The sequence below is a fragment of the Streptomyces sp. NPDC005784 genome (assembly GCF_042871525.1).
Taxonomy (GTDB): domain Bacteria; phylum Actinomycetota; class Actinomycetes; order Streptomycetales; family Streptomycetaceae; genus Streptomyces.
Genome location: NZ_JBIAIQ010000057.1, coordinates 1 through 42788 on the forward strand (window position 1 = coordinate 1; position 42788 = coordinate 42788).

Consider the following 42788-nt stretch of genomic DNA (forward strand, 5'->3'; position numbering starts at 1 on the left):
GAACGGCACGCACTACAGGCCATGCACCCACCGGGACCGAGAGGTCACAACCCTACTCGTGAGGGCTGCAGAAGGGATGGTCCTCTAATGAGCACAGCACCCAACGGTTTCTGGGCCCAGGCCGCCGCCGACCCCGAGCGCGTCGTCCTCGTCGCCCCCACCGGCGAGGAGTGGACCGCGGGACGGCTGCACGCGGCCGCCAACGGGCTCGTCCACGGACTGCGCGCCGCGGGCCTCCGGCGCGGCGACTCCTTCGCGGTCGTGCTCCCCAACGGCGTCGAGTTCCTCGTCGTCTACCTCGCCGCCTCGCAGGCCGGTCTCTATCTCGTCCCCGTCAACCACCACCTCGTCGGCCCCGAGATCGCCTGGATCGTCTCCGACTCCGGAGCCAGGGTCCTCATCGCCCACGAACGGTTCGCCGATGCCGCCCGGCACGCCGCCGACGAGGCGAAACTTCCCGCGGAACAGCGGTACGCCGTCGGCGAGATCGAGGGCTTCCGGCCGTACGCCGAACTCCTCGACGGACAGCCCGAGTCGGCGCCCCCAGACCGCACCCTCGGCTGGGTCATGAACTACACCTCGGGCACCACGGGCCGCCCGCGCGGCATCCGGCGCCCGCTGCCCGGCAAGCTCCCCGAGGAGTCGTACCTCGGCGGCTTCCTCGGCATCTTCGGCATCAAACCCTTCGACGACAACGTCCACCTCGTGTGCTCGCCGCTCTACCACACGGCGGTGCTCCAGTTCGCGGGCGCGTCCCTGCACATCGGGCATCGGCTGGTACTCATGGACAGGTGGACGCCCGAGGAGATGCTGCGTGTCATCGACGCACACAGCTGCACCCACACTCATATGGTGCCGACCCAGTTCCACCGGCTGCTGGCCCTCCCCGACGAGGTGAAGGCCCGCTACGACGTCTCCTCGATGCGGCACGCCATCCATGGCGCGGCACCCTGCCCGGACCATGTGAAACGAGCCATGATCGCGTGGTGGGGCGACAGCGTCGAGGAGTACTACGCGGCCAGCGAGGGCGGCGGGGCCTTCGCGACCGCCGAGGACTGGCTGAAGAAGCCCGGCACCGTCGGCAAGGCGTGGCCCATCAGCGAGCTGGCCGTCTTCGACGACGACGGCAACCGGCTGCCGCCCGGTGAACTCGGCACCGTCTACATGAAGATGAGCACCGGCGGATTCTCGTACCACAAGGACGAGACCAAGACGCGGAAGAACCGCATCGGCGACTTCTTCACCGTCGGAGACCTGGGCTGTCTCGACGAGGACGGCTATCTCTTCCTCCGCGACCGCAAGATCGACATGATCATCTCGGGCGGGGTCAACATCTACCCGGCCGAGATCGAGGCGGTCCTGCTCTCGCACCCCGCCGTCGCCGACGCGGCCGCCTTCGGCATCCCGCACGACGACTGGGGCGAGGAGGTCAAGGCCGTCGTCGAAGCCGCCCCCGGCCACGAACCCGGTCCGGCGCTCGCGGCCGACCTCCTCGGCCACTGCGAGCGCCGACTCGCCGGGTACAAGCGGCCCAAGAGCGTCGACTTCATCGCGACCATGCCCCGCGATCCCAACGGAAAGCTGTACAAGCGACGGTTGCGCGATCCCTACTGGGAGGGCCGCACCCGGGCGATGTGACCCGGTTCGCCTTCCAGGGCTGTCGCGCCGTGCCACCTCACTTGACCTCGACCTTCCATGGATCGAGGATCACGTGTCATGAAGCCTGGACACGGCAGTACCGTCGACGGGGTGCTGCGCCGCAGTGCCCGGCGCACACCGGCGCGGCGCGCCGTCGACTACCGAGATCGCTCCTGGACGTACGCGGAACTCGACGAGGCCGTCTCCCGCGCGGCGACCGTCCTCCTCGAAGAGGGGCTGTCCCCCGGGGACCGCGTGGGCGCCTACGGCCACAACTCGGACGCCTATCTGATCGGCTTCCTCGCCTGCGCCCGCGCGGGACTCGTCCATGTGCCGGTGAACCAGAACCTGACCGGAGACGACCTCGCCTACATCGTCGGCCAGTCGGGAAGCACCCTGGTCCTGACCGACCCCGACCTCGCCGGCCGGCTCCCCGACGGCGTACGGACCCTGCCGCTGCGCGATACCGACGACTCGTTCCTCGCGCGGCTGGACACGGCACTCCCGTACGACGCTGACGAGCCGCGCGGCGACACGCTCGTGCAGCTGCTCTACACATCGGGCACAACCGCGCTGCCCAAGGGCGCGATGATGACGCACCGCGCCCTGGTGCACGAGTACCTGAGCGCGATCACCGCTCTCGATCTGAGCGCCGGAGACCGGCCGGTCCATTCGCTGCCGCTCTACCACTCGGCGCAGATGCATGTGTTCCTGCTGCCCTACCTCGCCGTCGGCGCCTCGAACACCATCCTCGACGCGCCGGACGCCGGTCAGCTCTTCGACCTGATCGAGACGGGCCGCGCGGACAGCCTGTTCGCCCCGCCCACCGTGTGGATCGGCCTGTCGAACCGCCCCGACTTCGCCGACCGCGACCTGAGCGGCCTGCGCAAGGCGTACTACGGGGCGTCGATCATGCCGGTCCCCGTCCTGGAACGGCTGCGCGCGCGGCTGCCGAAGCTGGCCTTCTACAACTGCTTCGGCCAGAGCGAGATCGGCCCCCTGGCCACGGTCCTCGGGCCCGACGAGCACAAGGGCCGGATGGACTCCTGCGGACGCCCGGTGCTGTTCGTGGACGCGCGGGTGGTCGACGAGGACGGCAAGGACGTGCCGGACGGGACACCGGGCGAAGTCGTCTACCGCTCACCGCAGTTGTGCGAGGGCTATTGGGACAAGCCCGAGGAGACGGCCGAGGCGTTCCGCGACGGCTGGTTCCACTCGGGGGACCTCGCCGTTCGCGACGCCCACGGGTACTTCACGGTCGTGGACCGGGTGAAGGACGTCATCAACTCCGGTGGTGTGCTGGTCGCTTCGCGGCAGGTCGAGGACGCGCTGTACACCCATGAGCAGGTCGCCGAGGTGGCCGTCGTCGGGCTTCCGGACGAGCGCTGGATCGAGGCCGTCACCGCGGTCGTCGTCCCCCGGGGCGAGGTCACCGAGGACGAACTGATCGCCCACGCACGGGAGAAGCTCGCCCACTTCAAGGCACCCAAGCGCGTCCTGTTCGTGGACGAGCTGCCCCGCAACGCCAGCGGAAAGATCCTCAAGCGCGAACTGCGGGACCGGTTCGGCGCCGCGTAGCCTCCGGCGGGGACGACGTCCGCTAACCGCGAGGGTCCTGGCGCCGGTTGTCGTCCTGATGTTCCGCGGCCTTCGGCGCTTCCCGGCCGCGGACCCCTCCTCGTGGGACAGGCGGTAGGCCACGGCGAGTCCCCAGGGGACACCGAGGAGGACGACGAGGGCGAGGCCGAGAACGAGTGGGGCCGGGCGTGCGGCACCGACTCCCACGCATACCACCGCCACGGCGACGCAGGTGCGGGCCAGCGGCCGGTAGAGCCCGCGGTCCGGGCGCCAGACCCGCAGGGAACTGGCGACCACCATCGTCGCGCAGAGCACGACGGCCGCGCCCCCGCAGATCACCCAGGCCGTGCCGACGGGGGTCCGACTGTCGTGGGCGTGCTCGACGAGGCCGCTCATCGCGGCGCCCATGGCGGCCATGCCACGGGACTCCAGCGCCACCAAGACCCGGCTGCTCGACGCCGCCTTCACCGAATTCGCCGCCTACGGCATCGCCGGGGCCCGGGTGGACCGGATCGCGGAGGCCGCGGCGGCGAACAAGCGGCTGATCTATGCCTACTTCGGCAACAAGGAGCAGTTGTTCGACGAGGTGTTGCGACGGGCGATGGCAGCGGGCGCGGAATCGGTGCCCTTCGACGTCGAGGACCTGCCCGGGTACGCCGGTGCGATCTTCGACCACCTCGTCGCCAGGCCGGACCTGATGCGCCTACGCCTATGGAAACTGCTGGAGCGCCCCTCCGCCACCGGACTCGAACCGGACGCCTTCCGAAGCAAAGCCGCCGAAGTGGCCGAGGCGCAGCTGCGTGGCGAGGTCGCCCGGGAGATGGAGCCCGACGATCTCCTGACCATGGTCCTCGCCGCGGCTCAGGCATGGTTCTGGGCGGCCGAGGGCGCCGATCCCGGGGAGGCCGGCCGGTCCTGGTCGCCGCCGCGGCTGGCCCTGCACCGCTCGGCAGTCGTCGAGGCCGCCCGCCGGATGAGCGAGCCTAAGAGGGACGGCGAGTAGCGGCCTCATGGGTGCGTAGGGCGCAGAGCGGGTCCGTCTCCCTCAAGGGGGAGACCGGGCGGGCGCCGGGCCGACCGGTTCCGAGTGGAAAGCTGCGGCGCGTGGCAGGGGTCCGGCTCGACCCGTGCCGGCTCACCGTGCGACAGGCCGTCCGGGCCGTCCGGGCCGGGGGTGATGGGCCGGCCCCGCGGTCGGCTGGTCCTGAGAGGGGCCGGTCCTGAGAGGGGCCGGATCCATGGTCGGTCGGATCCATGGCGGGTCGGACCCGCGTTCTATCGGACCCGAGGTCTGGCGTGCCTGTGTGTGGCTGTGCCCGCGGTCCGGAGTACCCGTGTCTAGCCCGCACCCGTCTGTGGTGAGCGCGGCCGGTTACGGACGCGGACGCAGGTCCACGATCCGCTTCAGCTTGCCCACCGACCGCTCCAGGGACTCCGGTTCGACGATCTCCACCGTGACCGAGACGCCGATCCCGTCCTTGATGCCGGCGGTGATCGCCCGCGCGGCCGCCTCGCGGATCTCCGGTGTGGCGCCGGACCGGGCCTCGGCCCGTACGGTGAGGGCGTCGAGGCGGCCCTCGCGGGTCAGCCGGAGCTGGAAGTGCGGGGCGACCCCCGGCGTGCGCAGCACGATCTCCTCGATCTGCGTCGGGAAGAGATTGACCCCCCGCAGGATCACCATGTCGTCACTGCGCCCGGTGATCTTCTCCATCCGGCGGAACACCCGCGCCGTGCCGGGCAGCAGCCGCGTCAAGTCCCGTGTCCGGTAACGGATCACGGGCATGGCCTCCTTGGTGAGCGAGGTGAACACCAACTCGCCCTCCTCGCCGTCCGGCAGCACCTCACCCGTGATCGGGTCGACGACCTCCGGGTAGAAGTGGTCCTCCCAGACGTGCAGACCGTCCTTGGTCTCCACGCACTCCTGGGCGACCCCCGGGCCGATGACCTCCGAGAGGCCGTAGATGTCCACCGCGTCGATCGCGAACCGCTCCTCGATCTCGCGGCGCATCTCCTCGGTCCACGGCTCGGCCCCGAACACGCCGACCCGCAGCGAGGTGCCGCGCGGGTCCACGCCCTGCCGCTCGAACTCGTCGAGCAGGGTCAGCATGTACGACGGTGTCACCATGATGATCTCGGGCTTCAGGTCCTGGATCAGCTGGACCTGACGTGCCGTCATGCCGCCGGACGCGGGGATCACCGTACAGCCGAGCCGTTCCGCGCCGTAGTGGGCGCCGAGGCCGCCCGTGAACAGCCCGTAGCCGTAGGCGATATGGACCTTGTCGCCGGGCCAGCCGCCCGCCGCGCGGATCGAACGGGCCACCATGTCGGCCCACATGGAGAGATCGTTCTCCGTGTAGCCGACGACCGTGGGCCGCCCGGTCGTCCCGCTCGACGCGTGGATGCGCCGGATCCGCTCCTGCGGCACGGCGAACATCCCGTACGGATAGTTCTCGCGCAGATCCGCCTTCACGGTGAAGGGGAACCGCGAAAGGTCGGCGAGCGAGCGGCAGTCGTCCGGGCGCAGCCCGGCCTTGTCGAAGGACTCCCGGTAGAAGGGGACGTTCTCGTACGCGTGCCGCAGCGACGCGCGCAGCCGCTCCAGCTGGAGCGCCCGCAGTTCATCCGCGTCGAGCCGCTCGCCCGCGTCGAGCAGGCCCTTCGAGTCCTTCGAGCCCGCCATCGCGCCCACTCCCTCGCCAACCATGCGATTCCGGACGACCGATCATTCGGTCGTGCTGTTCCGGATCAGTAATTCAGGTGTCCCGCGCCAGTGCAAGGGGTCCGCGACCGCTTTTTGCGGGAGCGCGCGAGGCGCCGGTCAGCGCACCAGCGCGGGCCGTTTGGCGTCGAACTCCCAGCCGGGGACGAGAGCGCGCATGCCGATCGCGTCGTCCCGGGCGCCGAGCGCCTCCTTCAGGTACAGCTCGTGCGCCGCCAGCAGCCGGTCCATGTCGAGTCGGACGCCCAGGCCGGGGGCGTCCGGAAGCGCGATCTCGCCGTCGACGATGCGCGGCGGGGCGACCGTGAGCCGCTCCAGACCCTCCTGCCAGATCCAGTGCGTGTCGAGGGCGTTGTACGCGCCCGGTGCCGCGGCCCCGCAGTGCGTGACCATGGCGAGCGAGATGTCGAAGTGGTTGTTCGAGTGGCAGCCCCAGGTCAGGCCCATCGAATTGCACAGCTGGGCCACGCGCACCGAGCCCCGCATGGTCCAGAAGTGCGGGTCGGCCAGCGGGATCGACACCGACTGGAGCGCCAGGGCGTGGGTGAGCTGCCGCCAGTCCGTGGCGATCATGTTGGTCGCCGTCGGCAGCCCCGTCGCCCGGCGGAACTCGGCCAGGATCTCCCGCCCCGAGTAACCGTCCTCGGCGCCGCAGGGGTCCTCCGCGTACGCGAGGGTGCCCACCAGGGGCTCGCACAGCTCGATCGCCTCGCGCAGCGACCAGGCGCCGTTGGGGTCGAGCGTGATCCGGGCCTCGGGAAAGCGGTCCTTGAGCGCGCGGACGGCCCGGACCTCCTCGGTACCCTCCAGGACACCGCCCTTGAGCTTGAAGTCCCGGAAGCCGTACAGCTCGTGGGCGGCCTCGGCCTGCCGGACGATCGCGCCGGGCGTGAGGGCCTCCTCGTGCCGCAGGCGGTACCAGTCCACGTCCGAGTCGCTCTCGCGGACGTACGCCAGGTCCGTGCGGTCCGGGTCGCCGACGTAGAAGAGATAGCCGAGCACCCGTACCCGGTCGCGTTGCTGCCCGTCGCCGAGGAGGGCCGCGACCGGCACGTCGAGGTGCTGGCCGAGCAGGTCGAGGAGGGCCGACTCGACTGCGGTGACGGCGTGGACGGTCGTCCGCAGATCGAAGGTCTGGGCGCCGCGCCCGCCGGCGTCGCGGTCGCGGAAACGCTCCCCGATCTCGCGCAGGACGCGCTGGTAGTCGCCCACCTTCGCGCCGAGGACGAGCGACTCCGCGTCGCGCAGCGTCCGGGTGATCTTCTCCCCGCCGGGCACCTCGCCGAGGCCGGTCCGCCCCTCGGAATCCTTGAGGACGACGACATTGCGGGTGAAGTAGGGGCCGTGGGCGCCCGACAGGTTCAGCTCCATGCAGTCCCGTCCCGCGACGGGGTAGACGGAGAACTCGGTGATCGTCGGTTGCTGACTCATCATCAAAATCCTTGTGTACGAGGGTGACCGGGGCCGGTGATCACAGGATGGCGGCGACGAGCCGGGCGAGGGGGCGGCCCGCCCCGAGCCCCTTCGGGCCGTCCCCCGCGTGCCTCAGGCGGGTCGGCGCACGGCTCCGGCCAGGGCCAGCCCGGTGTCGAGGATCCGCTCCAGGGCGGCGAGATCGGCCGGTCCGGGATCGGTCAGCGGTGCGCGCACCGGGCCGACGGGCAGGCCCCGCAGCCGGGCCGCGGCCTTGACCAGGGAGACGGCGTATCCGGGCACCTTGTCGCGCAGCTCGACGAGCGGGACGTAGAAGTCGCGCAGCAGCTTGGTCACGGTCGCCTCGTCGCCGGTGCGCAGCGCGGTGAAGAAGGCGTCGGCGATCTCGGGAGCGAAGGCGTGGACGGCCGAGGAGTAGGCGGGGACGCCCACGGTGGCGTACGCGCGGGCCTGGATCTCGGCGGTGGCGGCTCCGTTGAAGAAGAGGAAACCGTCGGGCGCCGCGAGCGTGAGGCGCTGGAGCCGGTCGAGGTCGCTGTGTCCGTCCTTGAGTCCGATGACGCTCGGGATCGCCGCGACGGCCCGCAGTCCCTCGGGGGTGAAGGTGACCGGGCCGCGCTGGTAGGCGATGAGCGGCAGCCGTGTACCGGCGGCGATCCGGCGCAGCTGCTCCACCAGGCCGGCCTCGGGGGCCTCGACGAGATAGTGGGGCAGTACGAGGAGGGCGTCCGCGCCGGCCTCCTCCGCGATCCGGGCGAATCGCAGCGCCTGTGCCCATCCGTAGCCGACGCCCGCGACGACGGGCATTCTGCCGCCGGCGATCTCGACCGTCGCGGTGACGACCTCGCGGTATTCGTCCTCGTCCAGCGCGCTGAACTCTCCGGTCCCGCAGGCGGGGAACACCGCGCCGGGCGCCGTGGCCAGCTGAGCGGTCAGGTAGGCCCGGTAGGACTCCGGATCGAGGTCGCCGTCCTCCGTGAAGCTCGTGAGCGGGAAGGACAGGACCCCGCTCGCCATGCCGTCCCGCAGCCGCTGGACCACGCCCTCCGGATCCGCGCTGAACCCTGCCATGAGTCTCATCCCTATATGCAGACGTCGTCTATGTATGAGAACTCAGGTTAGATTCGTGAACCTCGGGGGTCAATGGGTACGGAGACATGGATGCACGATCGCGGGCGCCATCGCTTCTGCTCGGTCCGGCGGCGCGGCTCACGGGGAGCACGAGGTCCGGATCGTCGCCGACGTGCGCAGGGCGCGGACGAGTGGAGGAGTCGGCCGGTCACCCGCCCCGGATACGCCGGAGCGGCGCTGATGGGGGTGGGTCGGTCTGGGCGCGCCTTCGGGTCGGGCGTGACGATCGGGACGGGCGCGTCCCGGACTACGCCGGGGCCACGGGTGCTCCGATCACCGCGTCGCGTTCGCGGCGACCGACCGGGCCCACCGGTAGTCCGCCTTGCCGCTCGGCGAGCGCTGGATGAAGTCGGTGATCACGAGCCGGCGCGGGATCTTGTATCCCGCGAGGTGGGCGCGGCAGTGTGTCTGGATGTCGTCGAGCGACGGCTGTGGAGCGCCCTCCCGGAGCTGGACGACCGCCGCCACGTGGTTGCCCCACTTCGGGTCGGGCACTCCGGCGACCAGGGCGTCGTACACGTCCGGATGCGACTTGAGGGCCTGTTCGACCTCCTCGGGATAGACCTTCTCGCCGCCGCTGTTGATGCACTGCGAGCCGCGGCCGAGGACGATGACGATGCCCTCCTCGTCGACCGTGGCCATGTCGCCGAGGAGCACCCAGCGCTCGTCGCCCTTCCGGAAGAAGGTCTCGGCGGTCTTCTTGGGGTCGTTGTAGTAGCCGAGGGGTACATGGCCGCGCTGCGCGACCCGTCCCGGCTCGCCCACCGCGACCGGCTCGTGGGTGACCGGATCCACCACCTGCGTACGGGCGTTGACGCGAATCCGGAAGCCGCGCTCCGGGCCGGAGTCGGCCGTCGCGGTCCCGTTGAAGCCGGACTCCGAGGAGCCGAAGTTGTTGAGCAGCATCACGTTCGGGACGAGCGACTGGAACTGTTCGCGCACGGTTTCCGACATGATCGCGCCGGACGAGGACACGCTGAACAGGGCGGAGCAGTCCGTGTCCTTCAACGGACCGTTCAGCGCGTCGATCAGGGGCCGCAGCATCGCGTCGCCGACCAGCGACACGCTGGTCACCCTCTCCCGCTCGATCGTCCGCAGGACTTCCTCGGGTGCGAACTTGCGGTGGAGCACGACGCGTTGACCGAAGTTGAAGGCGATGAAGGCGGTGAGTGTCGAGGTGCCGTGCATCAGCGGGGGAGTGGGGAAGAAGGTGATCCCGGCGCCACCGGCCGCGACGCGCTCGGCGAGCTCCTCCGGCTTCGTCACCGGATCGCCGGTCGGCGCGCCCCCGCCGAGACCGGCGAAGAAGAGGTCCTCCTGGCGCCACATCACGCCCTTGGGCATCCCCGTCGTGCCGCCGGTGTAGATGATGAACTGGTCGTCCGCGGAACGTGAGGGGAAACCGCGTTCGGGTGACCCGGCGGCCTCGGCGTCGGCGAACTCCACCGCATCCACCGCACTCGCCGAGTCCGCGGCGCTGACGGCACCAGCCGAGTCCACCGCGCTCTCGGTGCCGACCGCACCCGTCGAGTACGCCGCATCCACCGCACCCGCGACCTCCGGCGCGACCGCCCCGGACGCCGGGGCTCCCACCCGTACGAGGTGCCGCAGCCGCGGGGCGCGTGGCCGCGCTGCTGTCACCCGGTCGGTGAACTCGGCGTCGAAGACCAGCGCCGAAAGGTCGGCGTCCTGATAGAGGTACGCCAACTCCTCCTCTACGTATCGGTAGTTGACGTTGACCGGAACAATGCGCGCCTTCAGGCAGGCCAGCACGGTCTGGAGGTACTCGATGCCGTTGTAGAGGTGGAGGCCGAGGTGCTCGCCGGGACGGATTCCGCTGTCGATCAGGTGGTGCGCGACACGGTTCGCGGCCGCGTCCAGTTGCGCGTACGTCAGGCGGCGCTCCGCGCCCGTGCCCGGGTGGTCGATGTACACGAGCGCCTCGCGGTCCGGGACCACGTCGACGACCGACTCGAACAGGTCGGCAAGGTTGTACTCCACCGTTCCTCCTGACCGTGCACGTCCGTCTACGTCCGTGGCCGGGCGCTCCCGGGGCATGTCCGCTCCGGGCCCGACGGTCATCAGAGCAAAGCCCGACCCAACTGTGAAGGGTCCCGGCACAAGAAATCTGACTGTCTGTCAGAAAACCCTTGTACTGGCTGGACGCCTCCTGCAACCTGTTCTCGCATCCGAGACGGGAGGACGGCAATGGGTGGGACGGAACACCTCACCGTGCAGCGCGAAGGCGCCACACTGGTGCTCACGCTGAACAGGCCCGAGGCCAAGAACGCGCTCTCGCTGCCGATGCTGGTCGGTCTGTACGACGGCTGGGTCGAGGCCGACGAGGACGACGCGATCCGCTCGATCGTGCTCACCGGTGCCGGCGGTGCCTTCTGCGCCGGAATGGACCTCAAGGCGCTGGCCGGCAAAGGCATGGAGGGCGAGCAGTACCGGGACCGGCTCAAGGCCGACCCCGATCTCCACTGGAAGGCCATGCTGCGCCACCATCGCCCCCGCAAGCCGGTGATCGCGGCCGTCGAGGGGTACTGCGTCGCGGGCGGCACCGAGATCCTCCAGGGCACCGACATCCGGGTCGCCGGCGCCTCCGCGACCTTCGGGCTCTTCGAGGTCAGGCGCGGACTCTTCCCGATCGGTGGCTCGACGGTCCGGCTGCAACGCCAGATCCCGCGCACCCACGCCCTCGAAATGCTGCTGACAGGGCGCCCGTACACCGCCGAAGAGGCCGCGGGCATCGGTCTGATCGGCCATGTCGTGCCGGACGGCACCGCGCTCGACAAGGCGCTCGCCGTCGCCGAGCAGATCAACGCCTGCGGCCCGCTCGCCGTAGAGGCCGTCAAGGCTTCCGTGTACGAGACCGCGGAGCTGACCGAGACCGACGGCCTCGCCGCCGAACTGCGGCGCGGCTGGCCGGTCTTCGACACGGCCGACGCCAAGGAGGGCGCCCAGGCCTTCGCCGAGAAGCGCCCGCCCGTCTACCGGCGCGCCTGACCCGCAAGCCCGGCCCCGGACGCGTCCTGCCGCCACGCGGACGCGGCGCGTCCGGCCGTTGGAAGGAGAGATCCGGGATGCCCGAAGTCCTCAAAGCCCCCCTCGTCGTCGAGTTCCCCTTCACCCGCTCGCTCGGGCCCGTGCAGAGCGCCTTCCTCACGGGCCTGCGCGAAGGGGTCGTCCTCGGTGTGCGGACCGCCGACGGCCGCACGCTCGTGCCGCCCGTCGAGTACGACCCCGTCACCGCCGAGGAGATACGCGACCTCGTCGAGGTCGCCCCCACCGGCACCGTCACCACCTGGGCCTGGAACCACGAACCCCGCCGCGGCCAGCCCCTCGGCACTCCGTTCGCCTGGGTCCTGGTCAAGCTCGACGGTGCCGACACCGGCCTGCTGCACGCCCTCGACGCCTCGGGGCCCGACGCCGTTCGCACCGGAATGCGCGTCCGGGTCCGCTGGGCCCGCGAACGCTCCGGCGCGATCACCGACATCGCCTGCTTCGAGCCGTACGACGGCGACGCGGTGGAACTCACGGGCCACGACGGCCGGTTCGCGGACATGGTGACCGGGATCGTCGCCCCCGCACGGCTCGACTACGTCTACTCACCGGGCCGCGCGCAGGCCGCCTACATCGCGAGCCTCTCCGAGCAGCGGACCGTCGGCGAACGCTGCCCCTCCTGCCGCAAGGTGTACGTCCCGCCCAAGGGCGCGTGCCCCACCTGCGGGGTGGCCACCTCCGAACAGGTCGAGGTCGGTCCGCGCGGCACCGTCACCACGTACTGCGTCGTCAACATCAAGGCGAAGAACCTCGACATCGAAGTCCCGTACGTCTACGCCCACATCGCCCTCGACGGCGCCGGACTCGCGCTGCACGGACGGATCGGCGGCATCCCCTACGACGAGGTCCGGATGGGCCTGCGCGTGGAGCCCGTGTGGACGGAGGGCGGCCGCCACCCGGACCACTACCGGCCCACCGGGGAACCGGACGCGGACTACGAGACGTACAAGGAGATGCTGTAGATGCGGCCCATCAGGGACATCGCCGTCGTCGCCTTCGGGCAGACCGACCACCGGCGCACCTCCGACGAGCTCTCCGAGGTCGAGATGCTCCTGCCGGTCCTGCACGACGTCCTCGACCGGACGGGCCTGCAGACCAGTGACATCGGCTTCACCTGCTCCGGCTCCACGGACTATCTCGCGGGCCGCGCCTTCTCCTTCACCATGGCGCTCGACGGCGTGGGCGCCTGGCCGCCGATCTCCGAGTCGCACGTCGAGATGGACGGCGCCTGGGCGCTGTACGAGGCGTGGACCAAACTGCTGACCGGCGACGCCGACACCGCGCTCGTGTACGCGTACGGCAAGTCCTCGCCCGGCTCCGTACGCGACGTCCTGACCCGGCAGTTGGACCCGTACTACGTGGCCCCGCTGTGGCCCGACTCGGTCGCCCTCGCCGCGCTCCAGGCGCAGGCGCTCATCGACACGGGCGAGACCGACGAACTCGCGCTCGCCTCGGTCGCCGCCCGGAGCCGGATCTCCGCGACCGCCAACTCCCATGCCCAGCTGCGCGGTTCGGTGCCGCAGGGCGACTATCTCGTACGACCGCTGCGTACCGGCGACTGCCCGCCCATCGGTGACGGCGCCGCCGCGGTGATCCTCGCGGCAGGGGACCGGGCCCGAGAACTGTGCGAACGGCCCGCCTGGATCCGGGGCATCGACCACCGCATCGAGGCACACTCCCTCGGCGTGCGCGACCTGACCGACTCGCCGTCCACCCGACTGGCCGCCGAACGGGCCGGCGCCTTCGAACGGCCCGTCGACACAGCCGAGTTGCATGCCCCCTTCACCTCCCAGGAAGTGATCCTGCGCAAGGCGCTGCGGCTCGACGACAGTGTGCGCGTCAACCCGTCGGGGGGCGCGCTCGCCGCAAACCCGGTCATGGCGGCCGGGCTCATCCGCATCGGCGAGGCCGCCGCACGCGTCCATCGCGGGGAGTCCGACCGGGCGCTCGCCCACGCCACCTCGGGCCCCTGCCTCCAACAGAACCTGGTCGCCGTACTCGAAGGGGATGCCCGATGAGCAAGGAGCCCGTGGCCGTCGTAGGCATCGGCCAGACCAAGCATGTGGCGGCCCGGCGAGAGGTGTCCATCGCGGGACTCGTCCGCGAGGCGGCCCAACGGGCGCTGGAGGACGCCGAGTTGACCTGGGCCGACATCGACGCGGTCGTCATCGGAAAGGCGCCCGACTTCTTCGAGGGCGTCATGATGCCCGAGCTGTACCTCGCCGACGCGCTCGGCGCGGTCGGCAAACCGATGCTCAGGGTGCACACGGCCGGCTCCGTCGGCGGATCGACGGCCCTGGTCGCCACCAACCTGATCGCGGGCCGCGTCCACGGCACCGTCCTGACCCTGGCCTACGAGAAGCAGTCCGAGTCCAACGCCATGTGGGGCCTGTCGCTGCCCATCCCCTTCCAGCAGCCGCTGCTCGCCGGGGCCGGCGGCTTCTTCGCACCGCACGTTCGCGCCTACATGCGGCGCACCGGCGCACCCGACACCGTCGGCTCCCTCGTCGCGTACAAGGACCGCCGCAACGCGCTGAAGAACCCGTACGCGCACCTCCACGAGCACGACATCACCCTGGAGAAGGTCCAGGCCTCACCCATGCTCTGGGACCCGATCCGCTACTCCGAGACCTGCCCCTCCTCCGACGGAGCCTGCGCGATGGTCCTCACCGACCGCGCGGGAGCGGCCCGTTCACCCCGTCCGCCCGCCTGGATGCACGGCGGCGCGATGCGCAGCGAACCGACCCTCTTCGCCGGAAAGGACTGCGTGTCCCCGCAAGCCGGAAAGGACTGCGCGGCGGACGTGTACCGGCAGGCGGGGATCGCCGACCCCCGCCGCGACATCGACGCCGTCGAGATGTACGTGCCGTTCTCCTGGTACGAGCCCATGTGGCTGGAGAACCTCGGCTTCGCCGACGAGGGCGAGGGATGGAAACTCACGGAGGCGGGTGTGACCGAACTGGAGGGCGACCTGCCCGTCAACATGTCGGGCGGGGTCCTCTCCACCAATCCGATCGGCGCCTCCGGCATGATCCGCTTCGCCGAAGCGGCCCTCCAGGTGCGCGGCCAGGCTGGAGAACACCAGGTCGACGGGGCTCGCCGGGTCCTCGGCCACGCCTACGGCGGCGGATCCCAGTTCTTCTCGATGTGGCTGGTCGGGGCCGAGCCGCCCGCCTCCTGAAACCGTCCTTCTCACGTGGCCTGTGCGCGGCACGGACCGATCGCTAGGCTGGCCGCGGACGACGAACCGGGAGGAGCACGGACGTGGCCGAAAGCACCATCGAGCAACACCCGCTCGCGGGCTGGGACAAGCCGGAGCTGGACCTCAGCAACGCCGAATGGCAGTCCAGCAGCCGGGGGCGGGGAGATGTCCAGATCGCCTTTGTCGAGGGCTTCATCGCGATGCGCAACAGTGGCCGCCCGCAAAGCGCTTCCTTGATCTTCACTCCCGCGGAGTGGGGGGCCTTCGTATCGGGAGCCCGCGAGGGCGAGTTCGACCTGACCTGAACAGAGGACCGCCGGGCCTTCCCGCCCCGCCCCCGTGCGGGGGAGGGGCGGCGGCTCGCGCCCCCGCGCCCAGGGGGCTGCTCACCGGCCTGTCCTCCCGCAGCCACGCTGCCTCGACGAGGTTCCGAACAGGAGCGCGCGAACGGGCTGCCCCGTGGATGATCGGGGCGTACGCTGAGGTGCCTGAACGTCACGGTGCGCATCCGCTCCCCGCGCGGGCGCGCGATCGTGACAGGGGGTGATCATGGGGCAACGCAGCCTGCGCAGCCGTCGGACGCTCTTCGAGCGCGAGAGTGAACTGTCCGCCGCCGACGAGGCGTTGAGCGACCTCGTCGGGCTGCGCCGGGACGTCGGCGAACCACCGGGCCGCTCCCGCGGCACCCTCCTCGCCTTCGCCGGACGCGCCGGAATCGGCAAGACGACCCTCCTCGCCGAGGTCCGCAGGCGGTCCGCGGCAAAGGGCTGCACCGTGCTGAGCGCGCGCGGCGGAGAACAGGAGCAGCGCGTCGCCTTCCACGTCGCCCGGCAGCTCCTGCAGCCGCAGCTCGCCGGATTCTCAGAGGCCGAACTCCGTGCCTCCCTGGGCAGTTGGTACGCGATCGTCGGCCCCGCGCTCGGCCTCTGCGCGCCGTCCGAGGGCGCCCCGCCCGACCAGCAGGGCCTGCGCGCCGGACTCGACTGGGTGCTCACCCACCTCGCCGTGCAGCGTGCCCCGATGGTGCTCCTCCTCGACGACGCGCACTGGGCCGACGCCGAATCGCTCAGCTGGCTGGCCGCGTTCGCGCCGCGCGCCGAGCAACTCCCGCTGCTGCTCGCCGTCGCCTACCGGCCGGACGAACTCCCCGAACACGCCGAGGCGTTCAGAGGGCTGCCCGGCCGCGCCGGACAGCGCCCCATCGGCCTCGAACCGCTCAGCGCGGCGGCCGTCGCCCGGCTCGTCCGCGAAGACCTCGGTACCCAGGCCGACGACGCCTTCTGCCGCGAGTGCTGGGCGGTCACCGCGGGCAACCCGTTCGAGGCCGTCGAACTGACCGCGAAGGTCCGCGACCGCGGCCTGACCCCGACCGAGGACGGAGCGCATCTCCTGCGCGACCTCGCCGCCGCCGTCAAGGGCAGCGGCATCGTCGCCCGCCTCGAACGACTCGGCACCGCGACCGTCCGCTTCGCCTGGGCCTGCGCCGTGCTCGGCACCGAGATCCACCCGACGCTCGCCGCCGCCGTCGCGGGCCTCGGCTCCGAGGAGGCCGCCGACGCGGCGGACGCCCTGCGCACCGCGCGGATCCTCACCGGCGCCGACCCCCTCGAATTCGTCCACCCGCTGATCGCCACCGCCGTCTACCGGGACATCCCCGGCAGCGTCCGCGTCGCCCTGCACGGCCAGGCCGCCTGGTGCGTGATCGACGAAGGCCTCGGCCCGGCCGCCGCCGCCCGGCACCTCATGGAGACCCACCCCGACGGCGACACCTGGATCGTCCAGCAACTGCGCGCCGCGGCCCGCGAGACCCAGCGCGCCGGAGCCCCCGACGCCGCCCGCCGCTACCTCGCCCGTGCCCTGCGCGAACCGCCGCCCTTCGAGGACCGCGCCGCCGTCCTGTACGAACTGGGCTGCGCGTCCCTGCTCACCGAACCGACGACCACGGTCAACCATCTGCGAGCCGCCCTCGAAGAGCCCATCACCGACCCCGAGCTGCGCCACAACATCGTCTACCGCCTCTCCCAGGTCCTCGCGCACAGCGACCGCCTCGCCGAGGCCTCCGAGACCCTCGCCCGCGAGATCCCGGTCACCGGCGACGCCCGGGTACGGCTGCGCATGCAGTCCGAGCAGTTCATGTGGGACGCCTTCCGCGCCGACGAACCCGACTCGCCCGCCCGCTCCCGCCGGCTGGCCCGCCTCGCCGACCGGCTCACCGGCCACGACCTCACCGAGCGCTATGTCATCGGACTGCGCGCCTGGGACGCCACCCTGCGCGGCGAACCCGCACACATCGCCCTCCACCACGCCGAACGCGCCCTGGCCGGCGGCCTCGGCTGGGCCGAGGCCGACCGCGGCTTCGAGGTCCCGGTCCTGGTCGCCATGACCTTCATGTACGCCGACCGGCCGGGCCGCACCGAGGAACTCTTCGCCACCGGGATCGCCGACTTCGAATCCCAGGGCTGGCACGGCGCCCACCTCTCCTTCGGCTACACGATCCTCGGATACGTCCGCTTCCGCCGCGGCCGTCTCGCCGAAGCCGAGGACTTCGTCCGCGCGGGCCTCAGGCTCGCCGAACGCGTCGGACCCGGTACGCCCGTCCACTGGTACGCGGTGGGCACCCTCATCCAGGTCCTGCTCGCCCGGGGCCAGGTCGAAGAGGCCGCGCGGACCGGCGAGGCCTACGCCTTCTGCGCCCCCTTCCCGGCCGCCGTGACCTTCCCGGACGCCCAGACGGTGTACGGCGAACTCCTGCTCGCCCGCGGCCTCACGAAGGACGCCGCCGTCGAGCTCAGCTCGGCCGGCCGCCGCCTCGACCCGCGCGGCATGCGCAACCCCGCCTGGTGCCCCTGGCAGCTCCATCTCGCCCGCGCCGAGAGCCACGATGCCCCGGACCGGGCTGTCGCCACGGCACTCGAAGCGGTGAACCGCGCCCGCCAGTACGGCGCCCCCTCCGGCATCGGCCAGGCCCTGCGCGTCGCCGCCGAGGTCTCCCCGGGTCCGGCCCGCGTCCGGCTCCTCGAAGAGTCCGTCGGCCATCTGGAGCGCTCCCCGGCCGCCTACGAACTGGCCTGCGCCCTGGTCGCCCTGGGCACCGAACTGCGCCGCGCCGGACGCCCCAAGGAAGCCGCCGAGCACCTCTACCGCGGCCTCGACGCGGCCGTCCAGTGCGGTGCCGACGGGCTGATCGAGGACGCCCGTGACGAGCTGCAGGCGGCGGGACTGCGTCCGCGCCGCCTGCACAGCACCGAGACGGACACCCTGACGGCCCGCGAGCGCACCGCCGCGGCACTCACCGCGCAGGACAGGACCCCGGCCCAGATAGCCGAGGAGCTGAACGTCGACGAGCACGCCGTCGCCCGGCTCCTGTCGGCGGTCTACCGCAAGGTCGGCACGGACCGCAGAGGACTCGCGGCGGCGCTGGGGGAACAGGCGATTTCCTGACGCGGGCGGGCCGCCCCCCGGCCCCGTGCGGACCGTGCCCGTGGGGCTCGGTACGCGCCCGTGCACGTACCATTGCGGCATGTCCTTCCTCCGCCGCCGCAGCGCCACGCCCGCCGGGCCCGACTTCGACGTTCTGGCCATGGACCCGGGCGACTGGCCCGGCAATCTCGGCGCGGGCCTGCTGCCCGCCCCTGACGGCAGCTGCCAGGGCGTCTTCCTGCGCTACGACCTGTTCGGCGGCCGCGGTCCCGCGATGATCATCGGCAATCTGCCGGAGGGCTCCCAGGCCCGTGATGTCGCCGAGGGCGAGGTCCCCTTCGAGGTGGCCCAGCTGCTGATCGCGCTGGAGAACGACGAGGAGGTGACCGTCACCGGGACCGAGGACATGCCGGTGATGCAAGGCGACAACCTGCTGATCGTGCGGCGGCTCAAGCTCTCCGAGACCCGGATCGCCTGCGTCCAGTTCGACCGCAGTGACAACGTGCTGGTGACCATCGCCGCCTGGGACCGTCCGATCACGGACGACCTGTACGCCCTGCTGAAGCCGCTGCCGGCGGAACTCTTCCAGCAGGGCTGAGGCCCAACACCCCGCCCTGCGTCACAGTTTGAGGGTGAACCAGGTGGTCTTGCCCGCGTCGGTGGGGCGTACGCCCCAGTCGTCGGCGAGCGCGCGGACCAGGATCAGCCCCCGTCCCGACTCCTCGTCCTCGGTGGCCGTCCGGGGCTGCGGCAGATGCGGGCTGTGATCGTTGATCTCCACGGTCAGATCGGTGGCCGTGCGGCACAGGTGCAGGCTGATGGGTCCCTGGGCGTGCTGTACGGCGTTCGTGAGGATCTCGGACAGCAGGAGCCGGGCGTCGTCCGCTGAGGGCACGCAGTCCCAGGCCGTCAGCGCCTTGCTGAGGAAGGCGCGGCCCTCCGGCACCGATTCGGGCGTCGCGGGCAGGTCGGTGCTGATGGTGGCCAGGGGTCCGTCGGGGAGCCGGGTGAGCAGCAGCGTGACGTCGTCGTTGTGCCCGTCGGCGTCCGGCAGCAGGGCGGCCAGCACATGGTCGGCGGCCACCTCCAGATCGGGCGCGGTGGTGAACAGTTCCGTGAGGGTGGCGGTGAGCTCGGCGAGCTGGTCCTCGATGTCGCTGCCCGGCGTCTCGATGAGACCGTCGGTGTACAGGACGAGCGTCGCCCCCGGCGGTATCACCGAGGTCGCCTGCTCGTAGAGGATGCCGCCGACACCGAGGGGCGCGTTCACCGGCGCGGGGAGCGGCCGGGCGTCCGCGCCGGGCGTGGCCACCAGGGTCGGCAGATGCCCGGCCGAGCAGACCGTCACCTCGCCCGCGTCGGCGGAGATGACCAGGTAGCAGCAGGTCACGAGCTGGTCGGGCACGTCCAGGTCGCCGACGACGGCCTCCAGGGCCTGCATCAGCTGGCGGGGCTGCATCCCGGTCTTGGCCAGGGCGTGCGCGGCCGACCGCAGCTGACCCATCACGGCGGCGGCGTCCAGACCGCGGCCCATCACATCGCCGATCAGGACCCCGACCCGGCCGGCCCCCAGCGGGATCAGGTCGAACCAGTCGCCGCCCACCCCGGCCCCCTGCGTGGCCGGCCGGTAGCGGCTCGCCGTGGTCAGGCCGGGAATGGCGGGCGGGGTGCCCATGAGGCTGCGCTGCAGGGTGAGGGCGATGTGTCGCTGCTGCTCGTAGAGGAAGGTCAGCTCCGCCTCGGCCTTCTTGCGGTCGCTGATGTCCCGGACGATCGCGCACGCGCCGATGATCGAGCCGTCCGTGGCGCGGGTGGGCCACAGCGTGATGTCCACGTCCAGCAGGTCGCCCGAGCGCGTGAGCCGCAGTGTCTCGAAGTGTTCGACCTTCTCACCGCTGCGCAGCCGGTCCAGGAGCAGGTCGATCTCACCGCGCCGCTCGGTGGTGGCGAGCAGCGACACATGCCTGCCCATCACCTCGGCCCGGGTGTAGCCGTACAGCCGCTGGGCCGCCGCGTTCCAGTACGTGATGTGGCCGTCCAGCGTCTTGGCGAGGATCGCGTCCTGGGAGGACTCCACCAGACCGGCCAGTTCGTTGATCCGCGCCTCGGCGCGCTTGCGGTCGCTGACGTCGCGGACGGCGGCGGAGACGAGGAGACCGTCGGTGGTTTCGAGGGGGCTGAGGCTGATCTCGACGGGGAATTCGGTGCCGTCCTTGCGCAGGCCGTGGAGTTCGAGTTCGGCGCCCATGGGGCGGACTTGGCGGTTGTCGGTGTAGCCGTCGCGGTGGCGGTGGTGGTGGGCTCGGAAGCGGCCGGGTACGAGGAGTTCGACGGGGTGGCCGAGGAGTTCCTCGCGTCGGTATCCGAAGAGGGCTTCGGTCTGTGCGTTGACGAGTCTGATGGTTCCGGTGTCGTCGACGATCACCATGGCGTCCGGCGCCGCCTCCAGCAGCCCACGAAACCTTTCCTCGGCGGCCTTGCGGTCGCTGACGTCCCGGACGGCGGCGGAGACGAGGAGACCGTCGGCCGTCTCGAGAGGGCTGAGGCTGATCTCGACGGGGAATTCGGTGCCGTCCCTGCGCAGGCCGTGGAGTTCGAGTTCGGCGCCCATGGGGCGGACTTGGCGGTTGTCGGTGTAGCCGTCGCGGTGGCGGTGGTGGTGGGCTCGGAAGCGGCCGGGTACGAGGAGTTCGACGGGGTGGCCGAGGAGTTCCTCGCGTCGGTATCCGAAGAGGGCTTCGGTCTGTGCGTTGACGAGTCTGATGGTTCCGATGTCGTCGACGATCACCATGGCGTCCGGCGCCGCCTCCAGCAGCCCACGAAACCTTTCCTCGGCCCCCGCCGGTGCTCGGTCACGCGGACTGCCGCCGCACTGGCACTGCCGTGGGTCCGCCGCATCGGCGGGCCGCATTGAAGTCTCTTTGACGAAGTCGCCCATGCCTGCCCCAGGTGTGCCGCTTACCGTGAACGGCCATCTCAGCGGAACGGGACCGGGCGCGCGGTTACATGTCGTTAACTGGCACTACCGAGGTCGAACCTGTCCTAGGCGGCACATTCCCTGGTCGGTTGCCCGCGTCATTGTCGTCACCGACCGACGGACCGGGCCCGCTTCGCGCGGACCCGGCCCCCGACCCGGTGGATCTGCTACGGAACCAGGTCCACGTCCGCGGCCCGCACGAACTCCACCCGGTGCCCGAACTGGATCTCGTAGTACATGTCCGTACCGATCACGACCCTGTGCGGTGTCGTGTCGAAGGTCGGCGCGTAGAAGTACTCGCCGGGCACCTTGTCACCGGCCGCGTACCGCTGGCCTGCGAGGATCTTGTACGGCAGCGGCGAGACGGCCTGGACGGGCACGCCCGCCGGGTACGCCTCCTTCTCCGGGTACGCCCTTCCGTACACGGGGATCTGCGCCAGCCCCTCCTTGGGTGTCACGACAGGTCCCGACGCCCTCACCGCCGTCGGCTGCTTCCTCGGGTTCTTGAACCAGGCCTTCTGGCCCAGGTACCAGACCGCCGTCCAGTCGCCGTCCCGTCCGGCGAGCGCGTACCGCTGTCCGGTGGAGACGCGGGAGGCGACGTCGTTCACGCCGGTCGTCGAGGCATCGCCCTTCGGGTACAGGCCGATGTCCTGGATCAGCGGTGAGCTCTCGTCCGGCTGGGAGTACAGCCGCACCTCGCTGGAGCCGTGCGCGGCGCAGGGCTCGCCCTTGGTGACGCAGCCCGTGTACACCGGCTGGTTCTCGTCGAAGTCGGGCAGGACGGTCACCAGGTCGCCCTTGCGGAACGATCGGTGGAAGGGATGCCCGAGGAGAGTGAAGTAGTGCTGCCAGTCCCAGTACGGGCCAGGGTCCGTGTGCATGCCCGGAATGGTGGAGGTCGTGGGGCCCGGTACGTTGTCGTGCCCCAGGATGTGCTGCCGGTCCAGCGGGATGTCGTACTTCCGGGAGAGGTACCTCACCAGGCGGGCGGAGGCGCGGTACATCTCCTCCGTGTACCAGGCGTCGGGCGCGGTGAGGAAGCCCTCGTGCTCCAGGCCGATCGACTTCGCGTTGATGTACCAGTTGCCCGCGTGCCAGGCGACGTCCTTGGCCTTCACATGCTGGGCGATGTGCCCGTCGGTCGAGCGCAGGGTGTAGTTCCACGACACATAGGTCGGGTCCTGGACAAGGTTCAGCACACCGTCCCAGGTGCCTTCCGTGTCATGGATGACGATGTACTTGATGCTCTGCGACGTGGGCCGGTCGCCCAGGTCGTGGTTGCCGTAGTCGCCCTCGCCGAACTCCTCGTACGGGGCCGGGATCCACTCGCAGGACACCGTCCTCGGGCACTCCGTGCCGTCGGCGGAGGCCGTCCGCAGTCCCGCGCCGCGGAGCTGGGCGGTGTCGGGGCTCAGCCGGGGCTGAGCGGCGAGCGTGACCTGCTGGCCGGCGTCCGTGGTGCGCTGTTCGCCGGAGCGCATCACGTCGTACGCGTCGTCGGCGTAGGTCGCCGCGGTGGTGCTGTCGTCCGCTCCCGAGAAGCGCGCCACCGCTCCGTACCAGTCGTCGGCGTTGTCGCTCAGGGGCTCGCCGAGGTCCCGCTGCGCGGCGGCGAGGAGTGCGGCGCCGCCCGCGACGTTCGCCGCCGCGTCGGTGCGCAGCCGCTCCGCCGGCAGGCCGGTGAGATCGGCGGCCTTCGTCAACGTCTTCAGACGGGCGGGGAGTTGGGAGTCCGTGGGCGCCAAGGCGTCGGGCAGGAGGGCGGGACGCGAGCTGTCGCCGCGGGCGTCCTCCGTGCCGTCACTGTGATGCGGAGTCCCGGTGATCGCCGTCCGGGCGTCGGTCAGGTGCATGGGACCGTAGCCGCCGGTGACGCTCGGGGCACCGGCGTGCGCGTCCCAGCGGGACTGCAGATAGGAAACGGCGAGCAGCACGCTCTGCGGAACGTGGTACTCGGTGGCCGCGGCGCCGAAGGCCCGCTGCAACCGGGCCGCGGGCACCTCCTCGGCGGAGCTCGAAGGAGCCGCGCCGAGCAGGGGCAGGAGCAGCGCCGCCGAGGCGACGGCTCCCGCTGACCTGCGCGCGCGTCTGTGCCCGGTGGTGCCCTTGGGTTCGGTGGCGGACCAGTGCAATGCAGCCTCCTGGGACGGTCGGGCGCGGTGGGGCGTGCGAGGGCCGAACGCGTCAGTGCTACCGGCTCTCCGACGATCCGTCAATCATGCCCGGAGGCAGGCGATTTCCCATGTCAGCGCGGGGTGCAGGGGTTTCGTGGCGGCGGCCTCCCGGCCTGCGGGGCGTCAGTGGCATGGACCAATGCTCAGAACGGCGGGCCGCACACGAGGGAGGTCCACGGTGACGCCAGTACCTCGGCGTCACCGTGGACCTCCGTCCCCCTTCAGCGAGTGCCGACCGCCGCGCGAACGGCCCGACGGGCCATCTGGCAGTCGTCGTGCAGCCGCCTCAGCAGCAGCCGCTGTTCCTCGCCGGACGGCACGGCAGCCGGGTGGGCCGGGCCCGCTGCCGTCGGGGCCGCATCGTGCAGGGAACGCTGCACGGCCGTCTCGTACGTACGGATCTCGCGGGTCAGGACGATCATCAGGTTCACCAGAAAGGCGTCGCGCGCCGCCGGGCCGGCCGACTGCGCGAGCTGGCTGATCTGACGGCGCGCCACGGGAGCGTCACCGAGGACCGCCCACAGCGTGGCCAGGTCGTAGCCCGGCAGGTACCAGCCCGCGTGCTCCCAGTCCACCAGCACTGGACCGGCCGGTGAGAGAAGGATGTTCGACAGGAGGGCGTCGCCGTGGCAGAACTGGCCCATGCCCTGGCGGCCGGACGAAGCCGCGATGCCGTGCACCAGCTTCTGCAGGTCGCCCATGTCCCGGTCCGTGAGCAGCCCCAGGTCGTGGAAGCGGGAGATCCGTTCCGCGTAGTCCAGCGGGGCGTTGAAGGTTCCCGGCGGCGGCCGCCACGCGTTCAGCCGGCAGATGGCGCCGAGCGCGGCGCGGATGTCCGCGCGGGGCGGGGCCTCGAGCGGGTGGCGCTGGAGCGCGGCCACCCGGCCCGGCATGCGCTCGATCACCAGCGTGCAGTTGTCCGGATCCGCCGCGATCAGCCGGGGCACCCGAACAGGCGGGCGGTGCCGGACGAACAGACGGTATGCAGCTATTTCGTGCCGGATCCGCTCGGCCCAGACGGGGGAGTGGTCCAGTAAACACTTGGCGACGGCCGTGCTGCGCCCCGTCGTGCCGACGAGGAGCACGGAGCGTCCGCTGCGCCGCAGGACCTGGACCGGAGCGAACTCCGGACAGATCCGGTGCACCGACGCGATCGCCGTGCGCAGCTGGGCGCCCTGAGGGCCGGACAAGTCGAGTCTCCCGCTGAGCGGTTGGGTGCCGAGCCCCGGCACGCGCCGCGTCCGGCCGGCACCGAGCACGGGGGCCGCCTGACGCGCGGGGTCGAGGTAAGGGCCGCTGCCCACCGGGCGGGAGTGCAACGACCGGGGCGGAGCGGACACGGAGGACGATGCTGTGTACATGGGCGAAACAGATCCCTTCGTGTGCCTGCAAGTTGCCGCGCTGCCCGCCCCGGCCGCCTGGTTCATCCTGGGGAATGTCCCTGGCAACCGGGTCGGGGTGGCGCGTTCCTACCTGACACCCGACGTCCACTGGCACACCATCTGGCGCACCCTGGCGAACCCTGGCGAATAGTCGCTCAGCAACTGACAGGCGGTTACTGTCGAAATCAGCCGAGAACCTGGGGGCTTGACGTGAACGGACAACCCAACACCCGTCTGTCGGACCTGTTCGGCCTGGCCGGCTGGTCCAAGGGCGAACTCGCGAGGCTGGTCAACCGGCAGGCGGCGGCCATGGGCCACCCCCAGCTGGCGACCGACACCTCGCGGGTGCGGCGGTGGATCGACATGGGAGAGATCCCGCGCGATCCGGTGCCGCGGGTGCTGGCGGCTCTGTTCACCGAGCGTCTCGGCCGTGTCGTGACCATCGAGGACCTCGGTCTGGTCAGGCACGGGCGTACGGGGAAACGGCAGGGCGGCGGGAGTGTGGAACATCCCGACGGTGTGCCGTGGGCGCCCGAGCGGACTGCCGCGGTCCTCACCGAATTCACGGGAATGGACCTCATGCTCAACCGACGCGGCTTGGTGGGCGCGGGTGCCGCGCTCGCCGCGGGATCCGCACTCAGCACTGCCATGTACGACTGGCTGCACACCGATCCGGCCCTGACGGCCGACGCTCCGCAGTTCGAAGACCCCCTGCATGCCGAATCCGCCGGGTTCGACCGCTACGAGGCCGCCCCCATCGGGTCGCAGGAGATCGAGGAACTGGAGCGCTCCGTCGAGGTGTTCCGGGCCTGGGACGCGGCCCGCGGCGGCGGGCTGCAACGCAAGGCCGTGGTGGGCCAGCTCAACGAAGTGGGAGGCATGCTCTCCTACCGGCACCCCGACCATCTCCAGCGGCGCCTGTGGGGCGTCGCCGCCAACCTCGCCGTCCTCGCGGGCTGGATGTCGCACGACGTCGGCCTGGAGCCCACGGCTCAGAAGTACTTCGTCATCGCCGCCCACGCGGCCCGGGAGGGCGGCGACCGGCCCCGCGCCGGGGAGGCGCTCTCCCGAGCGGCTCGCCAGATGGTGCACCTGGGTCGGCCCGACGACGCACTCGACCTCATGAAGCTCGCCAAGTCCGGTTCGGGCGAAGAGGTGCTGCCCCGCACCCAGGCGATGCTCCACACCATCGAGGCCTGGGCGCAGGCGTCCATGGGCAAGGGCCAGGCCATGCGGCGCACCCTCGGTGTGGCGGAGGACCTGTTCGTCTCCGACCGCGGTGACGTACCCCCGCCCAGCTGGATGCAGTTGTTCGACGAGGCCGACATGCACGGCATGCAGGCTCTCGCGTACCGCACCCTCGCCGAGCACGAGCCGGCCGCCGCGGCGACCGCGCAGCGCCACGCCAAGGAGGCGCTGAAGCTACGGGAGTCGGGCCGGGAGCGGTCGAAGATCTTCGACCACATCTCCCTCGCGTCGGCCTGCTTCATCGCCGACGATCCCGAACAGGCAGACCGCTACGCGCGACTGGCCCTGACGTCGATGGGCTCCAACTCCTCCCATCGCACCTGGGACCGGTTGCGCGAGATGTACCGGCTCACCGGGCAGTACTCCAGCTATCCGAAGATCAGTGATCTGCGTGAGGAGATCAAACTCGCGCTGCCGAAGGGTTCGTTGAAGCCCAGGCGCGGCAACAGCGCGCGGGTGTAAGGAGCCTGCTCCTGCATCCCCGCGTGCGGGTCGGAGGCCGGGGCGGGTCGCGTTGCAACGTGCCGCGGTGGCTCGGCTGACAACGACGTCAGCCGTCAGGGGCCGATGCCGGTCCGGGCCGACTCTCCGTGTCGCCGGACTCCGTGGTCATCGGTTTCCGGTGTCGTCGGCGTCAGCATGATCGGCGTCAGGATCCGATCCGGGCGATGAGCACGCAGGCGTCGTCCTCGCGTTCGGTCTCGCCGAATTCCTCCACAACCATTCGTACACAGTCCTGGGCCGTACGGGCCTCGCCGAAGCGCGGGGCCAGGTCGAGCAGCCTCTGGACGGCCACCGTTCCTCCTCGGCTCCCGGCTTCGCCCGGGTCCGGAGACCCCGATCGCCGGGGCACCAGTCCCTCGGTGCGCAGGAGCAGCAGGTCGCCCACGCGGAGGCTTTCTTCGGCCTGCCCGTAGACAGCACCGGAGGTGGCTCCCAGCAGTACGCCGTCCGGTGCGGCCAGCGCACGCCCCGTCCCGTCGCGGAACAGCAGCGGGGCGGGGTGTCCTGCCTGCGCCCAGCTGAGGGTGCGGGTCGCGGGCAGGTAGCGGCAGCAGACGGCACTGCCCAGGGCGGGTTGGACGGTGGCGTCGAGCAACTGATTGAGCCAGGAGAGGAGTTGACCCGGCTGGGTGCCCGCCACCGCCATGCCGCGCAGGGCGCCGAGCAGCATCGCCATCCCCGAGGTCACGGTGACCCCGTGGCCGGTGAGGTCGCCGACGCTCAAGAGGGTTTCCCCGTCGGGGAGTTCGAGTGCGTCGTACCAGTTGCCGCCGATCAGCGCGCTCGTCGAGGACGGCAGATAGTGCGCGGCCACGTCCAGCGCCCGGGGGCCCTGGCGCGGGAACCGCAGGGAGCCGCGCCAGGGAGGCAGCACGGCCTCCTGGAGCTCGACCGCGAGCCGGTGCTCGGTCTGTGCGACGTGCTGTTGACGCTGGAGCGATTCACGGGTCTCGCCCACCGTCCGCTGACTGCGGCGCAGTTCGCTGACATCGCGCAGGACGGCCCACATCGAGGCGGTGCTGCCGTCGGTGTCGAGCACGGGCTCGCCCATCATGTGCACGGTCCGCACTCCGCCGTCGGGGCGCATGATGCGGAACTCCCCGTCGATGGGCTTGGCGTCGATGAGGCAGTCGGTGACCATCGTCGTCAGCATCGGCCGGTCCTCGTCGAGGACCAGGGAGGGCAGTTCGTCGAGGGTGAGCGGGGGAGCGGCGGCGTCGCGGCCCAGGATCTGGTAGAACTCGCCGGACCAGCTGGCCTCGTCCGTCAGCAGGTTCCACTCGGCGCTGCCGACCCGGCTCAGCAGTGAGCCGTGCCGGGATGCGGCCTGCCCGGTCCGGGCGGTGGGCGCGGTGGGAGGAGTGGCCGCCGGCTGGACGGGCACGGCCGGCGGTCCGTCCCGCAGCTGGGCCAAGTGCTCGTCCAGATCACTCAGTTGATGCAGTGCCAGATTGCACAGCGCGCGCTGCCAGCGTCCCTGCGCGTCCTCGCCGTCGGCGGGTGCCTCACGTCGAACGGCGTCCACCTCACCGCGCAGGCGCCGCGTCTGCGAGATGAGCGCGTCGACCGTGCCGCGCGGGGGCGGCTGAGCGGCGGGGCGGTCCGCAGAGAGATGGGGTGGCATGACGTACTCCGATGCGGGGACGGTACGACCTAGGCTGACGGAAGGACCGTTACGACTGTCGCACAGCCCACGACGCGCTGTAAGGGATTTGGCAACACCCGATACGGTCGTGCTTCTGGTATATGCCGCAGTCCTCCCGGAGCGGGCGACTGGTCCCGATGCGGTAGGTGTCGTTCGGGGGCAAGTCGTAGACACCGTACGCGACTTGGGGGTCGGGCGATGGACCCGTACAGGCCTCTCATTCTGCTGTTCGAGGGGCATTTGTGCGAGCCGCCTGTCATGGGTTCGTCTCCGTCTCAGAGCGAGCGCACGAAGTCCGTCGCCTCGGCCTCGTAGAGAAAGGACGGATCGATGCCCATCGAGGCGAAGTTGCCCTCGATCTCCAGGGCGACCATGCCGTGCAGATGGGCCCAAAGCATCGTGGAGCGCGCGGCGACCGCTTCCGGCACGTCCTCGAAGCCGTGCCGCTCCTGCCACTCCCGGAACTGCGCCGCCGCGCCGTCCGGCACGCGTGCGTCCGGCTCGGCCAGGGCGCTCACCGCCTCCAGGAGCACGGTCATCGCGGGCTGCGAGGCCTCGACCAGGCTCGCCGACTGGGCGTCGTAGCCCTGGAGGGGGGCCCGGAAGAGCAGGCGGTAGCGGTGCGGCTCGGCCAGCGCCCAGGCCCGGTAGGCCCGGCCCAGCTCGGTCAGCCGGGTGACGGCGTCCGCCGTGCAGGCCTCGGCGGTGCGGGAGAGGGCCGCCGCCAGGTCCCCGTAGGCGTCGATGACGAGTTCGGTCAGCAGGCTGTCGCGGTTGGCGAAGTAGCGGTAGAGCGCGGGCCCCGTCATACCCAGCTGCTTGGCGATCGCGTTGAGCGACAGCCCTTCCGGGCCGCCCTCGGCCAGCTGGCGCAGCGCCGCCGTCTTCACTTCCTGGCGCACCTGCGCGCGGAACCGGTCGCGCGGGCCCGTCCCGGTTCGGGTCTCAGCGGCCATGTCATCGCCTCTTCGGGTCGGGGTGCGGGTCTTCGGGCGGGCTGCCCGGCTCCTCCGCTTTTCGGTGGACGGAGCGCGGAGAAGTGCACTTCGTTAGATACTATCACGGTTGCGATAGGGAGTAACGAGCATCGGTGGGCGGTACCGAGCGGCCGCGGGCGAACGCAAAGGGGCGGCCGTAGGATCCGGACGGGCAGGTTCGACCGCTGTTCACCCGCCCTCACCGCACCCGTACGACCCCTGACGGTCGCCCCGGGCACGCTTGCCTGCGGCGTGCCGCAGGGGCACTCCAGTTGACCAGGGCGGGCGAATGACACCGATCAGCCGAAGAGGCTTCGTGGGGTTCGGCGCATCCGTGGCGGCGGGAGCCGCGCTGGGCGTCGGCTCGCGTCCAGCGGCTGCCGCGGCAACCACGGCAACGGCGACCGGCACGATCTCGGATGTACGGCACGTCGTCATCCTCATGCAGGAGAACCGCAGTTTCGACCACTACTTCGGGCGCCTCAAGGGCATCCGTGGCTTCGACGACCGCAGCGGCGTCACGCTGTCCGGCGGGTACTCGGTCTTCAACCAGCCGAACGGCCTGGGCAGGCAGTACCCGTGGAAGCTCAGCTCCACGCCCGCGGCGGGCGGCAAGGACGGCGAGACCCTCGCCCAGTGCAGCGGCGACCTTCCGCACTCCTGGTCCTCGCAGCACTCCGCCTGGAACAAGGGGCGGCTCGACAACTGGGTCTCGGGCGTCGGCAACGCACGGTCGCTCGGCTACCTCGACCGTTCCGACATCCCGTTCCACTACGCGCTCGCCGACAACTACACCATCTGCGACGCCTACTTCTGCTCCACACTCAGCGCCACAGGACCCAACCGCACCTTCCTGTGGAGCGGCAAGGTCGACGGCTCCAGCTACGACGGCGGCGACGAGTCCGGGCTGACCTGGCAGAACTACGCCGAGGCGCTCCAGGCGGCCGGTGTGAGCTGGAAGGTCTACCAGAACGCCCAGGACAACTACGGCGACAACGGCTGCGCCTACTTCAAGAAGTTCGCCGCCGCCAAGGCCGGTGACCCGCTGTACGACCGCGGCATGGCCTCCGTCCCCAAGACCACAGGCTCCACGCCCGACGACATCGCGGCCGCCATCAAGGCCGACGTCGTCGCCGGAACCCTGCCCCAGGTGTCCTGGGTGGTCGCCAACCAGGCCTTCTCGGAGCACCCGTACGCCCCGCCCGGCGACGGCGCCCACTTCGTCGACCTGGTGTACAAGGCACTCGCCGCCGACGCGAACGTCTTCGACTCCACCGTCCTGTTCCTCAACTACGACGAGAACGACGGCTTCTTCGATCACGTCCCGCCGCCCGCCCCGCCCGCCGGGACCGCGGGGGAGTACCTGAACGGGGTTCCGTACGGCCTCGGTTTCCGGGTCCCGATGCTCGTCGTCTCGCCCTGGACGCGCGGTGGCTGGGTCTCCTCGGAGGTCTTCGACCACACCTCGGTCCTGCGCTTCCTGGAGACGTGGACCAGCGCCCTGGGCAAGCCCGCGGCCTGCCCGAACATCAGTGCCTGGCGGCGCAGGGTCACCGGTGACCTGACCGGCGTCTTCGACTTCGCGCACCCCGTCTACGGCACCGCCGCGCTGCCCGCCACGAGCGTCATCGGGTTCGCCACCTGCGGCCCGCTGCCCAACCCGGTGCCCACCACCAACGCGTTGCCCGTCCAGGAGCCCGGCACCCGGCCCGCCCGCGCGCTGCCGTACCAGCCCAACGGCTACCTGGACCACCTGGAGTTCGGCGCGAGCGGCACGGTCCTCGCCTGGTTCACCATGGCCAACCAGGGTGCCCCGGCCAAAAGTGCGGCGCACTTCTCCATCCACCCGAACGCCTACCGGGACACCGTGCCCTGGCAGTACACGGTCGACGCGGGCGCCACCGTCTCCGACTCCTTCAACATCGGCTCGGGCTACGGCGACGGCAAGTACGACTACTCGATGGCCGGCCCGAACCGCTTCCTGCGCCGCTTCAAGGGAGACGCGACGAAGGCGGGCAAGTCGGCCGAGGTCGGCGTGCGGTACGCGACCGAGCCCGGTACCGGGAAGACGGCCGTCTACTTCAGGATGACCAACTCCTCCACCTCCCCGGTGACGTTCACCGTCACCTCGAACCACTACCGCTCCGACGGTCCCTGGACGTACACCGTCGCCGCAGGCGGCTCGACGGAGGACTACTTCAACGCGGTGGCGTACCAGGACGGCTGGTACGACTTCACGATCACGATCGGCTCCGACGCGAGCTGGTCGCGCCGGTTCACCGGGCACCTCGAGACGGGTGCCGCGAGCGTCAGCGGCTGATCAGGCGTAGAGGTCCGGGCGCGGGGCCAGCTCGACGGTCACCCGGCCGCCGTTCTCCAGCGCCCGGACTCCCGCCTCGGCGACGGCGGACGCCGCGTACCCGTCCCAGACGCCGGGCCCGGTGACCCGGCCCGACCGGGTCGCGTCCACCCAGGCCTGCACCTCACGGTCGTAGGCGTCGGCGAAGCGTACGAGATAGTCCTGCGCCACCTCCTCGTGAGTGCCGCCCGCCGTCGTCACGGTCATGGTGTGCTCGTCCCCGATCCGCGCGCTCCCCGACTCGCACACCGCCTCGCACGCCACCTGGTACCCGAATCCGGAGTTCACGAAGACCTCGACGTCGACCAGCGCGCCGCCGGCCGTCTCGAACACGACGAACTGGGGATCGATCAGGCCCTCGGGGGCGTTCGAGGACGGCTGGGGGCGCAGCACGGTCACCGCCGTGAGTTCCTGGCCCAGCAGCCAGCGCGCCGCGTCGATCTCGTGCGAGACGGAGCTGTTGACCAGCATCGCCGAGGTGAAGCCGGGCGGTGAGGCGACGTTGCGGTGCGTGCAGTGCAGCATCAGGGGGCGGCCCAGCCGACCGCTGTCCAGCAGGGACTTGAGGCGCTGGTACTCGGGGTCGTACCGGCGCATGAACCCGACCTGCGCCAGCCGCCGCCCGAGCCGTACCTCCGCCTCCACCACCCGCAGCGCCCCGTCCGACTCCGGCACCAGCGGCTTCTCGCACAGCACCGGCAAGCCGCGCGCGAAGGCCGCGAGCAGGGCCTCCTCGTGCGCGGGGCCCGGGGACGCGATCAGTACGGCCCCGACGCCGGGCGCGTTCAGCGCGGCCGCCGCCTCGGCGTGGACCGACACACCGTCGATGCCCGCCACCGCCGCCTCGGCGCGAGCGGTGTCGGGATCCGCCACGGCAGCGACCCTGGCGCCGCTCACTGCCTTGTCTATACGGCGTACATGGTCGGCTCCCATGTGTCCGGCACCCAGTACCGCCACACCCAACAGCTCACTCACGCGGTGCACACCTCTCCGACGACAGCTCGGACGCTTCCGTCCCTGTCATCCGATTGTCGGCCGGAGAGATCAATAACGCAGCACCCTGGCGGCTTCCTTTGCCGGGCATTCAGGGCAATTGGTTGTTAATGTCGCTCAAGTCACCAGACGACGTCGCCCGCATCGTGGTCGCGCACGACGATGCCCGTCTCCGCAGGACGCCCATGACGCAGGTCGACACGGAATTCGAGGCGGCACCGGCTGCCAAGCTGACAGTGGTCACTCTGACCATGCTGGTCGTCGGCTCCATGGTCGGCGCCGGTGTGTTCTCCCTCCCGCGACGGTTCGCCCAGGAGACGGGCGTGGCGGGCGCGCTGATCGCCTGGGCCGTCGCCGGCACCGGCATGCTGATGCTCGCCTTCGTCTTCCAGCGCCTCGCGATCCAAAGGCCCGACCTCGACGCGGGCGTCTACGCGTACGCGAAGGCGGGCTTCGGCGAGTACCTCGGTTTCTTCTCGGCCTTCGGCTACTGGGCCAGCGCCTGCGTCGGCAACGTGACCTACTGGGTGCTCATCATGTCGACCGTCGGGGCGATCGCGCCCGCGCTCGGCGACGGGGACACCGTCCTCGCGGTGGTGCTCTCCTCCGTCGGCCTGTGGGCCTTCTACTTCCTCATCCGACGAGGAGTGAAGGAAGCTGCGGCCATCAACCGGATCGTCACCGTGGCCAAGATCGTCCCGATCCTCGTCTTCATCGTCCTCGCCCTCTTCTATCTGAAGCCCCAGGTCTTCGCCGACAACTGGGGCGGCGCCGACTACGCGGGCTCGCTCTTCCAGCAGGTCAAGGGCACCATGCTGGCGACGGTGTTCGTGTTCCTCGGAGTGGAGGGGGCCAGCGTCTACTCCCGGCACGCCAAGCGCCGCGAGGACGTCGGCCGGGCCACCGTCCTCGGCTTCCTCAGCGTGTTCGCCATCTTCGCCTCCGTCACGATCGTGTCGTACGGGCTGATGCCGATGGGGGAGATCGCCGAGCTCAGACAGCCGTCGATGGCCGGAGTCCTGGAGAGCGCGGTCGGCACCTGGGGCCAGGTCTTCGTCAGCGTCGGCCTCATCGTCTCGGTGCTCGGCGCCTACCTCGCCTGGACGCTGATGGCGGCCGAAGTGCTGTTCGTCGCGGCCAAGGACGAGGACATGCCCCGCTTCCTGTCCCGCTCCACCGCCGCCGACGTTCCGGTGCCCGCGCTGCTGCTGTCGACCCTGCTCACCCAGGTCGTCCTGGTCGCCACCCTGTTCTCGGACGACGCCTTCGACTTCGCGCTCGACCTGACCAGCGCGCTGACACTCATCCCGTTCCTGCTGGCGGCGGCCTTCGCCGTGAAGATCACCCGGGGCAGGTTCGGCGGCGACCTCGTCATCGCCTCCCTCGCCACCGTCTACACCGCGTTCCTGCTCTACGCGGCCGGACTGAGGTTCCTCCTCGTCTCCTTCATCGTCTACGCGCCCGCCACCGTGCTGTTCGTGATGGCGCGCCGCGAGCAGGGCAGAACCCCGTTCTCGCCTCGCGAACTGGTCATCCTCGTCGTCTCGATCGCCGGTGCCGTCCTCGGGATCGTCGCCCTGGCGCTGGGCTGGATCAGCCTCTGACCCGTCAGCCTCCGACCTGGAGAAAGGCACACCGTGACCAGTCAAGACACCACGAGCCGCCCGGCGCACGGCGTTCACTCCGAGGTCGGCAGGCTGCGCAAGGTCCTGGTCTGCGCACCCGGCCTCGCACACCGCAGGCTCACCCCCACCAACTCCGGCGACCTGCTCTTCGACGACGTGATGTGGGTGGAGAACGCCCAGCGCGACCACGCCGACTTCGTCAACAAACTGCGGGGACGCGGCGTGGAGGTCGTCGAACTGCATGAACTGCTCGCCGAGACCATGGCCGTCCCCGCCGCGAAGGACTGGCTCCTGGACCGGAAGATCACCGCGAACGAGGTCGGACTCGGTCTCATCGACGGCACCCGGGCCTACCTGGAGTCCCTCGACCCCGCCCGCCTCGCCCAGTACCTGATCGGCGGACTGGCCACCGCAGACCTGCCCGACGAGTTCCGCTCCGGCTATCTCTCCCTGGCCCGCGAATCGACCGGGGTGCGCGAGTACCTGATGCCACCGCTGCCCAACACCCTCTACACCCGCGACACCACCTGCTGGCTCTACGGCGGGCTCACCCTCAACCCGCTCTACTGGCCGGCCCGGCACGACGAGACGCTCCTGATGAAGGCGGTCTACTCCTTCCACCCGGACTTCGTCGGCTCCCCCGTCTGGTGGGGCGACCCCGAACTGAGCTGGGGCCAGGCCACGTTCGAAGGCGGCGACATCATGCCGGTCGGCAACGGCGTCGTCCTCATGGGCATGAGCGAGCGCACCTCACGACAGGCCATCAGCCAGGTCGCGGCCGCGCTGTTCAGCAAAGGCGCCGCCGAGCACGTCATCGTCGCGGGACTGCCGAAACTGCGCTCCGCGATGCACCTGGACACCGTCTTCACCTTCGCCGACCGCGACCTCGTCACCCTGTATCCGGCCATCATGGACTCGGTGCACACCTTCTCCCTGCGGCCCGGCGACAAGGCTCCCGGCGTCGAACTCGCCGACGAGGGCTCGCGTGCCTTCACCGATGTCGTCGCCAAGGCGCTCGGACTGTCCGAACTGCGGGTCGTCGAGACGGGCGGCGACGTGTACGCCTCCGAGCGACAGCAGTGGGACAGCGGCAACAACGCCGTCGCCCTGGAGCCCGGCGTGGTGTTCACCTACGACCGCAACACCCAGACCAACACCCTGCTGCGCAAGGCCGGCATCGAGGTCATCACCATCGTCGGGGCCGAGCTCGGACGGGGACGCGGCGGCGGCCACTGCATGACCTGCCCCATCGTGCGGGATCCCGTCGACTTCTGACGCTCAGCGGGAGTTCCGGCACCCGGCAGGCGTCTTCGACGCTCAGAAGGAGTCCGGATCGGCGCCGGCCCAGTCCCTCGCCCAGGACGAGGGCGGCTCGGCGAGCAGCACCCCCGGCGCCAGCCATTCGTAGAGTTCCGCGTACGACCGTACGGCCGTGGGACCGACGCGCCGCAGCAGCCGGTGGGGCGTGAGGTCGCCCGGATCCCGTACCCCCATCGCGGCCATGATCCGGCTCGCGCTGTGAACGGTGCCCCGCTGGTAGCGGCGCACGCGCTCGGACTTGTCGGCCACGTCCAGCGCGCGGACCCGGCGGGGATCCTGGGTGGCCACGCCCACCGGACAGGTGTTGGTGTGGCAGCGCTGGGCCTGGAGGCAGCCGACGGCGAACATCATCGCGCGGGCCGCGTTGGTGTAGTCGGCGCCCTGGAGGAGCCGTTTGACGATGTCCGAGCCGGTGGCGACCTTTCCGCTCGCCCCGATCCGGACGCGGTCCCGCAGCCCGGTGCCGACCAGCGCGTTGTGCACCGTGATCAGGCCCTCGGTCAGCGGTGCGCCGATGCCGCCGCCGAACTCCGCGGGCGCGGCCCCGGTGCCGCCCTCCGAACCGTCGACCACGATGAAGTCGGGCGTCACGCCCTCGGCGAGCATGGCCTTGCAGACGGCCAGGAACTGACGGCGCGAGCCGACGCAGAGCTTGAAGCCGGTCGGCTTGCCGCCCGCCAACTGCCGCATCCGGGCGATGAACCGCACCAGTTCCCGCGGGGTGGAGAAGACCCGGTGGAACGGCGGCGACAGCACGGTCCGGCCCTCGGGGACATCGCGCGCCCGCGCGATCTCGGCGCTCACCTTCGCCCCGGGCAGGATCCCGCCGATCCCCGGGTCCGCGCCCTGGGAGAGCTTCAGCGACACGCACTTCACCTCGGGCAGCGCGGCCTTGTCCGCGAACTCCCGCGCCTCGAAGTCCCCTTCGGAGGTGCGGCAGCCGAAGTACCCCGTGCCGATCTCCCAGACGAGGTCGCCGCCGCCCCGAAGGTGGTAGTCCGACAGGCCGCCCTCGCCGGTGTCGTGCGCGAAACCCCCCAGCGCCGCACCCCTGTTGAGCGCCATGATCGCGTTCGCCGAGAGGGCCCCGAAACTCATCGCGGAGACATTGAGCAAGGCCATGTCGTAGGGCTGGGTGCACTCGGGTCCGCCGACGCGGACGACGGGCGGCTCGTCCGGAACCTCGACCGGACGCATCGACGGCTCCAGGAACTCGTGGCCGTCCGCGTACACATCGTGCTCGGTGCCGAACGGCTCCTCGACCTCGACGCCCTTGGCGCGGTCGTACACGAGGGCCCGCACCCGGCGGTCGTAGGGTTGTCCGCCATGGTTCCGCTCGACGACGTACCGCTGGAGCTTCGGGCGCAGCGCCTCCAGGAGAAGGCGGAGATGGCCGGAGAGGGGATGGTTCCGCAGCACGGAGTGACGTCGCTGCCACAGGTCCCAGCCGCCGAGCACCGTCAGCGCCAGCAGCGGGACCGCCGCGCACCACCACCACGCCGAGACGCCGCGGACGAGGACGAGCGCCCCGGCCGCACCGAGGGCGACGAGCAGCAGTGGGAGCATCCGGCGCACACCATGAGTCAAACCCATGCGGACGAAAGCCGCCGGTCGGGACACCGGCGGATCACGCGGATCGCGCGGGCCACGAAGCGTTCCGTCCGGTGGGCTTCGGTGGGGCAGCGCCGCCGACGTCGCCGAAGTGGACACGGGAGGTGCGGTCGACGGAGCGGGACGCCTCGGCCGTTCGGGGAGGGGCACCCCGGACCCGTCGGGTGGGACGGCCGACCGCCTGGCCGCCGGGCCACGCCCCTTGTCCCGCCGCGGTCGGCGGTCACGCGTCACCCGGTGGTCGCCGGTCAGTAGGTGTCCGTGTCCTCCGGGCCGCAGGAGCTTCCGCTGGCCGGCAGTGATCCGTACAGCAGGAAGTCGTCGACCTTCCGGTGCACGCACTTCGAGGACGCGTACCCGGTGTGCCCGTCGCCCTTGTTGTCGAGCACCACGGCGGAGGAGCCGAGGCGCTCGGCGGTCTCCAGGGTCCAGCGGTACGGGGTCGCCGGGTCCCCGCGGGTGCCGACGAGGAGCATCTTCGACGCGGGTACGTCGCGGACCTTGTCGCGTATGTAGTCGGTGCCCTTCGGGCGGCCGTAGCACATCAGCACCTGGGCGAGCCGGTACTGGCCGAAGACGGGCGACGCCTCCTCGTACGCGGCACGCAGCCCGGCGATCTGCCGGGTGACCTGGCCGGCGCTGGGCCGGTCCGGGTCGTCGGCGCAGTTGATGGCCATCAGGGCGGCGGGGAGATTGTCGAGGGGAACGTCCTCGTCGTCGACCAGCCCGCCGTTCTGCTTCGGCCGCTGCCGGGCGGGCGTGGAGGTGTGGGGCAGGGAGGCGCCGCCGTACAGCTGGGTGAGTCCGTGGGTGTCGCCGTCCTGGACCAGCAGGTTGAGGGCCTGTTCGAGGACGGGCCACATCGCCTTGCTGTAGAGCGCCTGGCCGATCGCCCCCACCAGGTCCTGCCCGGTGAACTCCTGGCCGAAGTCCGACGGCACCGGTTCCTCGTCGAGCGACTTGACGAGCTGGACCACCTGCTCGCCGGCGCTGCGCTCGTCCTGTCCGAACGGGCAGGCCATGTTCTTCGCGCACCAGGTGATGAAGTCGTCGAGCGCGGTCTGCTGTCCCTCGGCGCCTATGAGGCCCTGCTCGGCGATCGGCTCGGTGAGGGTGTCGACACCGTCGAGCACCATCCGGCCCGTCTTCTTGGGGAACTGGGCCGCGTACACCGCGCCGAGTCGCGTCCCGTACGAGAAGCCGAGGTAGTTGAGCTTCTTGTCGCCGAGTGCCTGGCGCATCACGTCCAGATCGCGGGAGGCGTTGACCGTGCCGATGTGGGGGAGGACGGCGCCGGAGTGCTCGGCGCAGGTGTCGGCGGCCTTCTTGACCGCCTTGAGCGCCGCCTGCACGTCGGTGCCGCCGGCCGTCGCCCCGAAGATCGCGTCCACACCGTCGCCGCAACTGACGGGCGAGGACCGGCCGACGCCGCGGGGGTCGAAGGTCACCACGTCATAGCCGTTCGTCAGCCCCATGAAGTCCTTGCCGCCCGCGGCGAGCTCGGGAATCCCGGCGCCGCCGGGACCGCCGAAGTTCAACAGCACCGAACCCCGTGAATGGCCCGTCGCCCGGTAGCGGGCCAGCGCCAGGTCGAGCGTGCCGCGGTCCGGCCTCGCGTAGTCCAGCGGGACGGTGACCTTGCCGCACTGCAGGTCTTCGGGCATGCCGTCCCCCTTGCAGGCAGCCCACGCGACCTTCTGGCCGTAGAACCGGGACAGGTCCGGCCTGTCGTCGGCGGTCGCCGCCATCGGCAGACCCGCCGCCAGCAGGGTCAGCGTGGCGGTGGCGGCTCCCACGACCGCGAAGCGTTGGTGCATCGACAGCATGCCTGCCTCCAGGGTCGCCCTGCGGTGGACCGGCGGTTTCCCCCGGATCACGATAGGCGCGGCCTCGGGGGCACGCCTCTGGGCGAGCGCGACCTGCTGCCGTGCCCTACTCTGCCCGCCGGCGTCCTTCGAACGGGGAGGGGCACCGTTCGATACGGGTGACGCTCGATGGGGTGAAAGGCCGATAAGCCATAACTCGGATGGGTCACAGGCGTTCTTGGCAATGTGGGCGACTGCCCGCGACGTTGTGAGGAAGGCAGTGAACCTTATGAAACGGGTGACCCGAAACAGCTTGATCGCCGCGGCCGCCGCCTCGGGCGCGCTGGCCGCGACCATGCCGGCCCACGCCGACTCCGCGGCGAACGGCACGGCGGCAGGCTCGCCCGGCGTGATCTCCGGCAACACCATCCAGCTTCCCGTGCACGTTCCCGTGAACCTGTGCGGGAACACGCTCAACGTGGTCGGGCTGCTCAACCCCGCCGCGGGCAACCGCTGCGCAAACGTGAGCGCCGGAGGCGGGGCCGCCGCGTCCGGCGGCGGGAGGCGCGGGGGAGCCGGCGCGCACGGAGGCGGCGGCACAGGCGGCGGCGCGCACGGTGGGCGTGGCACGGGCGGCGGCGCCTACGGAGGTGGTGGCGCGGTCGCGCACGGTGGCGGAAAGGATTCACCGGGTGTGCTCTCGGGCAACGGCCTCCAGCTCCCGCTGGATCTCCCGGTCAACGTCAGCGGCAACGCGGTGACGGTGGTCGGCCTCGGCAACGCGTCCGTCGGGAACGAGTCCGTCAACACCACGGACGCCGAGCCCCGGCAGCCGCACCACCCCGGGAACCCCGCCCCGAGGCCGTCCACCCCGCCCGCGGTGGCCCCGGACACCCGAGCGTCGGGGCAGGTCCGGCCGCAGAGCGGGGCGGTGCCGTCCCTCGCACACACCGGCGCGGACCAGACGATGCCGGCCATCGCGGCGAGCGCGGCGTTCTTGTTGGGCGGCGCGGTCCTGTACCGCCGGTTCCGGCCCGCCGCGGTCCGCTGACACGCGGCGATGACACACCGGAGGCTCCACCGGACGGGTGACCGGTGGAGCCTCCTCCAGGTGCGTCCGCCCCCGCGTTCCCCGGCGAGTCGTCTTCGGTCGTCTCGGAGGGAGTCTCAGGGTGCGGCGTCGAGCAGGTCGAGTGCGCTCTGCTGCCGGGCCGCGTCGGTGAGGTCCAGGGGGCCGGACCAGCGCAGACCGTACTGGTCGAGCGCGTTGCGGTCCCCTGCGTGGGCGGCGTCGGCCTGCCGTCCCAGATAGGCCGAGTACGGATGGTCGGGCAGCGCTGCGTTCAGCCGGCCGAGACCGCGGACATGAGCGCCCTTGAAGGAAGGGCCGTCGGCCCCGCAGCCGCCGCTCTCGCACGGGTCCCGGAGAATCCCGCCCGCCGTGTTGAGCATCGCGGACGTGGTGGCCGCGTCGGCGATCTGCCGGGCCGTGTCGAGCGTCCCGCTGTCGCCGGTCGCCCGGTTCAGCTCGGTGAGCGCCCCCAGGAGCACGCCCTGGTTGTACGACCACACGGTGCCGTTGTTGTTCCGGCAGGTCGACAGGTCGATACCGTCGGTCACCAGGTGTGCCGCGTTCACCATGCCTGTCGACCGGAACCAGGACCAGCCGGCCAGCGCCCGCGAGAGATAGGAACTGTCACCGGACACCCGGTTGTGCAGGGCCGCGTTGAGCTGGATGTACAGCGAGTTGGCGATCGCGTTCTTGTACGTCTTCGCGGTGCTCCACCACACCCCGCCGCCGCAGGTCGAGTCCCAGTAGGCCGCCATGTGATCGGCGTCGGCGCGCGCGGTGCTCAGATAGCGGCTGTCGCCGGTCAGGTCGTACGCGGCCACCCAGGCGAGCCCCCACCAGCCGGTGTCGTCGAGGTAGTCGTTGCGGAACTGCCCTCCCTGCGACCCTAGTTGGCGGTCGTAGGTCCTGGCGATCGCGTATTTGTAGCTGCCCATGCCGGTCACCCGGATGTTGTCGATCAGGGCCGTGAGCGCGTTCGCGGAGTTCCACCAGCCGGTGGTGGCGAAGAGCCCGGTGGAGTTGTCGTAGAACATCATCTGGGCCGTCGCGGCGGCCGTACGCCGCTCGCCCGCGTTCCAGGTCGTACGTGCCCAGGCGGTGCACGCGATGTCGGCGCGGTCCCCGGCCTTGCCGCAGGCGCGCAGGGCGCCGACGCCGAGGTTGCCCCAGTCGTCGACGTTGTACATGAGGGTGCGCCAGCCGCGCTGACCCGTCGGCACGGAGGTGTCCCCGAGCCGGCTGCCCGAACTCCAGGTGCGGCCACCGTCGAAGGACCGGTCGAGCCACACCTCGTCGCCGGGGCTGCCGTTGTCGAGCGACGCCCAGCCCATCGCGTCCGTGTCGTCGAAGTGCAGGGTGATGGCGCGGGAGAAGACAGTGGTGGAGACCGGGGTGCGGTCCTGCGGCGCGAGCGCGGGGTCGCGGGCGTCGCAGTACTTGTTGCAGACGGACGCGGCGGCGGACGCGAGGGTGGCGGACGTGGCGGTGGCTGGGGCGACGGGTCCGGCTCCGGCTCCGGCGGCGCGTGCGGGGAGTGCCGGCGCGGCGGGTGCGGGAAGCGCCCGTGCGGCGGGCGTGGGGAGTGCCAGTGCGGCGGAGAGTGCCAGGAGGACCGGAACGGCTCTGCTCAGACCGTGGGACAACGTTGTCTTCATGGTCGACCTCTGTTCGGGGAGAGGTGTAGGTGGGGGCGGAGAGCGCTCCCGGAAGTTAGTTGCGTGACGCGTGCGCGTCAATAGTTGTGGAGGTGTCGCGAGCCCCTGGGCTCGCACGGCACGGTGACGGCACAGCGCCGGGCGCGCGTGCCGAAGTGGCCGAATCCCTTCCCGCGTGGGGCGCTGGTCGCTGCGATCCGTAGGGAGATCGGGAAGGATGCTGCGCGTGCGGCAGGTCGGCGCATTCCGCGATCCGCGGGCGGCCGGCGCACCCCCGACCCGTATGCATTGGAGCGCCCCCATGACCTCTCCGGGACCCGACGGCCTCGTCGTCAGCCAGGCCACGCTCGACGACTGGAAGGTGGTCGGCGGCTGGGCGGCGGACGAGGGATGGAATCCAGGGCTCGCCGACAGCGCGAGCTTCTTCGCCCAGGATCCCGGGGGCTTCTTCCTCGGACGCGTCGACGGGGAGCCGGTCTCGGCCATCTCGGTGGTCAACTACGGCGCCGACTACGCCTTCCTCGGCTTCTACCTCGTACGCCCCGATCTGCGCGGCAACGGCTACGGCGTCGCCACCTGGGAGGCGGCCCTCGCCCACGCGGGTGACCGGACCGTCGGCCTCGACGGAGTGGTGGCGCAGCAGGACAACTACCGCAAGTCGGGTTTCGAACTCGCCTACCGCACCGTCCGGTTCACGGGCGTGGCTCCGGTGGGGCAGGAGCCGTCGGGAGTGCGGTCGGCCGAGCGAGCGGATCGTACGGCCATCACGGCGTACGACGGCGCGTGCTACCCCGCCGACCGGCCGGTGTTCCTGGACTCGTGGCTGGCCGCCCCCGGGCACCGCACCTTCGTCCGGCACGCCGACGACGGGCACCTGAGCGGCTACGCCGTGATCCGTCCGGCGCGTGACTCCCTGCGGATCGGCCCTCTGTTCGCCGACACCGCCGACGACGCCGGCGCCCTGTTCGCCGCGCTGGCCGTCGACGCGGGCGGGAGGGCGCTCGCCATCGACGTGCCCGAGACGAACACGGCGGCCGTCGCCCTCGTCGAGAAGCTGGGCCTGACGCCCTCCTTCGAGACGGCCCGCATGTACACCGGGCCGGTCAGGGCGTTCGCGGGCGCGCGCGTCCATGGAGTCACGTCGCTGGAACTCGGCTAGGCCGTTTCCTTCGGATCACCTTGCAGACCAGATGAAGATGGCTGCGAGGTGGAGTCCGGCGAGGTAGATGGTGGCGGTCTTGTCGTAACGG

The 42788-nt window shown here is 71.1% G+C and carries 30 protein-coding genes; 17 read left to right on the forward strand and 13 right to left on the reverse strand.

Features of this window, described 5'->3' with window-relative positions:
- Window positions 1-87 precede the first annotated feature (87 nt).
- The 3 genes from ACFYR3_RS42185 to ACFYR3_RS42195 all read left to right on the forward strand — a co-directional run bounded on the left by ACFYR3_RS42185 (window position 88) and on the right by ACFYR3_RS42195 (window position 4219).
- The gene (locus tag ACFYR3_RS42185) at window positions 88-1638 is read left to right on the forward strand and encodes an acyl-CoA synthetase (protein WP_389287551.1); all 1551 of its coding nucleotides are present in this window, start codon (window positions 88-90) and stop codon (window positions 1636-1638) included.
- A gap of 78 nt (window positions 1639-1716) precedes the next feature.
- The gene (locus tag ACFYR3_RS42190; protein WP_355849546.1) at window positions 1717-3216 is read left to right on the forward strand and encodes an acyl-CoA synthetase; all 1500 of its coding nucleotides are present in this window, start codon (window positions 1717-1719) and stop codon (window positions 3214-3216) included.
- A gap of 406 nt (window positions 3217-3622) precedes the next feature.
- On the forward strand, window positions 3623-4219 hold the full coding sequence (locus tag ACFYR3_RS42195) for a TetR family transcriptional regulator (RefSeq protein ID WP_355849540.1): 597 nt from the start codon (window positions 3623-3625) through the stop codon (window positions 4217-4219).
- A gap of 369 nt (window positions 4220-4588) precedes the next feature.
- Here the strand turns inward: ACFYR3_RS42195 and paaK are convergent, their stop codons facing one another.
- The 4 genes from paaK to ACFYR3_RS42215 form a co-directional block, all read right to left on the reverse strand.
- The gene (paaK, locus tag ACFYR3_RS42200) at window positions 4589-5896 is read right to left on the reverse strand and encodes a phenylacetate--CoA ligase PaaK (RefSeq protein ID WP_389287553.1); all 1308 of its coding nucleotides are present in this window, start codon (window positions 5894-5896) and stop codon (window positions 4589-4591) included.
- Between the two features lie 138 nt (window positions 5897-6034).
- Window positions 6035-7366, reverse strand: coding sequence for an enolase C-terminal domain-like protein (locus ACFYR3_RS42205; RefSeq protein ID WP_355849559.1), 1332 nt, complete (start codon window positions 7364-7366; stop codon window positions 6035-6037).
- Window positions 7367-7480: 114 nt separating this feature from the next.
- Entirely contained in the window at window positions 7481-8440 is a 960-nt protein-coding gene (locus ACFYR3_RS42210) for a 5-dehydro-4-deoxyglucarate dehydratase (protein WP_355849534.1), read from the reverse strand.
- Between the two features lie 333 nt (window positions 8441-8773).
- Entirely contained in the window at window positions 8774-10501 is a 1728-nt protein-coding gene (locus ACFYR3_RS42215; protein WP_389287555.1) for an acyl-CoA synthetase, read from the reverse strand.
- Between the two features lie 207 nt (window positions 10502-10708).
- On the opposite strand from ACFYR3_RS42215, the gene ACFYR3_RS42220 reads away from it, so the two are divergent.
- The 7 genes from ACFYR3_RS42220 (at window position 10709) to ACFYR3_RS42250 (ending at window position 18786) form a co-directional block, all read left to right on the forward strand.
- Window positions 10709-11509, forward strand: coding sequence for a crotonase/enoyl-CoA hydratase family protein (locus ACFYR3_RS42220; protein WP_355849528.1), 801 nt, complete (start codon window positions 10709-10711; stop codon window positions 11507-11509).
- A gap of 77 nt (window positions 11510-11586) precedes the next feature.
- Window positions 11587-12528: an OB-fold domain-containing protein gene (locus tag ACFYR3_RS42225; protein ID WP_355849525.1), complete on the forward strand. Its 942-nt coding sequence runs from the start codon at window positions 11587-11589 to the stop codon at window positions 12526-12528.
- Window positions 12529-13584, forward strand: a complete 1056-nt coding sequence (locus tag ACFYR3_RS42230; protein ID WP_355849522.1) for a thiolase domain-containing protein — start codon at window positions 12529-12531, stop codon at window positions 13582-13584.
- Window positions 13581-14747 (forward strand): thiolase domain-containing protein, encoded by a 1167-nt coding sequence (locus ACFYR3_RS42235; protein ID WP_355849519.1) that lies wholly within the window; start codon window positions 13581-13583, stop codon window positions 14745-14747. The genes ACFYR3_RS42230 and ACFYR3_RS42235 overlap by 4 nt, the downstream gene beginning before the upstream one ends.
- An 83-nt stretch (window positions 14748-14830) precedes the next feature.
- The gene (locus ACFYR3_RS42240) at window positions 14831-15073 is read left to right on the forward strand and encodes a DUF397 domain-containing protein (RefSeq protein WP_261706989.1); all 243 of its coding nucleotides are present in this window, start codon (window positions 14831-14833) and stop codon (window positions 15071-15073) included.
- A gap of 244 nt (window positions 15074-15317) precedes the next feature.
- Window positions 15318-18209, forward strand: coding sequence for an ATP-binding protein (locus tag ACFYR3_RS42245; RefSeq protein WP_389287558.1), 2892 nt, complete (start codon window positions 15318-15320; stop codon window positions 18207-18209).
- 79 nt (window positions 18210-18288) lie between these two features.
- A complete protein-coding gene (locus tag ACFYR3_RS42250) occupies window positions 18289-18786 on the forward strand; it encodes a hypothetical protein (RefSeq protein ID WP_261706991.1) in 498 nt (165 codons plus the stop codon).
- A 21-nt stretch (window positions 18787-18807) separates the two neighbouring features.
- Here the strand turns inward: ACFYR3_RS42250 and ACFYR3_RS42255 are convergent, their stop codons facing one another.
- From ACFYR3_RS42255 to ACFYR3_RS42265, 3 genes are all read right to left on the reverse strand, one after another.
- On the reverse strand, window positions 18808-21099 hold the full coding sequence (locus ACFYR3_RS42255; RefSeq protein WP_355849511.1) for a PAS domain S-box protein: 2292 nt from the start codon (window positions 21097-21099) through the stop codon (window positions 18808-18810).
- A 233-nt stretch (window positions 21100-21332) separates the two neighbouring features.
- The gene (locus ACFYR3_RS42260) at window positions 21333-23300 is read right to left on the reverse strand and encodes an N-acetylmuramoyl-L-alanine amidase (RefSeq protein WP_389287561.1); all 1968 of its coding nucleotides are present in this window, start codon (window positions 23298-23300) and stop codon (window positions 21333-21335) included.
- A gap of 263 nt (window positions 23301-23563) precedes the next feature.
- The gene (locus tag ACFYR3_RS42265) at window positions 23564-24703 is read right to left on the reverse strand and encodes an aminoglycoside phosphotransferase family protein (protein ID WP_355849505.1); all 1140 of its coding nucleotides are present in this window, start codon (window positions 24701-24703) and stop codon (window positions 23564-23566) included.
- Between ACFYR3_RS42265 and ACFYR3_RS42270 the strand changes: the two genes are divergently transcribed.
- Window positions 24702-24875, forward strand: coding sequence for a hypothetical protein (locus tag ACFYR3_RS42270; protein WP_158997174.1), 174 nt, complete (start codon window positions 24702-24704; stop codon window positions 24873-24875). The genes ACFYR3_RS42265 and ACFYR3_RS42270 overlap by 2 nt on opposite strands.
- 59 nt (window positions 24876-24934) lie before the next feature.
- Window positions 24935-26434 carry a hypothetical protein gene (locus ACFYR3_RS42275; RefSeq protein ID WP_355849501.1) on the forward strand — a complete coding sequence of 500 codons (1500 nt, stop codon included), beginning with the start codon at window positions 24935-24937 and terminating at the stop codon, window positions 26432-26434.
- A 187-nt stretch (window positions 26435-26621) separates the two neighbouring features.
- On the opposite strand, the gene ACFYR3_RS42280 is transcribed toward ACFYR3_RS42275, so the two are convergent.
- Complete coding sequence (locus ACFYR3_RS42280) at window positions 26622-28100, reverse strand: PP2C family protein-serine/threonine phosphatase (protein ID WP_389287564.1); 1479 nt, start codon at window positions 28098-28100, stop codon at window positions 26622-26624.
- Between the two features lie 296 nt (window positions 28101-28396).
- Complete coding sequence (locus ACFYR3_RS42285) at window positions 28397-29077, reverse strand: TetR/AcrR family transcriptional regulator (protein ID WP_355849495.1); 681 nt, start codon at window positions 29075-29077, stop codon at window positions 28397-28399.
- Window positions 29078-29387: 310 nt separating this feature from the next.
- On the opposite strand from ACFYR3_RS42285, the gene ACFYR3_RS42290 reads away from it, so the two are divergent.
- A complete protein-coding gene (locus ACFYR3_RS42290; RefSeq protein ID WP_389287566.1) occupies window positions 29388-31418 on the forward strand; it encodes a phosphocholine-specific phospholipase C in 2031 nt (676 codons plus the stop codon).
- Here the strand turns inward: ACFYR3_RS42290 and ACFYR3_RS42295 are convergent, their stop codons facing one another.
- Window positions 31419-32432, reverse strand: a complete 1014-nt coding sequence (locus ACFYR3_RS42295; RefSeq protein ID WP_389287568.1) for a Gfo/Idh/MocA family protein — start codon at window positions 32430-32432, stop codon at window positions 31419-31421. It abuts the gene before it with no gap.
- 203 nt (window positions 32433-32635) lie between these two features.
- Here ACFYR3_RS42295 and ACFYR3_RS42300 point away from each other — a divergent pair, with 203 nt between their 5' ends.
- Window positions 32636-34054: a basic amino acid/polyamine antiporter gene (locus ACFYR3_RS42300; protein WP_389287570.1), complete on the forward strand. Its 1419-nt coding sequence runs from the start codon at window positions 32636-32638 to the stop codon at window positions 34052-34054.
- Between the two features lie 33 nt (window positions 34055-34087).
- Window positions 34088-35350, forward strand: coding sequence for an arginine deiminase (locus tag ACFYR3_RS42305; RefSeq protein ID WP_389287572.1), 1263 nt, complete (start codon window positions 34088-34090; stop codon window positions 35348-35350).
- A gap of 42 nt (window positions 35351-35392) precedes the next feature.
- Here the strand turns inward: ACFYR3_RS42305 and ACFYR3_RS42310 are convergent, their stop codons facing one another.
- Together ACFYR3_RS42310 and ACFYR3_RS42315 are read right to left on the reverse strand one after the other, a co-directional pair.
- Window positions 35393-36961 (reverse strand): FMN-binding glutamate synthase family protein, encoded by a 1569-nt coding sequence (locus ACFYR3_RS42310; RefSeq protein WP_389287574.1) that lies wholly within the window; start codon window positions 36959-36961, stop codon window positions 35393-35395.
- A gap of 293 nt (window positions 36962-37254) precedes the next feature.
- A complete protein-coding gene (locus ACFYR3_RS42315) occupies window positions 37255-38832 on the reverse strand; it encodes an alpha/beta hydrolase (protein WP_389287576.1) in 1578 nt (525 codons plus the stop codon).
- Window positions 38833-39100: 268 nt separating this feature from the next.
- On the opposite strand from ACFYR3_RS42315, the gene ACFYR3_RS42320 reads away from it, so the two are divergent.
- Window positions 39101-39862 (forward strand): chaplin, encoded by a 762-nt coding sequence (locus ACFYR3_RS42320; protein WP_355849556.1) that lies wholly within the window; start codon window positions 39101-39103, stop codon window positions 39860-39862.
- A gap of 116 nt (window positions 39863-39978) precedes the next feature.
- On the opposite strand, the gene ACFYR3_RS42325 is transcribed toward ACFYR3_RS42320, so the two are convergent.
- Window positions 39979-41538, reverse strand: coding sequence for a glycoside hydrolase family 76 protein (locus tag ACFYR3_RS42325; RefSeq protein WP_389287578.1), 1560 nt, complete (start codon window positions 41536-41538; stop codon window positions 39979-39981).
- Window positions 41539-41839: 301 nt separating this feature from the next.
- Between ACFYR3_RS42325 and ACFYR3_RS42330 the strand changes: the two genes are divergently transcribed.
- Window positions 41840-42697, forward strand: coding sequence for a GNAT family N-acetyltransferase (locus ACFYR3_RS42330; protein ID WP_356782908.1), 858 nt, complete (start codon window positions 41840-41842; stop codon window positions 42695-42697).
- The last annotated feature ends 91 nt before the right edge of the window (window positions 42698-42788 follow it).

Bases quoted from the DNA above. Each gene is read 5' to 3' on its own strand.
- ACFYR3_RS42185 (WP_389287551.1), top strand. From the start codon at position 88: ATGAGCACAGCACCCAACGGTTTCTGGGCCCAGGCCGCCGCCGACCCC.
- ACFYR3_RS42190 (WP_355849546.1), top strand. From the start codon at position 1,717: ATGAAGCCTGGACACGGCAGTACCGTCGACGGGGTGCTGCGCCGCAGT.
- ACFYR3_RS42195 (WP_355849540.1), top strand. From the start codon at position 3,623: ATGGCGGCCATGCCACGGGACTCCAGCGCCACCAAGACCCGGCTGCTC.
- paaK (WP_389287553.1), bottom strand. From the start codon at position 5,896: ATGGCGGGCTCGAAGGACTCGAAGGGCCTGCTCGACGCGGGCGAGCGG.
- ACFYR3_RS42205 (WP_355849559.1), bottom strand. From the start codon at position 7,366: ATGAGTCAGCAACCGACGATCACCGAGTTCTCCGTCTACCCCGTCGCG.
- ACFYR3_RS42210 (WP_355849534.1), bottom strand. From the start codon at position 8,440: ATGGCAGGGTTCAGCGCGGATCCGGAGGGCGTGGTCCAGCGGCTGCGG.
- ACFYR3_RS42220 (WP_355849528.1), top strand. From the start codon at position 10,709: ATGGGTGGGACGGAACACCTCACCGTGCAGCGCGAAGGCGCCACACTG.
- ACFYR3_RS42225 (WP_355849525.1), top strand. From the start codon at position 11,587: ATGCCCGAAGTCCTCAAAGCCCCCCTCGTCGTCGAGTTCCCCTTCACC.
- ACFYR3_RS42230 (WP_355849522.1), top strand. From the start codon at position 12,529: ATGCGGCCCATCAGGGACATCGCCGTCGTCGCCTTCGGGCAGACCGAC.
- ACFYR3_RS42235 (WP_355849519.1), top strand. From the start codon at position 13,581: ATGAGCAAGGAGCCCGTGGCCGTCGTAGGCATCGGCCAGACCAAGCAT.
- ACFYR3_RS42245 (WP_389287558.1), top strand. From the start codon at position 15,318: ATGGGGCAACGCAGCCTGCGCAGCCGTCGGACGCTCTTCGAGCGCGAG.
- ACFYR3_RS42250 (WP_261706991.1), top strand. From the start codon at position 18,289: ATGTCCTTCCTCCGCCGCCGCAGCGCCACGCCCGCCGGGCCCGACTTC.
- ACFYR3_RS42255 (WP_355849511.1), bottom strand. From the start codon at position 21,099: ATGCGGCCCGCCGATGCGGCGGACCCACGGCAGTGCCAGTGCGGCGGC.
- ACFYR3_RS42270 (WP_158997174.1), top strand. From the start codon at position 24,702: ATGGGCGAAACAGATCCCTTCGTGTGCCTGCAAGTTGCCGCGCTGCCC.
- ACFYR3_RS42265 (WP_355849505.1), bottom strand. From the start codon at position 24,703: ATGTACACAGCATCGTCCTCCGTGTCCGCTCCGCCCCGGTCGTTGCAC.
- ACFYR3_RS42280 (WP_389287564.1), bottom strand. From the start codon at position 28,100: ATGCCACCCCATCTCTCTGCGGACCGCCCCGCCGCTCAGCCGCCCCCG.
- ACFYR3_RS42285 (WP_355849495.1), bottom strand. From the start codon at position 29,077: ATGGCCGCTGAGACCCGAACCGGGACGGGCCCGCGCGACCGGTTCCGC.
- ACFYR3_RS42290 (WP_389287566.1), top strand. From the start codon at position 29,388: ATGACACCGATCAGCCGAAGAGGCTTCGTGGGGTTCGGCGCATCCGTG.
- ACFYR3_RS42300 (WP_389287570.1), top strand. From the start codon at position 32,636: ATGACGCAGGTCGACACGGAATTCGAGGCGGCACCGGCTGCCAAGCTG.
- ACFYR3_RS42310 (WP_389287574.1), bottom strand. From the start codon at position 36,961: ATGCTCCCACTGCTGCTCGTCGCCCTCGGTGCGGCCGGGGCGCTCGTC.
- ACFYR3_RS42315 (WP_389287576.1), bottom strand. From the start codon at position 38,832: ATGCTGTCGATGCACCAACGCTTCGCGGTCGTGGGAGCCGCCACCGCC.
- ACFYR3_RS42320 (WP_355849556.1), top strand. From the start codon at position 39,101: ATGAAACGGGTGACCCGAAACAGCTTGATCGCCGCGGCCGCCGCCTCG.
- ACFYR3_RS42325 (WP_389287578.1), bottom strand. From the start codon at position 41,538: ATGAAGACAACGTTGTCCCACGGTCTGAGCAGAGCCGTTCCGGTCCTC.
- ACFYR3_RS42330 (WP_356782908.1), top strand. From the start codon at position 41,840: ATGACCTCTCCGGGACCCGACGGCCTCGTCGTCAGCCAGGCCACGCTC.